Raw genomic sequence first — 57671 nt, forward strand, 5'->3', positions numbered from 1 at the left:
TGGCGTAGCTGCCGGGGGTGGCGGTGACCGACTGGGCGACCCCGTTGACGCTGATGGCGGCACCGCTGGTCCACGACGGGATCCGGACACGGATGCTCCACGAGCCGCTCATCGTGCCGGCGAGGGTGAGCGTGCTGGTGTCGCCGGCCGGGAAGGTGGTGGTCTGGGTGACCGTGATGCCGCGCTGCGACCAGGTGAGCACCGACGGGGCGTAGAGGTTCACGGTCAGCGTGGTGCCGCTGTAGTAGTAGATCGACTCCATGAGCCGGGTGTTGACCTCGACACCGGTGCCCTGGCAGCACCAGAACGTGCCGTAGTCGGTGGACCAGGTGCCGCCGCCCCAGGCCGGGCCGACCCCGCGGCGGCCGCCGGGCCTTAGTGGCGTGAAGTAGGTGACGTGGCCGTAATTGGACGCCGGGTTCTGCGCGCCGAGCACGTGGTTGAGCAGTGCCTGCTCGTAGAAGTCGAAGTAGGCGGCCCGGTTCGGGTCGGTCACCCACAGTTCGCGGGTCAGGCGCAGCATGTTGACCGAGTTGCAGTGCTCGCACGTGTCGTCGGTCAGGTAGGAGGCGATCGCGTTGGCCGGGCGGAAGTGCTCCGCCTGACTGTTGCCACCGATGGCGTACGTGTGCGCGCCGACCGTGATGTTCCACGCGTTGCGGGCGATGTCCAGGTAGCGGGTGGTGCCGGTGGCCTTGTACTCGCGGGCCGCGCCGATCCACTTGGGCACCTGCGTGTTGGCGTGCAGGCCGTTGAGCGCGTCGGTGTTGGCGGCGAGCGGGTTGAAGACGGTGGCATGGTCGAACCGCTGGGCGACGGTCAGCCAGCGGGCGGTGCCGGTCTGCTGGTAGAGGTCGGTGAGCACGGCGTTCATCCCGCCGAACTCGGTGCCGAGCATGGCCTGCATCCGGGAAACGGACAGAGCGGAGGTACGGGTGTCGACCCACCCGGCGAGCTTGACCAGCACGTCGCGCGCCTGGGTGTTGCCGACGTACCGCCACACGTCGAGGAGGCCGGCCATCGTCTTGTGGATGCAGTAGTACGGCACGTTGCCGTTGGTCAGGGTGCGGTTCTCCACCGCGGTGATGTCGGCCTCCGGGAATCCGGACAGGTAGCCGTTGGCCGCCTGGCATTTCGCCAGTTCGGCGACCATGTAGTTGGCCTTGTCGCGGCAGACGGTGTCGCCGAGGATCGCGTACGCCTGCGCCCACGCGGTCAGGAAGTGGCCCTGCACGTGCGAGCGGAACGGGAAGGTCGGCGCGTCCCAGCCGCCGTTGGCCGCGGCGCCGCCGGTGGACTGACCGTGGTTGGCACGGAACACGTAGAGCAGCCGGTCGACGTCGATGAACCGCAGGTAGTTGAGCGTGCGGGTCTGGTTGTCCATGAGCCGGCCGGCGGTGAGCCGCACCTGTCCGAGGGGGAACGGGTAGGCGGAGACGCCGAGGTCGGCGCGGGCGGGTGGCAGTTCGGCGGCCGCGGCGGGGCTGCCGGTTCCGGTGGTGGCGACGACGGCGCCGCCGAGGGCGGCGCCCAGCAGACTGCGGCGGGTGACGGGGAGCGGGGACATCGAGGGACTCCGATCTCGGCGGATTCCGGGTACGACGGCACGCGCCTTTCGGCGTACACGGGGGAGTTTTGCTACCGGCCGATGTTATCGATAACAATGAAGGTGTCAAGGTTTATCGATCTGGAAACATGTCGGCGCCCGCACGGCCGTCACCGGGCTCGGCAGATTACGAAAACCGTGAGCAAAAGTCCGTCCTCCACGAGGGATGTGATCGATATACAAGGTGTGCCGCGCCGCCGCGGTCCCTCAAGTAGCTCTCGGTGCGACCGATGGTCAGCTCATGAGTCCGGATGGTCGATGGCGGTGGTGGACGGCGGGCGGCGTGGCCGCGGCCGCCGGCTACTACCTGTTGCCCGCTGACGGTCTGCTGGCCAACATCGGCTACAGCGCCGTCGGGCTTCTGGCCGGGCTGGCCATCCTGATCGCCGTGCGCTGGAACCGGCCATCGCGCCCGGCCGCGTGGATCCTGTTCTCGGCCGGGATCTCGCTCTCCGCCCTCGGCGATCTCGTCTGGTGGTACCTGGAGTACGTCCGGCACGAGGAGCCGTACCCGTCGGTGGCCGACGTCCTCTACCTCGGCGCCTATCCGCCCCTGATCGCCGGGTTGTTCCTGCTGCTGCGCGCTCGCCGCGGCCGGGACACCGGCGGTCTGCTCGAGGCGTCCATCGCCGCCCTCGGCCTCAGCCTGGTGCTGTGGGTGTTCGTCCTGCACCCGGTCGCCGCCGGTGAATCGGCGTCGCTGCTGGAGAGCGTGGTCAGCACCGCCTACCCGGCGCTGGACATGCTGCTGCTGGTGATGGTCGCCCGGCTGCTCATCGGCGCCCGCGCCCGCTCGGTCAGCTCCGACCTGCTGGGCGTGGCGGCCGGGCTGCTGCTCGTGGCGGACATCGCGTACTCGGTGCTGAGCCTGCACTTCGACTACGACGGGCGCGGGCTCGACTGGGCGTGGCTGATGGCCTACGTGCTGTGGGCCGCCGCCGCGCTGCACCCGTCGATGGCGGCGGCCGACACCGGGGAACCGCCCGAAAAGATCCGGGCGGGTCGCGGCCGTCTGGCCATTTCCGCCTGCTGCGCGGTACTTCCGCCCACTCTGCTGTTCCTCCCCGCGGTCGGCGCCAACCAGCTCGACCGGGTCGTCATCGCGGCCGGCGCGATCCTGCTGTTCGCGCTCGGCGTCACCCGGATGGCCGGGGTCATGCACCAGGTGCACCGGCAGTCGGCCGAACTGCGGCGCCTGGCCAACCAGGACGACCTCACCGGCCTGCACAACCGGCGCCGCTTCCAGCGGACCCTCGGCCACGCGATGACCACCGGCCGCCCGCAGGTGATCCTGGTCGGGCTCAACGACCTGGGCAGCGTCAACGACGAGCTCGGGCCGGTGGCCGGCGACCACGTCATCGTCCGGATCGCCGAGCGGGTACGCATGCTGGCCGGACCGCAGACGATGGTGGCCCGGCTCAGCGGTGACGAGTTCGCGGTGCTCCTACAGGACACGACACGCGCCGAGGCCGACGCGGTGGCCGGCCGGATGATCGGCGCGGTGCACTACCCGGTCCGGTCGGACGACTTCGAGGTGCTGGTCGGCGCCGGGATCGGGGTCGCCGACTCCGACGGCGCCGACGACCCGGTGGAGGTGCTGCGCCGCGCCGGGGTGGCCATGTGCGTGGCCAGGCGGACCGGTGAGACGTACGCGCGGTGGTCCCCCGCGTTCGACGAGCGGTCGTCGGAGCAGGCCCGGCTGGGCGCGCAGATCCGGCACGGGCTCGACACCGGCCAGTTCCAGGTGGTGTACCAGCCGATCGTCCGGCTGCCCGAGTGCCGGGTGGTCGCCGTGGAGGCCCTGGTCCGGTGGCGGCATCCGCAGCGTGGCCTGATCAGCCCGGCCCTGTTCATTCCGGTCGCCGAACGCAACGGCCTGATCGTCGAGCTGGGCGCGTGGATCCTGGAGACGGCGTGCGAGCGGCTGGCCCGGTGGACCGCCGAACTCGGGCCGCTCGCCCCGGACCGCGTCAGCGTCAACGTGTCGGCCCGCCAGCTGGCCCGGTCCGGGTTCGCGACGTCGGTGGCGGCGGTGCTCGCCCGTACCGGTCTGGCTCCGCACCGGCTCACCGTGGAGGTGACCGAGACCGCCGTGTTCGAGGGCGGGCCCGCGGTCGCGGCGCTGCACGAGTTGCGGGCGCTGGGCGTACGCATCGCTCTCGACGACTTCGGCACCGGGCACTCGTCGCTCGGGCTGTTGCAGAGCGTGCCGGTCGACGTGTTGAAGATCGACAAATCGTTCGTGGACCGGGTCACCGAGGCCGGCCGGCACGCGGTCATCGCGGAGGCGATGATGCAGGTCACCTCGGGTCTGGGGCTGGACGCGGTGGCCGAGGGCGTGGAGACGGCGGAGCAGGCGGACGTGCTCCACCGGCTCGGTTACCGGCTGTTGCAGGGCTATTTCTTCGGCCGTCCGGCCGAAGAACCGGACTTCACGGTACGGACGGTGCACGCTTAGTCTCGTCCTATGTCGACGGGACGGGACCGGACGGTGGGGTTCGCCGTGGTGACGGCCGCCTATCTCGCGGCCGGGCTGGTCGCGTGGGCCGTCGTGGCCGTCGCGCGTGGCCCGCACCCGTTGCTGCTCACCTTCTACGCCGACCTGGCCGCCACCGTCGTGGTGTTCGCGGCCAGCATGCTCGTCGCCAACGCGAGCCTCTACGACCCGTACTGGAGCGTCGCCCCGGCCGTGATCGTGGTCGCCTGGGTGTGGTGGCACACCGGTGGCGAGATCTCGGCTATGACCGGCCGGCAGACGGCCGTCCTGCTGCTGGTGCTCGCCTGGTCGATCCGGCTGACGGCCAACTGGGCGTCGTCGTGGCGCGGCCTGAACCACGAGGACTGGCGCTACGTGCGGCTGCGTGAGCGGCGACCGCGCGGCGTCCCGTGGTGGCTGGTCAACCTGGCCGGCATCCAGCTCATGCCCACGGTGGTGGTGTTCGCCGGGCTGCTGACCGTCTGGCCCGCCGTGACGGTGACCGGCCGTTCGTGGGGGCCGCTGGACGTGGTGGCCGTCGCGGTCACGGTGGCCGCCGTGCTCCTGGAGGCGACCGCCGACCGCCAGTTGCACCGGTTCACCCGGGATCCCGCCAACCGGGGCGGCGTCATCGACCGCGGCCTGTGGCGGTACTCGCGGCACCCCAACTATCTGGGCGAGATCCTCTTCTGGTGGGGGATGTGGCTGTTCGCCCTGGCCGCCGCCCCGGGCTGGTGGTGGACCGTGATCGGCCCGGTCACCATGGTGCTGCTGTTCACGTTCGTCAGCATCCCGATGATGGACGAGCGGTCACTGATCCGCCGCCCCGCCTACGCCGAGCACATGCGCCGCGTCCCGGCGCTGCTGCCCCGCCCGGCCCGTCACCGGTAGGTCAGCAGCCGCCGGTCGGACTCCAGGTGCTGATGCTCGTTGAACGTCGACAGGGACAGCCCGCGGCTCCCGGCGATCACCTTGGTCACGCCGGTGTTGACCGAAACCCGGTTGAAGGCGGCCCATCCGGCCACCGATCCGGTGGTGAGCAACGTGGCCGCCATCGCGATCGGCCCGCCCGAGCTGACCACGAGCACCTCCCGGTGCGCACGCAGCAGCGCCTCGGCCGACGCCAGGGCGGCGGCCACCCGGTTCTGGAACGCGGGAAACGATTCGCCGTACTCCGGATCGTGGTCGCCCGACGCCCAGCGCGTGGTGGCCGCCTCGAAGATCTCCTGGAACGCCCGGTCCGGGCGCGCCTCGCGCGCCAGCTCGGCCGCCATGGCGGCGCGGTCCCGGAACAGCGGCCGGTGGATCTCCACGACGTGCTGGAAGTCGAACTCGTCCCACCCCGGGTCGATCGCCACGTCGACCGACCGGGCCAGGCCGTCGAGGATGCCCGCGGCGGTCTCGGCGTGCCGGCGCAGCGCGCCGCGCACCAGCAGGGCCGGGCGGACGCCCCGATCGGAGAGCGATTTCCCGAGGGTACGGGCCTGTTCGTGCCCGATCGGGGAAAGCGCGTCGTAGTCGTCGGCGCCGAACGACGCCTGACCGTGGCGGACGAGCAGCAGACGGGCCACCGGCACCGGTCCTTCGGATAGCGGGCGAGGGGGTTCCGCTGCACCATACGGCAGGGCCACCGCGGGGCGTCCTGGCAGCGTCCGCTGGTTTCCGGGTTCCAGGCCCGAGGTGGCGAAACGGGCATAGCCTACCTGCGTCCGGAAAGGGGGCCGGGTGATGAGGCGACCGAAAGTGACGCCCAGGGTCGTCGGGGCCTTCGTGGCCGTGACCGTACTGACGGTGTTGTCCGCACTCTCGCCACCCCGGATGCTCACCTTCGGGATGCTGGCGGTGGGACCGGCGCTGGCCGCCGCCACCGCCAGCCCTACGTTGGTGCTCACCATCGGCGCCTACGCGGCCGCCGCCGCCTTCGCGATCTCCACCTGGCACGGCTTGCTCGGCTCGACCGATCAGATCCTGCGCCTGCTGATGGTGGCCGCCATCACGGCCATCGGCTGGCTGACCGCCCGTCACCTGCGCACCCTGCTGAACGCCCGGTCCGCCGCGGCAAGCGACCGGGAGATGCTGGGCGCCCTCGTCGAACAGTCCGCCGACGCGATCATCGTGGCCGACCTCAAGGGCGTCGTGCGGATCTGGAACGCCGGGGCCGAGAAGATGTACGGCTACCGCGCGAGCGAGATCATCGGGCACAAGTTCACCCGGATCCTGCCCCCGGATCGGCTGGCCGTGTTCGAACAGGTCCAGATCCCCCTCGCCGCCGGGGAGCACCTGCGATTCGACGAGACCCGGCGGATCCGCAGCGACGGCTCGGAGATCATCGTGTCGGTCTCGGTCGCGCCGATCCGCGACGACTCGGGCAGGGTGGTCGCGGCGGCCGCCACCGAGCGCGACATCACCGCCCGGAAGCGGCTGGAGGCCGAGGAGAAGCTGGCCATGGAACGGTCGGCGCGGGCCAAGCGGATGGAGAGCCTGGGCCAGCTGGCCGGCGGCGTGGCGCACGACTTCAACAACCTGCTGGCGATAATCCTGAACTATGCCGACTTCCTGACCGACGAGGTGACCCCCGAGGGCGGCAAGGACCTGGCCCGGATCCGCGACGCCGCCGACCGGGCCCGCGATCTGACCGGGCAACTCCTGCTCTTCGCCAAACGGGAGCCGACCCAGGTGGAGACGGTCGACCTGAACGAGGTCGTCGCCTGCTCCGGCGAACTGCTCCGGCGCAGCATCGGCGCGAACATCCAGCTGGTCTGCCGACGCCAGCCCGAGCCGCTGCCGGTCCGCGCCAACCGCGGCCACCTCGACCAGATCCTGCTCAACCTGATCGTCAACGCCCGGGACGCCATGCCCGACGGCGGCGTGGTCGTGGTGCAGACCGACCGACCGCCCGGCGGCAACGCGCGGCTGACCGTCAGCGACACCGGCTGCGGCATGACCGCCGAGGTGCGCGACCGGCTCTTCGAGCCGTTCTTCACCACCAAGCCCGCCGACAAGGGCACCGGACTCGGCCTGGCCACCGTCTACGGCATCGTCACCGACGCGGGCGGACAGATCACCGTGGACTCGTCACCCGGCATCGGCACCACCTTCCAGATCCTGCTGCCACTGGCGGCAGAGTCGGCGGACCGGACTCCGGAAACGGGCGACATCCCGGCGTCCGGCCACGGCGAGCACGTGATCGTGGTCGACGACGACGAATCCGTCCGCGATCTGGTGATCCGGATCCTGCGGGAGAACGGTTATCGCGCCACGGCCTGGCTCGACGGCTCACCACGCGGCGACGAACCGGACGACGTCGCCCTGCTCCTCACCGACATCGTGCGGCGCGGCCGCTCCGGGCCGGCGATCGCCGACCGGCTGCGGGTCCATCATCCGGAGTTGCCGGTGCTGTACATGTCCGGCTACAGCGACGACGATCTCCGCCGCTACGACCTGGACTCGGCCCGCATCGTCCAGAAACCGTTCACCGCCGTGGAACTGCTCGCGGCCGTCGAGGACAGCATCTCCGGCCGGGCGCTGGACGAGCGGAGACGGGACAGCTCGTCGCGGGCCGCGTGACGCGGGATGCGCCGGTTCTCGGCGAACCGCGATGGGATGGCCGGCCGAAAGAGCGCCGTGCAGCCGCGCCGCCGGCTGAGATCGGTGGTCCGGCGCCGATCGGGACGACGTGTCGACGGCAGATCACGGTGGCGCTCACCTCCGGTCGAGGGGAAGCCAGACGCGCATGGTGGACGGGCCGCGCCTGGCCCAGCGGTGGTAGGGGTACAGCGGAATCTCCACCGCATCCGCAAGAGGCGGAGCCGGAGCCGGGCCGTAGGGCCAGCTGGCGTCGTGCACGGGCTGGGTGCGCCCGGTGACGATCACGGCGCCGTCGCGGTCCACCGGTTCGGTGGCGGGATCCAGGCGGACGGTGTCGACGGTCCGGCCGGGTGGCAGGTCGAGTGATTCGAGACAGTAGACGACCGGTCCGCGTTCCACGGCGACGCTTCCGCGTACCGCGTCGATTCTGGCGTCGGCGAAGGTGAGCCGCGGCCGGACCGCCAGATCGAGCACCAGCATGTCGCCCGCCGTGAAACGGCGCCGCACCGCGGCGAGGCCCGGCGCCACCGGCACGCCGTCGAGGGTCGCCTCGGTGGCCCAGTGCGGGATCCGCAGGGAGAGCGTCCAGGCCGTCGCGGGCGCGGACACCACCCGGATGGTGACCCGCCCGTCGGCCGGGTACGCGGTCTCGATGTCCAGATCGATGTCGCCCACCCGGATCGACGCCGGCGTGTACTGGTGGATCTGCACGCCGCCGTCGTCGTCGGTGGTGGCCAGATAGGCGGCCAGGCTGCTGAACGTGCGGGCCAGGTTGGTCATGCAGCAGGACACCGCGTACCAGGGCGCGCGCAGGCTGGACGCGGCCCGCGGGACCAGGGTGTCGGCGGCCGGTTCGATGCCGGGGACCCGCTGGTGCAGCGTGTTGGTGTAGAAGAAGCGGGTGCCGTCGTCGGACGGGGACGTGGCGATGATGTTGAACAGGACCCGTTCGATCAGGTCGGCGTAGCGGGGGTTGCCCTCGGCCAGGAGCAGCCGCCAGGCCAGCATGACCGAGCCGACGCCGGCGCAGGTCTCCTGGTAGGCGCGGTCCGGCGGCAGCACGAAGTCGTCGCCGAACGCCTCGTCCTGGTGGCGGGATCCGATGCCACCGGTCAGATAGGTACGCCGCGCGACCGTGGCCCGCCACTGCCGGGCGACCGCCTCCAGCAGTTCGGTGTCGCCGGTCTCGACGGCTACGTCGACCGCACCGGACGCCAGGTAGACGGCCCGTACGGCGTGCCCGCGCAGCACCCGCGCCTCACGGATCGGCATGTCGTCCTGGAAGTAGGCGCGGCCGAACTCGATGTCGTCGAGCACCTGCCGGCCGCGGCGCTCGACGAACAGCCGGGCCTGGTCCAGGTAGCGGCGGTTGCCGGTGACCCGGTACAGCTCGACCAGGGCCGGCTCGATCTCGGCGTGCCCGCAGACCGACTGGATGCCGTCCGGGCCGAACGTGTCGCAGACGTGGTCGGCGGCGCGCACCGCCACGGTCACGAGGTCGTCGTGACCGTGGGTGCGGGCCCGGGCCACCCCCGCTTGGATGAGGTGGCCGTAGCAGTAGAGCTCGTGGCCCCACTCCAGGTCGCTGTACCGGGCGGCCTGGCCGGGCCGCCCGAAGTTGGTGTTGAGGTAGCCGTCCGGCTGCTGGACCGCGGCGACCCGGGCCACGATGGCGTGAAACCGGTCCTCGTACGCCGGATCGCCGGCCCAGGCGAGCGCCTCCAGGTACTTGTAGACCTCGGAGTCGGAGAACTCGCGCCCGCGGCGGCCCTCCACGGGCGCGCCGAAGTTGCCGAGCCAGCCGGCCCGTTCCAGCCAGTGTTCGATGTGGTCGAAGGAGGCGGTCCGGCTGGTGTGCTGCCGCTGTTGCCAGAAGCCGGGCCGCAGGGTGACCTCGTGCAGGCCCAGCGGCCGCAGCCGGCCGGTGCTCGGGGCGGCCGGAGTCCCGCCGCGCCCGGTCCATTCGCCGGACACGACGGCTTTCTCGATCGTCACGTGAGGATCAACCCTTCAGTGCGCCGGACAGGAACCCGCGGACGTAGTGCCGCTGGAGGGCGAGGAACAGCAGGATGCAGGGCAGGGCGAGGGTGACCACCCCGGCCTCGGTGGCGCCGTAGTCGACGATGCCCATCACCTGCTGGCGCATGTTGGCGACGGCCAGCGGCAGGGGCGCCCGGTCGGAGTCGCTGATCAGCACCAGTGGGGTGATGAAGTCGTTCCAGGCGGCCAGGAACGCGAACAGGCCGACGGTGATCAGGCCGGGCCGCACCGCCGGAAGCATGATGTGCAGCAGGGCGCGGAAGCTGCCGCAGCCGTCCACCAGTGCCGACTCGCCGAGCTCCTTGGGCACCGCCTCGAAGGAGATGCGCATCATGAAGACGGCGAACGGCAGCTGGAACATGGTGAGCACCAGCGCCAGCCCGACCAGCGAGTTCTGCAGGCCCAGGTCGTTGAGCAGGACGTAGAGCGGGATCAGCAGGGTCGCGTAGGGCACCATCAGGATGGCCAGGGTGACCAGGAACAGCAGGTTCCGGCCGGGAAAGCGGAACATCGCGAACGCGTAGCCGCCGAGCAGCGACACGCCCAGCGTGAACAGCACCGTCAGGACCGACACCACTGTCGAGTTCAGCAGGTACTGCGCGATTCCGGCCTGGTAGTTGGCCAGGGTCTCATAGTTGCCGAGGCCCCAGCCGGAGGTTTGCGCGGTGCCGGCCTGCGGGCTGACCGAGGCCACCGCGGCCCACACCAGCGGGGACAGGAAGAGGACGGCGAGGCCGCCGCCGACGATGTGCTGCGGAGTCCGCATGGTCAGTCCTCCTTGCCGCGCAGGCCACGGAACTGCAGGACGTTGACCACCAGCAGAACGGCCAGGATGAGGATCGAGAGGGCGGCGGCGCGGCCCAGGTTGTTCTGGCCGTAGAAGGCCATGTTGTAGACCAGTTGGACGATGGTGATCGTGCTGTTGTCCGGGCCGCCCTTGGTGAGGATGTAGAACTGGTCGAAGGCCAGCAGCGACCCGGTCACGCAGAGGATCGCGCACAGTGCCAGCGACGACTTGAGCAGCGGCAGCGTGATGTGCCGGAACGTCTGCATCCGGGTGGCGCCATCCAGGCGGGCCGCCTCGTAGACGTCACCCGGGATGCTCTGCAACCCGACCAGCAACAGCAGCATGTAGAAGCCGGCGAACCGCCAGACGATCAGCGCCACCGTCGACCAGAGCGCCGCGTTCGGGGTGCCGAGGAACGAGTCGATGCCGAGGAAACCGAGCGGGCTGCTCTGCGGCGAGTAGAGGGCGTAGAACAGCAGCGACGCCGAGGCCAGGCCGAGCGCCGAGGGCACCAGGAAGGAGCTGCGCAGGATGCCGGTCCAGCGGCTCGACTCCTGCACCAGCAGCGCCAGGGCGAGCGCCAGCCCGAGCAGGATGACGGTGGTCACGACGGTGTACTTGACGGTGAACCAGACGGCCGGCCACAGCAGCCGGTCGTCCATGACGTCCTGGTAGTTCTCCGGCGCATTCCAGCCACGGTCACCGGTGAACAGCCCCCAGTCGGAGACCGACATCCGCGCGACCAGAACGACCGGCACGACGAAGAAGATCAGAACGAACAACGCGGTGGGTGCCGCGTAGGCCCAGCCGGTGAGCTTCGGCCTCCGGCGCCGCTGCGAGCCTTTCACCGGTACGGCCGGCGAGCTCCGTTGTTGTTCCAGGGTGGTGACGGGAGATGCCACGGTGGCTCGGTCCTTAAGGTTGGTGCGGCGCCCGGGTTCCGCCACCGGGCGCCGCCACTCGTCACTGGGCCAGGACTCCGGTCACGGCCTCGTTGTCCTTCTCGAGGCTGCCGGCGTCGCCGTACACCTGATTGCGCAGAAGGGTGACCCACGGGCTGCCCGGCGCGTTGAACGCCTGCTGGAAGTTGACCGCGACGGGTGTCTTGCTCTGCGGCGAGGCCGCGGCCTTGTTGATCGTCACGACCCGCGGGTCCTTGGCCGAATACTGGTTGTCCACCAGATCCGTGCGGGCCACGCTCGAGTTGTTCTTGGCCAGCACCTCGACCTGTGCCGCCTCGGACGTCAGCCAGGACAGGAAGTTCCACGACTGCTGCGTCTTCTTCGAGTCCTTGGAGATGCCGATGCCGTCGCCGCCGACGAACGTGGAGCCACCACCGGAGACGCCCGGGATCGCGGTGACGCCGACGTCGACGGTCTTCGACGCGGTCGGCAGCAGGGTCGCCGGGTACGGCATCACGCCGATCTTGCCCTCCTGGAAGGCGGCGACCCAGGTGGCCCCGGTCTCGTCCTTCGAGCCCGGCGCGATCGCACCGGCCCCCTGCAGTTCCCGCCAGGTGGCGTAGACCTTCTGGGCAGCCGGACCGTTGAGCAGCGACTTCGTGCCAGCCGGGTCCATCACCTCCTCCCCGCTGGCCCAGACCATCGGGAACCAGGTGAAGACGTTGCAGCCGCCGCAGTTGCCGCCGAAATAGGTGCCGTAGACGTCTTTCTTGCCAAGCTTCTGTACGGCGAGGGCCTGCTGCCTGAACTCGTCCAGGGTGGTCGGGCCCTTCTCCGGGTCGAGTCCCGCCTCCTTGTAGAGGCCCTTGTTCCAGAACACCACCGACAGGTCCAGAACGAAGGGCAGCACATACTTCTTGCCTTCGTAGGTGCCGGCCTGAACGTGCCCCTGGTTGATCTTGTCGGCGTAGGACAGTTGGCCAATGCTCTCGGTCAGGTCGAAGAACAGTCCCGACTTGGTCCAGTTCGGCACGTAGACGATGTCGGCGGCGAACAGGTCGGGCAGGTCGCCGCTGCCGGCCGCCGCGCCGACCTTGGCCACATAGTCGTCGTTCGGGACGATGGTGAGCTTCACCTGGTTCTTGTGCGTGGCGTTGTACGCCTCCACCAGGGCCTTGGCCTGCAGTTCGAGCGGGGCGCGGGTCCACAGGGTCAGTTCGGAACCGTCGTCGACCCCCTCGACGCCGGCGCCGGCCGGCGGGGCGGCCGTTCCCTTGTCGCCGTCCCCGCCACAGGCGGCCAGCCCGGTGATCAGCAGGCCTGCCAGGGCGGCGCTCAATATTCGACGCACGGAGCACCTCCGGTTTTCGGTGAGTTTCGGTGCGGGTATATTCGCGGGTACGCTCGGAACGAGTTGAGCAGTGAAGAGGTACGAGTCAGGCGTACCGAAAAGGTTTTCCGGAACGTAATACGGAGGAAAATCCGTTGTCAAGAGCTTCGATGACTCGCACCGATGTGGAGGTAGGACCGTGACCACCCGTCCCGTCACGCTGCGCGAAGTCGCCAAGCTCGCCGGCGTCTCCATCGCGACCGCCTCGAAGGCCCTCAACGGACAGCCCCAGGTCCGTGCCAGCACCCGTGACCGGGTGCTGCGCGCCGCCGAGCAGCTGAACTTCTCGCCCAACACCCTCGCCCAGGGCCTGATCACACAGCGCAGCGGGACGGTCGGGCTGCTCACCTCCGACCTGGAGGGCCGCTTCTCCATCCCGATCCTGATGGGCGCCGAAGACGCTTTCGGATCCGACCAGACATCGGTCTTCCTCTGCGACGCCCGCGGCGACAACGTGCGCGAGAAACACCACCTGCGGGCCCTGCTGTCGCGCCGCGTCGACGGGCTCATCGTGGTCGGCGCCCGCCCCGACGCCCGCCCGTCACTGGGCGAACTGCCGGTGCCGGTCATCTACGCGTACGCGCCGTCCGAGGACCCGGCCGACCTGTCCCTGGTCACCGACAACATCGGCGGTGGCCGACTCGCCGTCGACCACCTGATCCGGCACGGCCGCCGCCGCATCGCCCACATCACCGGCGACGCCACCTACGGCGCCGCGCAGGATCGCGCCACCGGCGCCTTGGCCAGACTCGCCGAGGAGGGGCTGGAACTCGCCGGCGACCAGGTGTGGTTCGGCAACTGGTCGGAGGCGTGGGGCCGCGGCGCCACCCGCATGCTGCTGCAACGCGACCCGGAGATCGACGCCGTCTTCGCCGGCTCCGACGAGATCGCCCGCGGCGTCCTCGACGTCCTCCACCAGGAGAAACTCGACGTGCCGTCGCAGGTCGCGGTGATCGGCTTCGACAACTGGAACATCCTGGCCGCCAACGCCCGGCCGCCGCTGTCCACCATCGACATGAACCTGGAACAGCTCGGCCGCCTGGCCGCCCAGCGCCTGTTCGCCGCGATCGGCGGCACCCTCGGCTCCGGCACCGAAACCGTCCCGTGCCGCCTGATCACCCGCGAATCGACCGCCCCCGTGGGTTAGATCCCGGTGGTCGAGGTCCGCGATTTCGGTTCCGGCTTCTTTTTCGGTACGCGCGACCTCGCCCTGTCTCCTTAGGGTTGTCCCGCCCGGGCGGCGCGCGCCGGCGAGGTGGTCCCGCCTGTGCCGCGCCCGCCGGGCGTAGATCGGTAGGCCATCCGCTCGCCTGCCGCCGGTGGCGCTGGGTGGGTGGTCGCGGCGGCGCCTGCCAAGCACGGGGTGCCCGCTCCCGGCCGCGGCGGTGGCGCCGCCCGCACCTCCCGACACGTCGATCTTGGACGTTTTGCCACCGTTTTCGGTGGCGAAACGCTCTAGATCGCGCGGTCTGGCGGGAGCGGCGGCAGTGGGGTGCGGTCACGCGGGCGCCGGCGTTCACCACGATCCGGTGCAGCCAGGTCGTGACGGCCTGCCCGGGCACCGATTTGAGCTGGGCGCCAGCTCCGCGCTGATCGACGGCCCGGTCGGTGGACGGCACGCCGACCGGGAAATGCTCACCTTCGGCGGCGGGCGACCGAAAAGACGGCGAAGCGTCGAGGAGCAGCGGAGGTCACGGTGGCGGGTTTCGGGCGGGCACGCACGATCCTGCGCTGGCCGGCCATGCTCGCCGGCCTGGCGGGCCTGCTCGCGACGGCGGCCTCGGCACCCCGTTTGACCGGGCCGTCGGACGGCCCGGCCCTGTACGCGGACTGCCTGAGAATGGCCCAGCAGATCCGCGACGAACACCGCGACCAGCCGAATACCTTGGTTTCCACTGCTTTCGCCTGTACACGGCCGGACGGCACATACGTCGACCCAGCGCTGTGGATTCCGGCCGCGCCGATGCCGCCCGTGCCGAGCCCGGTGCCGACCGCAGGCCACGAGGTCTGTGTGACCGGCCCGGGGCGGCCGGTGATCGGCACGGCGCTGACGAAGGTGCTGGCGGACGGCCACGGCGCGGAGATCATCTACGAGTACGAGCGGCTCGGCGGCGACGAGACGACGAACGCGCGTGCTCTCCTCGGCCTGGAGTTCCGTCCCGGCGACCTCGCGCCGGGCAGCAGTTACCGCTGGCGGGCCCGCGTCGACGACCCTGCGGAACTGGACTCCGGGCAGCTCCTCTACCGAAGCCCCGAGGACGAGGAGCGCCGATGGTCGCCGTGGTGCGAGTTCACCGTTTCGGCGGACGCCGTCGACTACCGGAAACTGGGTGACGTCAGCCTGGAGGCGCTGACCGAACTGCGCCTGCGGCCCGATCGCTCGTACACGATCAGTCTGTCCCGCGACCAGCAGCGATCTCTCCGCAAGGGCACCGACATCGGCGGGACCACCGCCCGGATGACCCGGACCGGCCCGCGATGGACCGATCTCATCATTCAGCTGCAGCAGTCGGCCTTCTTCGCGGACGAGCTGGCCATCGAGATCGGCGAGGAGGCGCCCCGGCGAGATGGCGTCGCCTACCGACGGCTCGCCAGCGAGCTCTCCGTCAAGTTGGGCGGCCCACCGCACCCCCACGTCGGCTGATCCATCCTTGGCGCGATCCTGTCGTCGCTACGGAGATTCGACGGCGCCCTGCCGTTCGTCTCCGGTGTCGAAGAACGCGGCCGGCCAGGATGGGCGACCAGAACCCCGGGCGCTGGGTACGACCATGGTGGATCCGCCGTTCCCGCCCGGCCACCGATCTGCGCCCGGCGGGCGCGGCACGGGCCGGAGTGGCAGCGAGATCGCGCCGACCAGACGGGACGGTCCTGATGAGACGGGACGAGGTCACGCGTACCGGAAAGCAGCCGGAAGCGAGGCGCGGACGTCGACCACAAGGGCTATAGACTCCGCCGGGTGATCGTACGGAAGGGCGTCGCGGCGGATGCTCCGGCGCTGGCGGAATTGCGGGACATCGGGCCGGACGGGATCGCGGCGTTCGCGGGGTGGATGGCCACGCATGCTCAGACGCATCTGCCGTTCGTCGCTGAGATCGACGGGCACGTGGTCGGCTGTGCCTGGTTGTTCGTGGCGCAGCGGGTGCCGGGCGGTGGGGCGATGGACCGCCGTTTCGGTGACGTGCAGTCCGTCATGGTTCGGGAGGAGTTCCGCCGTCAGGGCATCGGGGCGGCGCTGATGGCCGCGATCCTGGCCGAGGCCCGCGACCGGAGGCTGTTGCACGTGACCGTCCATTCCGGCCGGCGCGCGGTCGATTTCTACCTGCGCAACGGGTTCACCCGGCACCGCCAGATCCTGATCTGGGAATCGGCACCGCTGGATGCCATGATGAGCCATGCCTGAGGTACGAGTGGTCAGCACCGCCCTGCACACACTCGCTGTGGTGGTCTTCGGTCTGCTCGCGTGGAGCGGGGCCGACGGGATCCGGTCGGGTGCGCAGGCGCTCGGCGTACCGATGCTCATCGCCGGCGTCGCGGGTTCGGTCGGTGCGCTGGTGATCCTGTCGTCGCTGCTGCGCCGGCGGCACGGGACCGCGGATCAGCGTGTGGCGCGAATCGGCATGGCCGTGGCCGCGGCGGCCACCGTTGCCGTCGGCGTCGCTCTGGCACCAGCCGGCTGGGAGCGGGGCTTCGTCATCGCGGTGAACGCCGGAACCGGCGCCCTGCTGGCGGTTTTCGCCGCGCTCGCCGGAAAGTAGTCACCGCGGGCGGTGACCCGTCGTGGGTTCCCGCGAACAGTGAACGTCGGCACGGCGAGAACGAGCACCGGACCGAACCCAGCACGCCGAAAACGAACGGTGGGCCGAACTCAGCACGCCGAAAACGAGCGGTGGGCCGAACTCAGCACGTCGACGGACGTCCCGGCACCGCGCCGAGGCGGCCCGCGACAGCGTCCCGGATCTCGGCCTCCGACGGCATCCGGACACCCTGCTCGGCGGCCAGCAGCCGCACCGAGGTCATCTCGACGTCACGCAGGCCGCAGGCGGTGAACGTGTCGTACACGGACATGTCCGGGTCGATGTTGAGAGCGAAGCCGTGGCTGGTGATCGTGCCGCGCACCCGCATCCCGATCGAGGCGATCTTGCGGTGATCCGGCGTCCACACCCCGACCAGGCTGGTGGCGCCGCGCGGGGTGTCCCGGCGGACGGCGGTCAGGCCGAGGTCGGCGAGCGCGGCGATGAGGCCGAGTTCCAGCCACCGGACGATGTCGCCGGGCCCGCGGTCGCGCAGGCCCAGCACCAGGTAGCCGACGAGTTGACCGGGCCCGTGGTAGGTGGCCAGCCCACCGCGGTCGGTCGGCACCGCCGGGATGCCGGGGAACAACGCGGCGAAGTGTTCCGGGCTGGTGGCCCGCCCGTAGGTGACCACCGGTGGATGGCCGAGCAGGAACAGCCGGTCCCCCGCCTCCCGTTCGCGCCGCTGCCGGACCCACTCGTCCATGTCGGCCATGGCCCGCTCGTAGGGCACCTCGCCCAGATCGATCCGGCCCAGCGGCGGCGGTGTCCTGTTCTCGCTCGTCACGCTCCCATGGAACCAGCCCCGGAATGCGGACCGTTGCCCGCCCTGTCCGCAGTTCTCCGGCGGAAGGCACACGCGATCACGGGTACGACCGGACCGGAGGCGACGTGGCGGCTACGCCCGGCGCTATAGTCAACAAATTGACTATCCCCCGGAGGGCCGATGACCACTTTCCGTAACGCCGTGGAAGCTCGCGACGCCGCCGCCATGGAGGCGCTGCTCGCCGACGACGTCGTCTTCACCAGCCCGGTCGCGTTCAAGCCCTACGAGGGCAAGCCGATCACCGCGGCCATCCTCCGCGGCGTGCTGCGCGTCTTCGAGGACTTCCACTATGTCCGCGAGATCGCCGACGGCGACGATCACGCCCTCGTCTTCGAGGCCAAGGTCGACGGCAAGGCGATCACCGGCTGCGACTTCCTGCACTATGACGAGAACGGCCTCATCGACTCCTTCATGGTCATGGTCCGCCCCCTCTCCGCGGCCCAGGCGCTGGCCGAGGCGATGGCCACGCAATTCGACCGGATCAGCCACGAGGCCACCAACCCCTAACCCCAACCCCCTCCCGGTACGGGCGGAGCGCCGCGATGTCAGAATGCGCCGCGCGCCCGTGCCGCCTCCTGGCGGACCTCCTCGAGCACGGCCATATCCGCCACGGTGGTCAGGAACGCGAGGCGGACTCGGCGGGGTCGGTGACCCAGATCTTGTAGAGGGAGCGGGCGGCCGCCGCGCACGCCGCGACGTGTTCGTCGTCGGTGAGGAGCGGGCGGATCAGCGGGCGCAGGACGTTGGAGACGAAGTAGCGGGGCTGGCCGTTCTCCGGGTCGGTGCCCTCTTCGAGGAGGCCGAGATCGGCGGCCCGCCGGATGTGCTGGTCGGCGTCCGGATGGTCGTGGACGGCGCGGACCGTCTCGGCCGGCACCGGCAGCTCGACGACGTTGACCTTGGCGAGCATCCGCCGCAGATCCTCGGACTGGGAGCCGAGCAGTTTCTGCGCCAGGATGCTCTCCCGGCGGAATCGGTCCGCCTCGGCCTGGATGGCGGTGATGAAGCCGTCGATGTCGAGGCTGGTGTCGGCGACGATCCTGTCCAGCCAGTCCAGCAGGCGCGGATTGCCGGCCGCGGCTTCGATGGCACGCTCACGGATGTCCGGGTCGAGGGCCGAGGTGGGACGCAGGTTCGGCAGGTTGGAGAGCTTCTTGTCCTGCTCGACCTGGGTGAGGGTCTCCAGCGCCTCGACGGCGATGCTGGTTCCGGCGGGCTCCGGGAACCGGTAGCGGCTGGTGATGATGACCCGGCTGGGGCTGCCGGTCTCGCGGATCGCCTTCAGCAGCGCCGGCAGGATCTCGGCCATGTCGGCGGACAGGATGTAGGAGCCGTTGCGCTCGTCGAGGTTGCCCTCCTCGAAGTCGTCGAACACGAACAGGCAGGGCGTCTGCGCGAGTGGGCCCTTGAACAGGAAACGCAGCCGAACGGCGAGCGGCGCCTGTTCGTTGTCGAGCAGCTTGGTGGCCTCGATCTGCTGCTCCATGGTCGGAAAATCGATCTTGTCGGTGAGTTCCCGGAACTTGGTCGGATCGACCCGGCCGTACCAGACGACACGCTGGTGAGTGGGCATCCGCTCCAGCAGCCGGGAGGAGAGACTGCTCTTGCCGAGGCCGCCCATCCCCTGCAGGACGAGGGCTTCCGGTCCGCCCTGCGGTTGCTTGAGGGCCCGGAGGCAGCGCTGGATGACACGTCGCCGCCCGACGAACGCGGCCCGGGACGCCACCCGGGACAGCCGGGTCTGCGGATCGAGGAAGTCCTGGTCGGCGGAGCGGATCCGCGGCAGCGCGCGCCCGGCCGTCCGCAGCGGCGTCACCAGGGGCGCGAGCGGCGACCGGTCGGCGTAGACACGCAACAGATGCCAGTCACAGCTCTCCTGGGCGAACAGGCGCTGACGGGCCTCGACGATCGCCCGGTCCAGCCGCTGCCCGTCGGCGAGCCCCTGGTAGAGCTGTGCGGCGAACTCGGTCGCGGCCAGGTCACCGACCGGCAGGGCCCATCCCAGTACGGCGGGGGCGCCGGCCCGTACCAGGCTCTCGCTCATCGACGGCAGCGTCCCGCCGTCGGGCGCGTTGCCGGTGAGGCAGCCGGAGACGAAGACGAGGCGGGGCCAGTACCCGGCCATGGCCTGCGCGATCTGGTCGGCGGTCACATCGGAACGCCGGCCGAGCTCGTCCTCGGCCACGAAGACGGGCCGGCCGTCCGCCGCGATGGTGGCGTGGCCGCTGAGATGCAGGACGTCGAAATAGCCCTCGCCGTGGTCGAGGCTGAGGAAGCGGAGACCGTCCAGGGTGCCGCTCTCCTCGACCACCAGCTCGCTGCCGGCGCGGGAGGTCGCGGCCAGGATCTCCCCCTCCTCCCGCTCGTAGTTCAGCACCGGCGTGACCCCCTCCGGGGAGGTGGCCATGAACAGCACCCGCAGCGGCCGGTTACCGGGAGAGACGGGTTCCTTGAGGGCCGCGTTGGTGCCGATGGCCCGCACCGGAAGCAGCGGTGCCGTCCCGGTGACGGTCAGATAGGCGCCGTCCTTGGCGAGCAGTTCCCAGGGCAGGTGCCGGAGCCGCTCGGCCGCCGTGAATCGCAGCGTGCTGCCCGGCGGGCTGCCGAGGATCTCCTCGAGCCACCGTTCGTCGCCGTCCAGCAGGTCGGCCAGCTTCGTGCCCAGCTCCCGCAGCTGCGACGACTCGAAGAGCTTCTGAGCGATCGCATGCGGGGTGTAGACGTGCTCCACCACCTCGATCAGCTCCTCGATGGCGGCCCGGTCCAGCGCCCGGGTCTTCGGTTTTCCTTCTCCGCTGGACAGCCGAAGCTCGGAGTAGTCCGAGGTCTGCTCGAAGATCTCCAGCTCAAACACATTCATCCGGCTCACGACCGATCCTCGATCTCTCTCGCTGCCTGTTCGATCTCTTCGAGGAAGCCGCGCAACGCGCCCGACGCCGGGTGCCCCATCCGTTCGGCCAGATCGACCGCCCCGCGCTGCAACTCGACGGCCTCGTCCACTCTCTCCATCCGCATCAGCAGCGCGGCCAGATTGGACCGGACGACCACTTCCGAGCCACGATCACCGACCTCGCGTACGACCTCGAGAACCTCCTCCATGCCCTCCCTGGCCCCGTCGAGGTCGCCCAGCAGGAACAGGATCGCGCCGATGTTGTTGAGGGTGGTCGCCGCTCCCACCCGGTCGCCCATCTCCCGGCGGATGGACAACGACTTTCGCAGGAACTCCAGCGCCCGCTCGTTCTCGCCGGCATCGCCGAGCAGCACCCCGATGTTGCCGAGGGTCACCGCCTCGCCCTGCCGGTCGCCCACCTCGCGCCGCAGCGCCAGCGCCCGGCGGTAGTGGTCCAGCGCGCGGGGCTGGTCTCCGAGGCCGCCATGGGCGAGACCGATGTTGTTGAGCGTGGTCGCCTCGCCCGCCCGGTCACCGATGGCCCGCTGGATCGACAGGGCCTGCTGGTAGTGGTCCAGCGCCCGCCGCGGATCACCGAGATGACGACAGGCCAGACCGATGTTGCTGAGAGTCACCGCCTCGCCGCCCGCATCACCGATCTCCCGAGTGATCGGCAGCGCCTGCTGGTAGTACTCCAGAGCGCGCTGCCATTCGCCCAGGCCGTCATAGGCGAGCCCGATGTTGTTGAGCGCGGCCGCCTCGCCTTCCCGCCCGCCGACGTCCCGGGTGAGCGGCAGGGCCCGCTCGTAGTACTCCAGCGCCCGCCGCCGGTCGCCGAGGCTCTCGAACACGCCACCGATGTTGTTGAGGGCGGCCGCCTCGCCTCCCCGGTCGCCGGCCTCCTGGTAGAGGCGCAGCGCCTGGTCGTAGCTGGACAGCGCCTGCTGAAGCTGCCCCAGGGACGATTGAGCCCCGCCGAGGTGGTTGAGGGCGGGCGCGTGCGGACCGAGCGTCAGCGTCAGGCGCGCGAGGTCGATGACGTCGGTGAAGCGGGAGCGGCGCAGCCACGTCGTCGCCAGCCACCCGCCGACGCCCCAGGCGATCGCCGTCTCCCGCCCCTCGACAGCGAGGCGGTGAACCTCGACCACCTGCTCGATCGAGGTCACGACGACGCCTCCTCCGTCTGGGCGCCCGCCGCCTGCTCGATCTGAGCGAGGATGGCTCGCAACCGATCAAGGTCGGGACGGCTCACCTGCTCGGCCAGCGCAACCGCCCGCCGCTGGAATTCCACAGCCTCGCCCGGCATCCCCATGCTCGCGAGGACCACGGCCAGATTGCAGCTCGCCGTCATCTCGGTATGTCGATGACGGATGGCGCGGGCGATCACCAGGACCTGCCGGAACATCTCCCCGGCTCCGATGAGGTCGCCCTTCCGGAACCGGTTGGTACCGAGATTGTTCAGAATCGCCGCCTCGCCCGCCGGGTCACCGATCTCACGTTGGATGGGCAGGGCCCGCTCGTAGTACTCCAGCGCCCGCCGCGGATCACCCAGGGCTTCGTAGACGCCGCCGATGTTGTTCAGTGCCGCCGCCTCACCCCGCCGGTCGGCGATCTCCTGTTGAATCAGCAGGGCACGCTCCCAGTGCTCCAGCGCCCGGCGCAGATCGCCCAGATCGTTGTAGACACCACCGATGTTGTTGAGCGTCGCCGCCTCGCTCTTTCGATTTCCACGGTCCCGCTGAATGGCCAGGGCCTGCTCGTGGTACTCCAGCGCCTGCCGTCGTTCACCCAGGCGGTTGTGCACGAACGCGATGCTGCTGAGGGCCGTCGCCTCGTTGCCCCGGTCACCGGCTCGCTGGTAGAGACGCCAGGCCTCCTCATAACTGGTCAGAGCCTCCCGGAGATCTCCGGTCGCGGACTCGGCCCATCCCAGATCGTAGAAGGCGCTGGCGTCCGGCCCCAGCGTCAGCGTCAGCCGCGCGATGTTGGCAGCGTCGGTGAACCGGGACGTGAGAAGCCACTTCTGCGCCAGCACCTGCTCGAGCCGGCGGGCGATCTCCGCCTCTCGGCCCGACACCGCCAGGCGGTGGACCTCGACCCAGCGTTCGATGGTGGTCATGACTGGGACTGACGGACAGGAGCGGTGACAGTCGATTGGTTCTGTTGTCACAGTCGAGGGGTACGGTGATCTTCATGAGTGGCATCGGTGCCGGGCTTGAGGTCTTCCCGCTCGCCCTGGGTGGCAACACGTTCGGCTGGACCAGTGACGAGACCGCGTCGCATCAGGTGCTCGACGCCTTCGTGGACGCCGGCGGCGACTTCCTGGACACCGCCGACGGCTATTCGGCCTGGGTGCCGGGCAATGCCGGCGGCGAGTCGGAGACGATCATCGGGGACTGGATCGCCTCGCGGGGCAACCGGGACCGGGTGGTCATCGGCACGAAGGTCAGTCAGCACCCACAGTTCCGGGGGCTGGCCGCCGCCAACGTCCGGGCCGCCGCCGACGCCTCGCTGAAGCGGCTGCGGACCGACCACATCGACCTGTACTGGGCGCATTTCGACGACCGGAGGACGCCGCTCGAGGAGACCGCCGCCGCGTTCGACGGGCTGGTCGAAGCCGGCAAGATCCGGGCGGTCGGCCTGTCGAACTACACCGGCGAGCGGATCCGCGAGTGGTTCCGGATCGCCCGCCGCGACGGGCTCACCCTGCCGGTCGCCGTGCAGCCGCACTACAACCTGGTCCGCCGGGGTGGGTACGAGAACGACATCGCCCCGGTCGTCGCCGAGGAGAATCTGGCCGTCGTGCCCTACTACGGGCTGGCCAGCGGATTCCTCACCGGAAAGTACAAGACGGCCGAGGACCTCGACGGCGCGATCCGGGGCGGCGCGGCCGGCAACTACCTCAACGACGCGGGGCTGGCCGTCGTCAAGGTGCTGGAGGAGATCGCCCGGGAGCACGGCGTCGCCCCGGCGACCGTGGCGCTGGCCTGGCTGCGCGGGCGGCCCGGCATCGCCGCCCCGATCGCCAGTGCCCGCACCGTCGACCAGCTTCCGGCCCTGATCGCCTCCGCGACCCTGGACCTGACCTCCGCCGACGTGGAGGCGCTCGACGAGGTCTCGGCCCGGGTCCCGCAGTAGCGGTCCGCCGATGAAACCAGCGTGACAGGCGGCGGATCGATCGGACCCGGGGATTCCGGGCGATCTCCGTCAGGCGCTGGAATCCACCCGCCGCTCGATGTTGATCATGGCGGGAACGGACGGACACCATCGCCTGATCTCGGCCGGAAAGTGAGGGCTGCGGAGCGGATGGCCACCATGATCGTCCGCATGGAGCGGGTGGTGATCATGGGGGCAAGCATCGGTGGGATGCTCGCCGCGCGGGGACTCAGCGGTCGATGCGAGCGGTTGACCGTCTTTGATCGGGACAGCCTGCCGGCGACCGCACAGCCCCGGCGTGGGGTGCCGCAGAGCCGGCAGGCCCATGCCCTGCTGGCTCGCGGCAGCACCGTCCTCGACCAGCTCTTCCCCGGGTTCGTGGACGAGATGCTGGCGGCCGGCGTACCTCGGGGCGACCTGCACGACGACTGCCACTGGTATCTCGACGGCTATCCGATGCGGCGCGCCCGGTCGCCGATGCCGGTCTACGGGGTGACCCGGGCGCTGCTCGAACACCTCATCCGGGGGCGGGTCCGCGCCCTGCCCAACGTGGAGATCATCGACGATGCCGAGGTCACCGGACTGGTGCATGCGGACGGCGTGCGCGGCGTACGCGTACGAAGGAAGGGGGTCGAAGAGGAGATCGAAGCGGATCTCGTCGTCGATGCGGGCGGCAGGTCCTCGCGGTCGCCGGTGTGGCTGCGGGAGCTCGGCTACGGGGAGGTGCCGGCGAGCACCGTGCGCACCGACGTGGTCTACACGACCCGCCACTATCGGTATGAACCGGGTCGGATCGACTTCGCGGTGATCATGGCGCCGTACCCGGGGATGCCACGCACCGGCGTCACTATCCGTCAGGAGGGCAACCGGGTCGTGCTGCTGCTCGCGGGCATGCACGGCGACGAACCTCCGGTCGACGACGCCGGGATTCTCGCTTTCGCTCGATCGTTTCCCGGGCCGGAGATCAAAGACTTCCTGGGTACGGCCGTCGCGCTCGATGATCCGGTCCGCATGCGCTTTCCGGCGAGCGTCCGGCACCACTACGAACGTCTGCCGCGCCGCCCGGACGGTTTCGTGGTCGTCGGTGACGCGCTGTGCAGCTTCAATCCGATCTACGGCCAGGGCATCACGGTGGCCGCTCTCCAGGCGCTGCTGCTGACCCAGATGACCGGAATTGATCGCTACTTCACCGAGGCAGCGCGCCTGGTCGACACGCCGTGGTCGCTGGCCACCGGCACCGATCTACGGTTCCCGCAGGCGAAAGGGCCACGGCGCGCCGTCGACCGGCCACTGAACGCCTACCTGGCGCACTATCGCGCGGCCGCCTCCCGGGACCCGGCTCTGGGCGCGGCCTTCCTGCGGGTCTCGAACATGCTGGCCCCGCCCACCCATCTGCTGACCCCGGGCCGTCTGCTGCGGGTACTGCGTTCCGCGCCCGGCGCCCGGCGAGTCACAGGCGGCTGAGCAGCAGGCGGGTGTCGGTCTTGCCGTTCGGCGTGACCGGAATCGAGGGGACCTGGCGGATCGTGTCAGGGACGGCGTAGGGCGGGAGGACCGCGGCCAGGCGACTGCGCAGCCAGGCCGGGCCGCTGCCGGGCGGGGCCGTGTAGAAGAGGGCCAGCTTCTCGTAGGTGCCGGGACGGGCGCCCGGCACCGGGACGACCGCGCACTGTTGGACCTGGCCGATGCCGCCGGTGACCGCCTCGATCTCGGACGGTTCGATGCGATGGCCGCGGATCTTGACCTGGCGGTCGGCGCGCCCACCGAAGTGCAGCACCCCGTCGTCATCAAGAAAACCCAGGTCACCGGTACGGTAGAGCCCGTCCCGAAAACGCTCCGCGGTAGCCCCCGGATCGCCGAGGTAGCCCAGCGCGACCCCGGCGCCGCCAATGTGGATCTCACCGTCGATCAGCTCGATCGTGGTGTCCGGAACCGGGCGGCCGAGCGGGATTCCGTCAGGCCGGTCCACGTCGGCCGCGACGATCGGGTGGCAGGTCGCGAAGACGCAGGTCTCCACCGGCCCGTACCCGTTCGTGAGAGCCGTCTCCGGGAATCGTCGCAGGAACCGGCCGACGTGCGGCGGGGACAGGCGTTCACCACCGGTCAGCACGTGGCCGAGACCGGTGAAGCAGTCCGGTTCCAGGTCGACGAAGAGGTTGAACAGCGACGCGGTCAACCAGGCGGTGTTCACGCCGTGGGCGGTGACGAGCTGGTGCAGCACATGCGGCAGCAGGTGGTCGTCGGGGGCGACGACGACCGTGCCGCCGGTGGTGAGCGGGCCCCACAGTTCGAGGCTGAACGCGTCCCAGGCGGCCGGCGACGACTGGCACATCACGGTGCCGGGGCCGAAGGAGAGCGGTCCCCCGGCGGCGAACAGCCGGGTGGTGGCGCGGTGCGGGGACACCACACCCTTGGGGACTCCGGTGGTGCCGGAGGTGAAGAACACGCAGGCCGGGTCGTCGGCGGTGGCGTCGACCATGGGCGGCCGCTCCCCCAGGGCCGCCCACTCGGGCAGATCATGGGAGAGCGGATTCCAGCCGGACGGGCCGGCGATCACCGGCGGGTCGAGAGCCTCGAGGAGCAGGCCGACGCGGTCCGAGGGCCAGCGCGGGTCGAGGGCAGCGTACGCCGCGCCGGTCTTCAGCACGGCCAGCAGCGTCATCACGAGGTGGGCGCCGCGGGGCAGGCGAACCGCCACGATGGTGCCCGGGCCGGCGCCGTTCCGGGCCAGTTCGGCGGCGGCGGAGTCGGCGGCCGCGTCGAGGGTGCGGTAGTCGACCGCGACACCCCGATCGATCACGGCGACGGCGTCCGGGCGTTCGATGGCACGCGCGGCGACCTGCTTGTTGATCATGTGATGCGGCATTTCGAACTCCCGTGATTAATGTGAACACCGCGGTACGACGGGGAGGGCGCGAACTTGGGCGATTTCCGCTGGGAGCAGCTCGGCGAGACGGCGGTGCGGGCATACGCCTACGCGGCCGCCCGCACCGACGTCGACCGCGCCGAACTCAGTGAGGCCCTCAGCCCGCGAAACATCGCCGCAGCCGACCGCACCGACCTCGACAACGCCGAACCCGGCGCACCCGACCAGACCGGCAACGAAGACGCCACGCCCAGCGCAGCCCACCAGACCGGCAACGAGGACGCCACGCCCAGCGCAACTCACCAGACCGGCAACGAACGCCCCGACCCCCACACAGCCGACCAGACCGACAACAAAATCGCCACGCCCAGCGCAACTCACCAGACCGGCAACGAACGCCCCGACCCCCACGCAACCGACCAGACCGGCAACGAAGGCTCCGAAGCCGGTGCAGCCGGTCAGGGGGGAACGGAACGCGCCGCGTCCGGTGAGGGTCTCGAGGATGTCGGCGCCGCCGTGGAACGGCTGATCGCTGCGGGGCTGCTGCGTCCGAGCGGGGACGGCCATCGGCTGGCCGCGGTGTCGCCCGAGATCGCCCAGACACTGCTGCTCGGCCCGGTCGAGCAGGCGATCACCGAGCTGCGGGCCCAGGCCGACCAGGCGCGGCTGGCGCTCGACGATCTGCTGCCGGCGTACCGGGCCGGGTTGCCGGGTCGTGCCCCGGAACACGCGATCGAACTGGTGCAGGGGGCTGACGAGGTGAGCCGGACGGTCGCCGAAATGGCCGCCCGCTGCTCGGAGGAGGCACTGGTCTGCGAGCCGGGCGATCCGTGGCCGGGTCTGCTCGCTGACGAGCTGCCGCGGCGCGGAGTGCGGTTGCGGATGTTGTACCGGCACGCTGACCGGTACCGCCCGGCGACCGCGGCGCGGGCCGGGGAACTGACCGAGCTGGGCGCCGAGATCCGCAGTTCGGCGCCGGGCACGGCACGGTTGCTGATCTTCGACCGGACGGTGGCGGTGGCGCCGGTCCGCTCCGGCCCGGACGGTGTCGTGCTGCTGCGGGAGCCGAACCTGATCGCCTGTCTCGCCGAACAGTTCGAGCGGTTCTGGATCGCGGCACTGCCGTTCCCGGACCGGGGCGCGCCGGTGCTGTCGGTCAGCGACGACATCCGGGCGCAGATCATCCGTCTGCTGGTCGAAGGCGAGGAGGACAAGGTGATCGCCCGGCGGATCGGGCTGTCGCTGCGCACCTGTCAGCGGCACGTCGCCGAGATCATGACCCAGTTGGGCGCCCGGAATCGTCTGCACGCCGGCTACCTGTTGGCCGCCGGACACCGTCAACATGAGACGCACTATCAACACGAGACGCACCGTCAAGACGAGACACACCGTCAAGACGAGACGTGCCATCAACACGAGAGGTGTCGCCAAGACGAGAGGTGTCGCCAAGACGAGAGGTGTCGCCAAGACGAGAGGTGTCGCCAAGACGAGAGGTGTCGTCAAGACGAGAGGTGTCGTCAAGACGAGAGGCGCGGTTGACACGGGGTGCGCTGTATGAGCGATCACCGTCGAGTTCGTAGGTGAGCTGGGCCAGTGCGGTGTCGAGGATTCGGATCATCTCGGCGTGGTCGGCGGCGTCGCCGGTCAGCATGTCGAGTTCATGGGTGTGTACGCCGCCGGGAAGCTGCTCGCCGGGGCGGACGAACGGCCGGATCCGGTGGACTCCCGGTGTCGCGCTCGCGGCGGCTATGCCGTGGATGGCGGTGACCGTGCACGGTTGTTCGGGTGCGACGGTGTTGTGCTGGAAGTACACGCGATCGGGACGGACCCGCCGTACCGGTGGGGTCTCGCCCAGGGCGATGCGGGCGGCCAGATCCAGCAGGTCCAAGCCGGTGGCGCGGTGGGCGAGTTCGGCGATGCCGCCGCCGAGCCGCCCGTTGACCTCGATGATCCGGGGCCCGGCCGGGGTCAGTTTGATCTCGACGTGGCTCAGGCCGGTGGTGACGCCGAGCGCCTCGACGGCGGTGACGGCGAGGGCCGCCACCTCGTCCTGTTCGGTGTCGCTCAGGTGCGACGGCCAGAATCCGCCGGTCTCCCGGAACGGTGCCAGGAGGCGGAACTTGCCGGTCACCGCGAGGGCGGTGACCGTGCCGGCGGCGGCCACGCACTCGACCGACACGTAGTCGCCGAAGTTCGGTTCCGGGCGTCCTTCCAGGTACTCCTCGACGACGAACGCGCCGGGCGGCAGTTCGGGCAGGACCGCGGCGGCCTGCGCCTCGTCCCGCAGCAAGCGGGTGTCGCGGCTGGCCTCGCCGCGGCGTGGTTTCACGACAGCGGGAAGGCCGGTGTGGGCGACGACCTCCGGCCATCGGGCAGGGTCGGTGAGCAGCCGGTGGCGTACGGCCGTCACCCCGGCCGCGTCGAGGGCCTCGCGCTGCCGGTGCTTGTCGGTGAGCCGCACCGCCACGGTCGGCGTGTGAAACGGCAGGCCGAGACGTTCGGCAAGCGCCGCCGTCGGCACCAGCATGCGCTCGCTGAACGTGACGATGCCGTCCACGTCGGCGCCGGCGAGGCCACCGACGACGCCGTCGGCTTCCGCACCGGCGCCATCGATGCCCGCGACAATGCCGTCGGCATCCACACCGGCACCAGCGAAGCCGACGATGACGCCGTCGACATCCACATCAGCACCATCAACGCCGGTGACCAGGGCGTCGGCGTCCATAACGGCACCAGCGAAGCCGGTACCGACACCCTCCGCGCCCACACCGGCACCATCAAACCCGCCGACGAAGCCGCCCGCATCCGCGTCGGCACCGGCACCGGCACCGGCACCGGCAGCGGCAGCGGCAGCGGCAGCGGCAGCGGCAGCGGCAGCGGCAGCGGTAAGGGTGGTGACGTGGTCGAACTCGGCGAACATCGGCATCATGGCGGCCGCGTGTGGCGAGTCGCCCACGATCACCGCCATCGGCGCGTATCTGGCCGCCAGGAGGCTGAGCTCCAGCGGCGAGGCGGCGCCGGTGTCGTAGACGACGGCGAGCCGAATCCGGCCCACGGCACTCCCCTCTCAGCCCTTGCGGCGGGCCTTGATGTTCAGCCGGACGTAGTCGATCACCGGCTCCGGCAGGCGGCTCGCCACGTCGTGGACGAAGGCGCGGTGTTCGGATTCGGGGAGCCGGTCGACGTACGGGCCGATGACGACGGTGCCGAGGTAGCTTTCCAGTTGCTCGCCCGGTTCCAGGGTGGCCGGATCGTCGAGCAGGTCGACCTCGATGTCGGTGAACCCGTTTTCGCGCAGCCGTTCCACGGTCTCGTCGACGCCGGCGAAGTAGGCCGCGTCCGCCGGCTGGCCGAGCACGTCCTCGACGGCGCCGAGCACCCGCCGTACGCAGCCTTGGCCACCGCATTCGGCGACGAACCAGCCGCCCGGGCGCAGCACCTGGGCGATGTTGGCGAAAAGGGCGCTGTGGTCGTGGATCCAGTGGAAGGTGGCGACGCTGAACACCGTGTCGACCGGCTGCTCGACGGGCAGCGGCTTGGTCAGGTCGGCGTTGATCACGTCGACCCGGTCCAGTTTGCCGTCGAGTTTCGCCTTGAGCTGGGTGAGCATCTTGACCGAGCCGTCCACCGCCACGACCCGGCCCTCGGGGAGCATCTCGAGCAGGGCGAGGGTGTCCCGGCCGGTTCCGGCGCCCGCGTCCAGGACGGTCTCGGTGCCGGCGAGTTCCAGGCGGGCGAGGGTTCGTTTGCCCCAGAACTTGTGCGGCAGCGGCAGGGAGTCGTAGGTGGTGGCGTCCCATTCACGGGGCATCTGGTGTTCTCCGGTTCTCGATCTCGATGGATATGTCGGTGGGCTGGCGCAGCAGTTCCAGCACCGGGCCGGGGGCCGGGATCGGGGCTTGCGGGTCGAGGCACTGCACGAGGATGTCGCGCAACCCGACCGGGGCGCCGTCGAAACCGAGGCCGCCGCGCAGGTCCTGGCGGGCCGAGACGTGGACCTCGCCGCCGGTGCGGGCGAGGGTCTCGGCGGCGAGGGCGGCGAGCAGGCATTCCTCGGGCGACGGGCCGCGGTCGGTGCCGAACAACTGTTTCGGCCGGTCGACGACGATTGCACGGCCGGCGGCGGTGACCGTCGACCGGGCCCCCTGCTGCCACACGGCATACACCTCACCGACGACATCGACGTTCGGCGCCTCGGCAAGACCCGCCGATGGCGAACCAGGTGGCACCCCGGCAGATCCCGCCAACGGCGAACCAGACGATGCACCGCCAGAACCCGCCAACGGCGAGGCAGACGGCACCCCGGCAAAACCCGCCAACGGCGAGCCAGGCGATGCACCGCCAAAACCCGCCAACGGCGAACCAGACGATGCACCGCCAAAACCCGCCAACGGCGAGGCAGACGGCACCCCGGCAAAACCCGCCAACGGCGAGCCAGGCGATGCACCGCCAGAACCCGCAGACGACGAGCCAGGCGATGGACCGGCCAGGTGCACCGGTTGCGAGCCGTCGGGTGTCACGAGCAGCATGCGTACGGGATTCGCCTCGCCCAGGGTGCGCAGGATGACGCTGTACCGGCGGACATGGTCGACGGCCGCCGCCAGCTGGGCCGGTGTGACCAGACCGGCGACGTCGAGGTGCACTGCCATTGTCGGCGCTCGCCCGGCGTACCCCCGGATGTTGATCTTCGTGGGGAGCGCGCCCTGCCGGGTGAGTGAGATGGCGACGGTGGCCGCGGTGTCGGCGGCGAGTGCGGTGAGCAGCAGCGCGACCGGATCGCCGGCGACGGTGAAGGGCCGGGTGACGCGGGTCGGCCCGAGCAGCATGGGCCGCACGGTGATCTCCGGCCCGGCGGCGGACACGCTGATCGCGGCCTGCGCCTCCCAGGAGGCCCGGCGGACGGTTCCGGCGAGTTCGCGCCATCCGGCCAGGTCGACTCCGGCGATCATGCGGCGTCCTCCGGGGACAGCAAGGCCCGCAGCCGCCCGATCAGCTCGGCCGCGTCGTCGTGTCCGGCGGCGACCCGGACGAGGTGCGGGTCGAGGCCGGGTTGTTCCCAGGCGGGCACCGTGATCGCGCCACCGGTCCGGGCGACGTCGACCGGCACGTGGGTGGTGAACGACAGCAGCCCGCCGAAGCCGGTGTGTGTCTCCACCGCCCACGGCGCCTCGTCGAAGCCGGCCCGGTGGACCGTCGCGACCGCCGGCTGTTTGCGCAGGAATTCGGCGATCTCGTCGGCGTGCCGGTGGTGGGCGGCCATCCGCAGGTCGAGGGTGCGCAGCGCCTGGGCCAGCATCCGGTCCGACCAGGGATCGGGGCGCCCACCGGTTCTGGCCACCTGCGCGCTGATCCGGCGCAGCAGCCGCGCCGGACCGCAGACCGCCGACAACCCGAGCCCGGCCTGGTCGTCGAGGTAGGGGGTGCAGGCCTCGACGACGACGGTGGCGCCGAGGTCGAGGGGCCGCAGCTGGGCCGGGGTCAGGGCGGTGTTGTCGACGACCAGAAGCAGGTCGGTACTGTGGGAGAGCGCCGCGAGGTCGTTGACCGGGATCGGCCGCATCTCCGGGTCGGTCATCGATGCGGTGAGGATGAGCTGGGTTCGCGGGTCGACCAGGGCGGCGACCGCGTCGAGGTCGCCGCAGTCCACGAAGTCGACGGTCCGCCCGGATTCCCGGAACTCCTGCTCGACGTGTTCGCGGGCGGCGCCGCGGAGGCCGGCGGAGACGATCACGTGGCCGCCCGGGTTGGTGAGCGCGGCCAGGGCGTACGCCGTCGCCGCGCCCGCCCCGGACAGGACCACCGCGGTCTCGGCGCCGTGCAGGTCGCACAGCCGCTGTTCGGCGCCGCTGAGGACGGCCGGGGCCGGCCGGTCGTCGCCGGCCAGCCATCCGGTGTCGGGGGATCCGCTCATCAACGCCTGCATACCGGGGCGTCGGACAGGCTGATCCGCTGGTGGAAGTAGTGGTAGATGATCTCCTCGTGGAGGGCCTCACCGTCCAGGGTGGGTTTCAGCGCGGCTCCGCCGTCGACCACCTCGACCAGTTTCCGGTCGATCAGGTCGGAGAACGCCGACGCGAACGGCTCGGTTTCGAGGAGGTCGGCGCCGAACTGCCGCTTGTAGCGGTCGAGGACGATCGGCTGGTTGGCCTTGAAGTTGAAGCCGAGCGCGGTGCCGATCGCCTTGTGCCCGTCGAGGCGGCGGCCGTACGCCAGCGGCAGGTCCGGCTGCGTCTGCATGTATCGCACGTACCCGGAGATGTCGGTGTCGTTGTGGGTTTGCACGAACTCGGCGCCGTCGCCGGTGAGCCACCCGTAGGCGCCGGGCCCGTGCGCGATCATCGTGTCGTAGTGTTCCCATTTGTTCTTCGAGGTCTGCGGGATGTTGCCGCCCTCGTAGGTGCCGGGCCGGCTCCACCAGCCGCACGGGCTGGGGTAGTAGTCGTGGTCGAGCAGCACCTCGACGGCCGCCTGCCGCATGGCGTAGGTGGAGGTCAGGTCCGGGAAGTAGCCCTGCTGGACGAGCCGGTCGCGGACCGCCGGATTGTTCCAGACGGCCCGGTTGCCGATGCCCATCTCGGCCCGGTCGGCGTTGCGCAGCCGGTAGATGGTGATCGTCGGGACGCCGAGTTCGGTGAGGGCGGTGAGGTCGGCGCGCACCGACTCGGGTGTCTGGTAGGGCAGCCCGAACATCATGTCGACGTTGAACGGGCAGCCGGTGTCGAGCAGGTTCCGGACGGCGGACAGCGACTCCTCGGCCGTGTGCCGCCGTTTGGTGAACTCGTTGACCTCGTCCTGGAGCGACTGCACGCCGAGGCTGAACCGGTTGAAGCCGAGGTCCCGGGCGAGCAGCAGGTTGTCGCGGGTGAAGTTCTCCGGGTTGCCCTCGATGTTGAACTCGGCGCCGTCGGTCACCTGGTAGTGGCGGCGCACGTGCTCGACCAGCGGGGTGATCGTGTCGGCGCTGGTGAGCAGCAGCGCCGCGGTGCCGCCGCCGATGTAGAACGAGTCGATCCGGGCGCCGGACACCCAGCCGAACCGGTCCAGCCAGCGCCGGGACTCCTCGATCAGCAGGTCCTGCCACAGCCGCAGCGACGAGTCCTCCTTACCGCGGGGGACCAGGCGCTTGACGTAGTTGCAGAAGTGGCAGATGTAGTTGCACAGCGGCAGGTGGAAGTAGAGGTGGGCCGGCTGGCCGGCGCCGGGGAAGGCCGCGATCTCGTCGGTGAGTTCCGCGGGGGTGAGCCGGCCGCCCTCGTTCGAGGTGACGTTGATGTTGTACTCGTCGCGGGGAATCTGGAGCGCCGGGTTGCGCTCCAGGAGGGCTCCAAGGTCGAGTTCCAGGTCATGAACGGCCATGCTGATGTCCTTCCTAGAGGTAATAGGACTTCATGACGTCGTGCACCCAGCCGGGTTCGCGGACGGCCTCGGCGGGCGGGACCATGGCGCTGAGGAACGCCTTGACGTCCAGCACCGGGGTGCCGTCGATGGCGTCGAGGCCGCGGACGTGCAGGCGCAGCCCGTCGACGCGGATCAGCTCGCAGCGGGAGACGCCGAGGTGGTTGGGGCGGTCCTTGACCCGCTGAGCGAGCACGCCGACCTTCGGCAGGGCGGTGTTGCCGCGCGGGTGCCGGGCGCCGCGGGTGGTCTTGGCCGGGTCGCACAGGTGGAAGGAGAAGACCACCTCGATGTGGGAGAACTCCTCCAGGCCGAGGGTGGCGTCGGCGTCGACTTGGGTGGCGTCGAGTTCGATCACCGAGTCGACCTTGCCCCAGTGGTCGTCCTCGGGGGTGGTGCGCTCGTTGCGGACGATGCCGATCGGTGTCACTGTTATTCCTCCGTGGTTGTGGCGGCGTCGATGAGGGCGGCGATGGTCTCCACCTGGCCGGGTTCGATCATGCTGAAGTGGTGGCCGGGCACGTCGTGGATGACCAGTTCGCCGGCCCGCCGGGTCCAGTCCAGGTCGCGGGGCAGCAGGACGGGTTCCATGGCGTGGTCGGTCACCCGGTAGAGGGTGACGGTGCCCGGGTAGCCGGCCGGGTCGTAGCCGACCAGGGCGTCCAGGTTGTACCGGTACATGTCGACCATCCGCAGCAGCCGGTCGCGGTCGAAGTCGGCCGGTACGGTGCCGGCCGCGACCGCCTCGGTCAGCAGGAGCTCGGCGCGCGCGTCCGGCTCCATGGCGCGTACCTCGTCCAGGTCGAGGTCGAGCTTGAGGCCGCGGCGCAGCAGGGCGTTGAGCGCGTAGTCCTCGTCGCCGCCGGTGTCCGCGGTGGGCCGGGTGTCCAGCAGCCCGACCAGGCCGACCGGTTCCCCGGCGGCGTGCAGCTGCTTGGCGATCTCGTAGGCGTACACGCCGCCCATCGAGTAGCCGACCAGGTGCCACGGTTTCCCGGCCGGGTGGATCTTGCGGGCCCGGGTGACGAAGTCGGCGGCCACGTCCTCGACCGTGGTGAGCGGCTGCTCCCCCGGCTGGAGGCCGACCGACTGCAACGCCCAGAACGGCCGGTTGCGGGGCAGCGCCTGCATGAGCCGTACGTAGACCAGGGTGGTGCCGGAGACCGGCGGCAGCCCGTAGACCGGGGCCAGGTCCGGGTCGCCGTGCCGCAGCCGGGCCAGCGGGCTGGGCGCCTCCCCCGGGTTGCCGCTCCGCACGATCTCGGCGAGTTTCGCGATGGTGTTGGCTTCGAGGAGCTGCCCGGCGGTGACGTCCACGCCGAACAGCCGGCGGATGCCGACCACCACGCTGATCGCCAGCAGCGAGTGCCCGCCGACCTCGAAGAAGTCGTCGTGCACCCCGACCTCGGGGATGCCGATGATCTCCCGCCACAGGTCGGCGATCTGGAGTTCGGCCGGGTCACGCGGCGCGACGGTGGTCATGGGCTGCTCCGTTCGTACTGGTGGGCGCGGGCGGTGGCCGGGCCGGTCGCCCAGCCGGCGGCCAGGAAGGCGGCGGCCAGCACGAACCAGCCCGGCCGGCCGCCCTCGATCAGCAGCAGGGTGAGGGCGGCCGGTGCGATCATCTGGGACACGGCCGCCCCGGAGTTGAAGAAGCCCTGGTACTGGCCCTGCCGGTCGGGCGGCGCCAGTTCGAAGGCGAACACCCAGCCGGCCGACGACTGGACCATCTCGCCGTAGACGTGCAGGCCCGCGGCGGCCACCAGCAGCACCGTCGCCACCACGGCCGAGCGGCCGTCCGACGCCGCGAAGAACAGGCACATGCCGGCCAAGACCAAGGCAGACGTACGGGTGGCGCGCACCGCCGTCGCCACGGTGTCGATGCCGGTCGTGACCCGCACCTGCAACAGCACGACGGTGACCGTGTTCAGCACGACCAGGGCGGCGGTCAGCGGTTTCGGCGCGCCGGTGTGCAGCACGATCCACAGCGGCAGGATCACCTCGAGCACCGGCATGTGTAGCGACATCACCATGTTGAGCAGGGTGAGCACGGCGTAGGGCCGGTCCCGCAGGACGGCCAGGCGCGGCTCGCCGGGCTGCCGGCCGGCGGCGGTGGGCGGGGTGGCCGGCAGCCGGCGCAGCAGGACGGCGCAGCCGAGGAACGACAGCGCGTCCAGGCCGAGCACGATCCGGTACGCCTGCGGGGTGTCCGCCGCCAGGGCCAGCGCCCCGACGCCGGCGCCGATCGCCATGCCGATGTTGGTGACCACCCGCAGCCGGGCGCGGGCCTGCACCAGGTCCTGCCCGGAGAGGACGGCGGCCATCAGGGCCTGACGGGCCGCGTACCCGCCGCGGTCGAACGCCGCCCACGCGCAGGCGATCGCGACGAACGCCGGATAGGAGCCGAGGACGATGTAGCCGGCCGCGGCGACCCCGGTAAGGGCCACCAGCAGCACGGCGACGCGACGGGCGCCGTACCGGTCGGCGAGGTGGCCGGCCGGGACACCGGCCAGCACCCCGGCGACTCCGGCGGCGGCCAGGCCGACACCGAGCGCCGCCGGGGAGAACCCGAGGACCTGGGTGAAGTAGAGCGCCGAGCAGGTGGCGAACGCGCCGTTGCCGATGTTGGTGACCAGCTGCGCGGTCACCAGTTTCCGGGCGGGGCCGGTCAGCATGGGCGCCCGGTGATGACGGCGGCGAGGCGGGCCGGGTCGTCGAGGCAGGTGCCGTGGTCGCCGGGGATCGTGGTGACCCGGATTCCGGCGGCGGTCATCCGGCCCCGCTCCTCGGGCCCGATCATGTCGCTGTGCTGGGCGGCGAGCACGTGCACCGGGATGCCGAGGCGCTCGACCATGCGGCCGTACCGGTACATCCACCGCAGGTAGCTGCCCTCGGCCCACTCGTCGGCCTCGTGCTGGGCCGGGTCCGCGGTGAACGACTGGTCGATCACCACGAGGCTGCGGATCAGGCCGTCACCCCAGGTGGCGGCACAGGCGGCGCCGACCAGGGCGCCGTACGAGTAGGCGATCACGTCGACCGGTGGACGCAGCAGATCGGCGACCCGGTGCACGTCGGCGGCGAAGTCGAGCACCGAGTAGCCCCAGGCCGGGCGGGGGCTGTCGCCGTGGGCGCGTAGTGACACGTACATCGACCGTGTCGCCGGCGGCAGCGCGGCGCCCAGCGCGCGCAGCTGGTGTTTGTCGCCGCCGAACCCGTGCAGGAACAGCCGGGACGGCCCGGCCGGACCTGTGACCAGGTCGAAGTCGATCAGCTGAATTCCCGGTACGCCGGCCAGCGCCGGCGTCGTTGACCTGCTCAAACTGTCATCCCCGTGTGAGTTCGTTCAGGTGCGCCCCGGCCATCCTCTTTCTTCACCGGACCGGTGAGGAAGCCCTCGCCACTGTCGGATCTCCGCATGGCAGAGATCCGCCTGACTCGATGGGTTGATCAATGTGGACGTTTCGCCAGTCACGTGCTTTAAAGTTTGCGATGCATGCCACGGGGGCCTGTCGGAAGGGGACGTATGTCCACGACCCGCGACATCGAAGCGCTGCGCGCGAAGTACCGTGCCGAGCGCGACCGCCGGATCCGCCCGGACGCCGGCGGGCAGTACCGCTCCACGGCCGCCGGCGAGTTCGGCTACTACGCGAAGGATCCGTACACCGAGCGCATCGAACGGGATCCGGTGTCCGACCGGGTCGAGGCCACCGTGATCGGCGGCGGGTTCGGCGGTCTGCTCACCGGGGCCCGGCTGCGCCAGGCGGGTGTGCGGGACATCCGGATGATCGACGAGGCGGGCGACTTCGGCGGCACCTGGTACTGGAACCGGTACCCCGGCATCCACTGCGACATCGAGGCGACCGTCTACCTGCCGCTGCTGGAGGAGGTCGGCTACGTCCCGAAGTGGCGGTACGCGCCGGGCGAGGAGATCCGGCAGCACGCGGTGGCGATCGCCAAGCGGTTCGACCTCTACCAGGACACCCTGTTCCACACCAAGGTCACGTCGCTGACCTGGGACGACGACGCGTGCGAGTGGCAGGTGACCACGGACCGGGGTGACGCGTTCCGATCCCGGTACGTGGTGATCTCCTCGGGCCTGCTGACCCAGGCGAAGCTGCCCGGCATCCCCGGCATCGACGAGTTCCGCGGGCACACGTTCCACACCAGCCGGTGGGACTACGGCTACACCGGCGGCGACCAGACCGGCGGCCTGGACGGGCTGGCCGGCAAGCGGGTCGCGGTGATCGGCACCGGCGCCACCGGCATCCAGGTGATCCCGCACCTGGCCGAGTCGGCCCGGCACCTGTTCGTCTTCCAGCGCACCCCGTCGACCGTCGACGTCCGCGACAACCGGCCCACCGACCCCGCGTGGGCCGCCGACCTGAAGCCGGGCTGGCAGCAGGAGCGGATGGACAACTTCCTGACCATCGTCAGCGGCGGGCACGCCGACGTGGACCTGATCGACGACCGGTGGACCGCGAACGCCAGACTCCAGCGCACGTTTCTGAGCGGCACCCGCTCCGAGCTGACCGGCGAGGAGCTGGAGCTGGCCGACGCGGCCACCATGGACGGCATCCGCGCCCGGGTGGACGAGGTGGTCGCCGACCCGGCCGTGGCCGCGTTGCTGAAGCCCTGGTACCGCTACATGTGCAAGCGGCCCACCTTCAGCGACCACTATCTCCAGGCGTTCAACCGGCCGAACGTCACGCTGGTGGACACCGCGGACCACGGCGGCGTCACCGGCATGACGGCCGGCTCGGTCGTGGTCGGCGACCAGGAGTACGCGGTGGACTGCGTCGTCTTCGCCACCGGGTTCGAGGTCGGCATCTCCGGCGTGCTGTCCGGGACGTTGCGGGTGACCGGCCGCGGCGGGCGCGACATCTTCGAGCACTGGGCGACCGGCTTCCGGACTCTGCACGGGTTCACCAGCCACGGGTTCCCGAACCTGTTCCAGCTCGGGCCGATCCACAACGCGAACGCGGTGAACTTCGTCCACATCCTCCAGGAGCAGGCCACCCACATCGGCGCGATGGTCGCGGAGGCCCGTGAGCGGGGCGCCCCGCGGATCGAGCCGACCCTGGCCGCCGAGGACGAGTGGGCCGCCACCATCGGCCGCAACGCGCACGACAGCTACGCGTTCCAGGCCGAGTGCACGCCCGGCTACTACAACAACGAGGGCCGGCCGATGGCGGAGAGCTTCTCCTTCGGTCCGGGCCCGATCGTCTTCCACGACACCCTGCGCCGCTGGCGCACCGACGGCGGAATGGAGCAGGTGCTGTGGAACGGTTGACCGGACCCTCGCCGCTGCGCGGGTCGAACGGCATCGCGTTCGGCCCGGACGGGCTGCTGTACGTGGCCGAGTACCTGGCCGGGCGGATCCGCACGGTCGACGTCGACACCGGTGAGGTTTCGGTGCTGGTCGGCGCGGACGGGCCGGTGCAGTCCCCCGACGACCTGGCGTTCGACGCCGACGGCAACCTCTACGTCGTCGATCTGGCGCCCGGCCTGGTGTGGCGGCGCACCCCGGCCGGCGACCTGAGCGTGGTGGCCGAGGGCATCCGCAATCCGAACGGCATCTGCTGCCTGGGCAACCGGCTGTTCGTCAACGAGATGGCCTTCGCCGGGCGGGTGCTGGAGATCGGCCCGGGTGAGCCGGCCGTGCTGGCCGAGGGCCTGATGCTCGGCAACGCCATGCAGGCCGGACCGGACGGGCTCCTGTACTTCCCGCACATGTTCCCGGGCTCGGTGCACCGGGTCGGCCCGGACGGCGGCGAACCGGAGCTGTTCGCCGACGAACTGCCGCAGACCGTGGCCGTCCGCTTCGACCGCGACGGCGTCCTGCACGTGCTGCTGGTCGACGAGAACGGCACCGTCGTGCGCATCGACGGCGACCGGCGGACCACGATCACGACCGGGGTGCCGGGCCTGGACAACGCGGCGTTCTCCGGCGACAACCGGATGTTCGTGTCCAGTTTCGCCACCGCCGGGATCACCGAGGTGCTGCCGGACGGGACCACCCGGGAGATCGTGCCGCACGGCTTCGCGGGTCCCTACGACGTGGCGGTCGACGACGACGGGAAGGTGCACACCGCCGACCACTACCGGATCGACCGGGCGCTGCTGCCGTTCGCGCACGGCCTGGCCGCCTCCGGCGACCAGCTGCATTTCACCTCGCAGTACGGCCAGACCGGAACCTACGACCGGATCTCCGGGTCGGTGCGCATGCGCGAGGTCGCCTTGGCTCACCCTCTCGGCATCGCGGTACGCCCGGACGGTTCCGTGGTGATCGCCGAGTCCGGCGCCGGCCGGGTCCTGGCGATCGCCGCCGACGACACGGTCGAGGTGCTGGCCGAGGGTCTGGGCCGCCCGGCCGGGGTGGCGGTCGGCGCGGACGGCGGCTGCTACGTCAGCGACGAGGAGCGCGGCGCCGTCTACCGTCTCGAGGACGGCAAGCCGGTCGCGGTGGCCGAGGGCCTGGCCGCCCCGCAGGGCCTGGCCGTCGTCGACGGCCGCCCGGTGGTCGTCGAGTCGGGCCGCCGCCGCCTGATCGCGCTCGGGCCGCAGCCGCGGGTGCTGGCCGAGGACCTGCCGGTCGTGCCGCCCCGCGACCCGCAGCCGGCTCTCATGGTGCACGACCTGCCCGGGGTGCCGCGCCCCTTCGCGGGCCTGGCCACCGGCCCGGACGGCGCCCTGCACCTGGCCGGCAACGCCGACGGCAGCATCCTGCGCCTCTGACGCCGGCCACCGATCCGGTCAGCCGCCGGTGATGGACCAGTGCCAGGCCTCGGAGGGCAGGTTGACGTAGCCGTACTTGGCGGCGTTGGCGGTCAGCCACTTGAAGGCCTTGGTCTTCTTGGTGAGCGATTTTCCGCCGGAGGTGATGTCGACGGCCAGGCCGAGCTCGTGCAGGGAGCGGCCCGGGATGGCGGTCGGGACGCGGCAGGAGGAGGCCGGCGCGGTCCACACGTCGGGGCAGCCGTTGATCTTGCGGAGTTCGATCTGGCGCTGCTTGGTGCGGAACCCGCCGCCGGAGATCTCGATGCCGTCGGCGCGGGCGTCGTCGACCATCCGCTTGAAGGCGTAGGCGACGTTGCGGTGCACCGTGGTGCCGTAGACCGTGGTGGTGTCGGCGATGGCGAATTTCGGGCGGACCGCGGTGACCACGTCACGGCTGAGCGCGGTGGCCTGCGTGGCGTAACCGGCCGCGGTGCCGGCGGTGGCGATGCTCCGCTCGGTCCTCGGGATCGCCGCGGCGGTGGCCTGCCGGGCGGCGGCCGCCTTGCGCAGGCCGGTGGCGGCGCTCGTGGCCTGGGCCTTGGCGGCGCGCAGGACGGCGGCGGACTCGTGCAGCCTCTTGCGGCGGGCGTCGCGGGTGGCGGTGGCGCGGGTGACGGCCGTGGTCGCCCTGGTGACGGCCTTCTTCTTGCGGGGGCGCTGCTTCGACACCCGGGTCAGGGCGGTCTTGGTGTCGGTGAGCGCGCGTTCGGCGGCCTGGAGCCGCCCGTTCACGGCCGCGTGCGCGGTGGTGACGTCGGCGAGTCTCTTGCGGGCGGCGGCGTCGGCCCTGGTGGCGGTGGTGACCTCGGCGGTACGGGTCTTGAGAGCCGCCTTCTGGGTGGCCAGAATGCCGCGCAACTTCGCTTTCGTCGCGTCGACAGTGAGGCTGCGGTACATGAGCTTGCTGTAGTTCTGCGCGACTCCGGGGACGGCGGCGTGGGCGGTGCCGGGGGTGCCGACGATCGGGGCAGCGACCGCGAGTGCCGTGGCCATCGCGGTGATGATCCGTGTCTTCCTCACCTGACGTGCGCTCCTTGCCTTCCGGGTGCGTGGTCGTACCACGATCCGATCCGGCGGGTGCGGCTCGGAACCGGTCGGAGAGCGAACCGGTTGCGGTGCTCGAACATTGATCCCGATCCCGATAACATCCACGGACATCGAATCGACAGATGTCAGTGGGGGGACTGCATGCTTCGAAGAACCGTTGCTGCTCTCGCTATCGGCGCCACCGTGGTCGGGATCACCGGCACCGCGGCCCGCGCCGGAGCGCCCGACGACAAGGCCTACGCACAGATCGCCGCCCTGCAGGAACTCAAGAAGTCGATGACCCCGGACGAACGCAAGCTCGACAGCCGGCTCGCCGTCGAGCTACGCAAACGGGACAGCAAGGTGGCCGCGAGCGCACTGCCGGCGCTCACCACCGGTGTCGAGGTCACCAAGTCCGGCACGGTCGAGGTGCAGGTGCACGCCGAGAAGGTCGGCGACGACCTGCTCGACCGGCTCCGCAAGATCGGCGCGGGGATCCGTTTCCCGTCCGAACAGACCGGGACGGTCCTGGTCGAGGCGCCCCTCGGCACGCTGCCGGAGATCGCCTCCTGGAAGGACGTGACCGCGGTCAACCTGGAGCACGGCGCGATCACCGGCCACCAGAAGGACCCGGACGCCAAGCCGAGGACCGAGTCCAAGGAGAGCAAGACCACCCGGATCGAGACGGCCCTCAAGGCGGCCCCGAAACTGACCACGGCGGCCGCCGGCTCGGTGGTCTCCGAGGGCGACCGCACGCACGCCGCCGACACGGCCCGCACCCGGCACAAGGTGACCGGCGTAGGGGTGAAGGTCTGCGCACTGTCCGACGGCGTGGACTCGCTCGCCGACTCGCAGGCCTCCGGCGACCTGCCCGCCGACGTCGACGTCCTGCCCGGCCAGGAGGGCGAGGGCGACGAGGGCACCGCGATGCTGGAGATCATCCACGACCTGGTGCCGAAGGCCGAGCTGGGCTTCGCCACGGCGTTCACCAGCGAGGCCAGCTTCGCCGAGAACATCCGGGCGCTGCGCTTCACCGGCGGCTGCGACATCATCGTCGACGACGTCGTCTACTACCACGAGAGCCCGTTCCAGGACGGTCTTCCGGCGCAGGCGGTCAACGCGGTGACCGCGGACGGCGCGTACTACTTCAGCTCGGCCGGCAACGAGGGCAACACCCTCGACGGAAGCTCCGGCAACTGGGAGGGCGACTTCGCCGACTCGGGGCTGGGACTGGGCAAGTTCGCCGGCGACGCGCACGACTTCGACCCGGGCGAGGGCGTGTCGATCCTCAACCCGCTGTCGCCCAACAGCGACGGCCGGATCACCACCCTGTGGTGGGCGGACCCGCTGGCCGGGTCGGCCAACGACTACGACCTGTACCTGATCAACTCGGCCGGCAACGTGACGTCGTTCTCGCAGGACGTGCAGGACGGCGACGACGACCCGTGGGAGATCCTCCAGACCGGCGCCACCACCGGCCAGCGGCTGGCGGTCGTCAAGTTCGCCGGCGCCGACCGGTACCTCCAGCTCACCGTGTTCCGCGGCCGGATGGGCTTCGCCACCCCGGGCGTGCTGCGCGGGCACAGCGCCGCCGAGAACGCGTTCGCCGTGGCGGCCACCCCGGCGGCGGCCGCGCTGCCGTTCGACCTGGAGACCGGCGACCCGGCGAACCCGGTCGGGCCGTACCCGAACGTGCACACCCGCCAGTCACAGCCGGAACGGTTCACCTCGGACGGGCCGCGCCGGGTGTTCTACGCCGCCGACGGCACGCCGTACACGCCGGGGAACCTGTCGTCCACCGGTGGTGTGGTGCGGGCCAAACCGCAGATCACCGCGGCCGACGGGGTCACCACGTCGCTGTCCGACTTCAACCCGTTCTTCGGCACCTCGGCGTCGGCGCCGCACGCCGCCGCGATCGCCGCGCTGGCGCTCTCCGGGAACCCGGGGCTGACCGGCGAGGAGATCCGGGCCGCGCTCACGTCGACCGCCCTGGATCTGGCGCCGGCCGGGTTCGACCAGCGCACCGGCAGCGGCGTGATCCGGGCCGACCTGCTGCTGCGCAACACCGGCGCCACCCCGCAGCCACTGGTCCGGGCCGGCACGCCGACGGTCACCCCGACCAGCGGCGACGGCGACGCCTATCTGGAGCCGGGCGAGAAGGCCACGGTCACGGTGCCCGCCGCCAATGAGGGCGACGGCACGGCGACCGGGGTCAGCGTGGTGGTGTCCACCTCGGATCCGGGGGTGACGGTCACACCGCGGTCCCGGTCGTACGGCACCATCGCGGCGGGCGCCACCAAGACCCGCGACTACACGGTGACGCTGGCCGCCGACTACCCGCTGGGCCGGCCGGTGACGTTGCAGACCCGGGTCACCTTCGCCGGGGTGCTGTCGCCGACCGACCGGGCGGTGAACGTGCCGGTGGGGCAGCCGTCGGCGACGGTGCGCGACTTCGCCTACGGCGGCCCGGCGGTGCCGATCCCGGACAACGACCCGACCGGGGCCTCCGCCACGGTGGAGGTCAGCGGCGTCGGGTTCGCGTCGGCGCTGACCGTGTCGATCGACGGCACCGCCTGCTCCACGGCCACCGGCGCCACCACGGTCGGCGTCGACCACACCTTCGTGGGCGACCTGATCGGCACGCTGAGGGCGCCGGACGGCCGGTCGGTGACGCTGTTCTCGCGGACCGGGGGCAGCGGCAACAACCTGTGCCAGGCGGTGTTCGACGACGCGGCCGCGACACCGTTCGCGTCGGCGCTGTCCACCAACGCGCCGTTCACCGGCAGCTGGCGGCCGGCCACCCCGCTGTCGGCGCTGCGGGCCGCGCCGGTCGACGGCACATGGACGCTGCACGTCGCCGACCGGGTCGGCACCGACACCGGGTCGATCCGGGCGTTCTCGCTGCACATCGCCGGGTACGAGGCGGCCTGATGACGACCGTCCGGGCGTGTGCGCACGCGCCCGGACGGTCCCATCAAAGGGCGCACACGCCCGGACGGTCCCATCAAGAGGCGCACACGCCCGGACGGTCCCATCAAGAGGCGCACACGCCCGGACGGTCCCATCAAGAGGCGCACACGCCCGGACGGTCCCATCAAGAGGCGCACGCGCCCGGACGGTCCCGGCGTCACGCGTGGGCGACGCGGCCCCGCGGCGGGCGGCGGCCCACCGACAGCACGTCGAGCAGCAGGGCGGCGCCGGCCACCAGGGCCAGCAGGACCAGACCCAGCGCGTACGAGTCGAGCCGCTGGTAGATGCCGCCCATGACCAGTGGCGGCACGAACCCGCCGAGCCCGCCCGCGGCGCCGACGATCCCGGTCACCGAACCGACCTGGGCGGGTGGCGCGATCTGGGCGACCAACGCGAACGTCGCGCCACTGCCCGCGCCGAGGGCGGCGGCCATGGACAGGAACGCGATCGTGCCGAGCGGCATGAGCGGTGGCGTGAACGCCTGCATCAGCGCGCCGGCCATCACCACGACCAGGCACACGGCCAGCACCCGGGCCGGTGGCGTCCGGTCGGAGAGCCAGCCGCCGATCGGTCGCATGATCACCGCGAGTACCACGAATCCGGCCATCCGGTTGGAGGCGTCGGCCGGGGTCAGCCCGTAGGCGGTCTTCAGGTAGGCGGGCAGGTAGACCGAGAACGCCACGTAGCCGCCGAACGTGACCGCGTACAGCGCGGCCGCCTGCCAGGTGATCCGCAGTCGCATGGCGGCGCCGAGGCGTTGCGCCAGCGGCTCGGTGGGCACGGTCCGGCCGGGCGCGTCACGCAGCAGCGTCCAGGCCACGACGGCGTACGCGAACAGCGCCCCCGCCGTGATCAGGAACGGGGTGGCCATGCTCCCGGCGTCGACCAGCTTGACCGTGGTGAGCGCGCTGATCGCCGTCCCGCCCATGCCGACGCCGAACACGCCGACCGCGAAGCCGCGCCGCTCCGGCGGGAACCAGGCGTTGACGAACGGGACGCCGACCGCGAAGGCGGTACCGGCGATGCCCAGGAAAAAGCCGCCGACCAGCAGCGACGCCAGCGCGTCGTGGCCCCACAGTCCCAGGTAGAGCACCGGGACGATGGTGATCAGTGTGATCAGCGGGAGCATGATCCGGCCGCCGTAACGGTCGGTGAGCGCCCCGACCGGGATCCGGCCGACCGAGCCGACCACCACCGGGACAGCCACCAGCAGCGCCTGCTGGAACGAGGTGAGGCCCAGTTCGGCCTGGAATCTGCTGGCCAACGGGCTGAGCAGCGCCCAGGCCCAGAAGTTGAGGGCGAACCCGAGGGTGGCCAGGAACAGCATCAGGTTGGGGCGGCCGGTCGTCGGTGAAGTGCTCATCGAAAACCTTCCGTGGAAACCCCCGGCTTCAGCCGTGGGGAGGAGTCGGATTGCCTGCGGAGCAGGTCGGGAATAGCCGATCCGCCGGCAGGGCGGATGGGCGTCTGGTCAGACGTTGAGTCGGATGTCGATGTCGCCGTTGACGACGTCGCGGCGGTGCCGTCCATCAGCAGAGGTCCGGTCGCAAGCCGACGTTCGGCAAGCTGTCGAAGCTGCTGACCGAGGCCCGCGCCCGGTTCGCCTGGCTGCGCAACGGTTCGCAGAACGTCCAGCAGCAGACGCTGCGCACCTATGGTTCGGCGTTGAACGCCTCGTTCACCGTGAAGGGCCGGGGCCGGCCGAAGGTCAAGCTCAAGAAGAACGCGCTGCCGACCTTGGAGTACACCACCAACGGCTTCGCACTGGTCGGCGGCCGGCTGCGGCTTGCCAAGGGCGTGACCATCCCGGTCGTCTGGTCCCGCGAGTTGCCCTCGGACCCCACCTCCGTGCGGGTCTACCAGGACAACCTCGGCCACTGGTACGCGTCCTTCGTCGTCCAGCGCGAGGCTGTCGCGACACCGGACCCGGATCTGCCGGGCATCGGCGTGGACTGGGGTGTGACCACCACCGCCACCACCACGAACCCGTCTTTCGACCTGCCGCACCTCGGCCACCGCCGCCGGTGTGCGGCCGAGCTGGCCAAGGCCCAGCGCACGATGGCCCGCCGCCGGCGGCCGAAAGGCCACAGCCCGTCGAAGGGCTATCTGGCGGCGAAGCGGCAGGCCGCCCGGATCGTGAAGAAGGCCGCCCGGCAGAACACCCACGACGCCCGGGTCTGGGCCAAGACCGTTGTCGACCATCACCACCTGATCGCGGTCGAGGACTTCAAACCAAAGTTTCTGACCAAGACCAGCATGGCGCGTAAGGCCGCCGACGCCGCGATCGGCGCCTGTAAACGAGAACTGGTCGACCGTGGCAAGCGGGCGGGCCGGAAGGTGGTGCTGGTGCCGCCCGCCTACACCACGATGACCTGCTCCGGGTGCGGCGAGAGAGCCAACCACCGCCTCGGACTGGGCGTACGCATCTTCGAGTGCCCGGCCTGCGGCTACACCGCAGGTCGTGATCTCAACGCCGCGAGGACGATCCTCGCCACGGCCGAACGCGACCGTGCCAGTGCCGACGACGTCAGACATCGGATCGCCTCCTTCCGGGACGGTGGATCAGATGCGGTCTGAGCTGGGAAATCCCCCGGATTCATCCGTGGGGATGTCGTTAACGGTCTCTCCGTTTGGGCAGTCTTCTCCGGTCAGCGTGGCACAGATGCGGGCCCGGGTTCGCCATTCCGCTTGCACCGGCGCACGGCTCGGACGAATGTGGGACCGAGGCAAATCACCCGGGAGGATCGCTCCATGGCGGATGGTTCCGGACAGGCGTTGTTGCGGTTCGGCGGTCTGATCAGGCGGGCGCGGGTCTCGCCGGACGGCCGGGCGCTCTACCAGATCGGTGGGCGCGAGGCGGACGCCTTCTACCGCGATCGCTGGTCGTACGACAAGGTGGTACGCTCCACCCACGGGGTCAACTGCACCGGCTCGTGCTCGTGGAAGGTGTACGTCCGCGACGGCATCATCACCTGGGAGCAGCAGCAGACCGACTACCCGACCGCCGGGCCGGACCGCCCGGAGTACGAGCCACGGGGCTGCCCGCGCGGGGCGGCGTTCTCCTGGTACACCTACTCCCCCACGCGCGTGCGGTACCCGTACGCCCGCGGGGTTCTGATCGAGATGTTCCGGGAGGCGCGGCAGCGGCTCGGTGACCCGGTGGCCGCGTGGGCCGAGATCCAGAACGATCCGGCGAAGCGGCGCTCCTACCAGCGGGCCCGTGGCCAGGGTGGCCTGGTCCGGGTGAACTGGGACGAGGCCCTGGAGATGGCCGCGGCCGCCCACGTGCACGCGATCAAGGAGTACGGACCGGACCGGATCGCCGGGTTCTCCCCGATTCCGGCCATGTCGATGGTGTCGCACGCGGTCGGCGCCCGGTTCATCAGCCTGATCGGCGGCACCATGCTGTCGTTCTACGACTGGTACGCGGACCTGCCGGTGGCCTCGCCGCAGGTGTTCGGTGACCAGACCGACGTGCCCGAGTCCGGTGACTGGTGGGACGCCTCCTACCTGCTGATGTGGGGCTCCAACATCCCGGTCACCCGCACTCCGGACGCGCACTGGATGGCCGAGGCCCGCTACCGGGGGCAGAAGGTCGTCGTGGTGAGCCCGGATTTCGCCGACAACGTGAAGTTCGCCGACGAGTGGATGCCGGCCCAGCCGGGCACCGACGGGGCGCTGGCGATGGCGATGGGCCACGTGATCCTCAAGGAGTTCTTTGTCGACCGGCGCACCCCGCGGTTCGTCGACTACGTGCGCCGGTACACCGACCTGCCCTACCTGATCACGCTGACGCGGCGGCCGGACGGCGCCTACCAGCCGGACCGCTTCCTCGGTGACGATTTCAAGCCGATGGTGTGGGATACAGCCACCGGCGCGCCAGCGGCGCCGCGCGGCGGTCTCGGGCACCGGTTCGGCGCCGAGCCGGGGCAGTGGAACCTCGATCTCGGCGGCATCGAACCGGCGCTGACCTGTCTGGGCGCCGGCGACACGGTGGAGATCGTGCTGCCGCGCTTCGATCTCGGCGACCCGGGCACGGTACGCCGCGGCGTACCCACCCGCATGGTCGACGGCCAGCTGGTGACCAGCGTGTTCGACCTGATGCTGGCCCAGTACGGGGTGTCCCGGCCGGAACTGCCCGGGCAGTGGCCGGCCGGCTACGACGACCCGGAGCAGCCCTACACCCCGGCGTGGCAGGAGCCGATCACCGGTGTCCCGGCGGCGCAGGTGGCCCGGGTGGCGCGGGAGTTCGCCGACAACGCGGAACGGTCCGGCGGCCGGTCGATGATCCTGCTCGGCGCGGGCGTGAACCAGTGGTTCCACGGCGACACCACCTACCGGGCGATCCTGGCGCTGGTCACCCTGACCGGCTGCCAGGGCGTCAACGGCGGCGGCTGGGCGCACTACGTGGGCCAGGAGAAGTGCCGCCCGGTCACCGGCTGGCAGCAGCTCGCCTTCGCGCTGGACTGGGTGCGGCCGCCGCGGCAGATGATCGGCACCGCGTACTGGTACACCCACACCGACCAGTGGCGTTACGACACGTACACCGCCGACACGGTCGCGTCGCCGACCGGCACCGGGCTGTTCGCCGGCCGGCACACCATGGACCTGCTGGCCCAGTCGGCGCGCCTGGGCTGGATGCCGTCGATGCCGACGTTCGACCGTAACCCGCTGGATCTGGCCGACGAGGCCGGCGACGACCCGGGCCCGCACGTGGCGAACGAGCTGCACGCCGGGCGGCTCGGGTTCGCCTGCGCCGACCCGGACGATCCGAAGAACTGGCCCCGGGTGTTCACCGCCTGGCGGGCCAACATCCTCGGTTCGTCGGCGAAGGGCAACGAGTACTTCCTCAAGCACCTGCTCGGCACCCGCTCGAACCTGCGGGCCACCGACGTGTCCGGCCGGGGTGAGGCGCCGGAGGGCAAGCTCGACCTGATGCTCAGCCTCGACTTCCGGATGACGTCGACCACGCTGCTGTCCGACATCGTGCTCCCGGCCGCCACCTGGTACGAGAAGCACGACCTGAACACCACGGACATGCACCCGTTCATCCACGCGTTCACCCCGGCGATCAGCCCGCCGTGGCAGACCCGGACCGACTTCGACATCTTCCACGGCCTGGCCCGGCATTTCTCCGCCCTGGCCAAAACCCATCTGGGGGTACGAAAAGACCTGGTGGCCGCGCCGCTGCTGCACGACACGCCGGACGCGATGGCCACCCCGTACGGGCGGGTCACCGACTGGCAGGAGACCGGCGAGGTGCCGGTGCCCGGCCGGACCATGCCGAAGATCGTGGTGGTGGAACGCGACTACGGGGCGGTCGCCGACCGGCTGGGCGCGCTCGGGCCGCTGCTGGACACGCTCGGCACCACCGGCAAGGGCGTGCACGTCGACGTCCGCCCGGAGATCGACTACCTGCGCCGCAAGAACGGCGTGGTCCTCGGCGACCGGCCGTCGCTGGTCCGGGACGTCCACGCCTGCGAGGCGATCCTGGCGCTCTCCGGCACCACCAACGGGCGGGTCGCCACCGAGGGCTTCCACGACGTGGAGAAGCGGACCGGGGTGCGGCTCGCCGACCTGGCCGCCGAGCACGAGGGCAAGCAGATCACCTTCGCCGACTGCCAGTCCCGGCCGGTCCCGGTGATCACCAGCCCGGAGTGGTCGGGCAGCGAGACCGGTGGGCGCCGCTACTCGCCGTTCACCATCAATGTGGAGCGGCTCAAACCGTGGCACACGCTGACCGGGCGCCAGCACTTCTTCCTCGACCACGACTGGATGCACGAGGCCGGTGAGGCGCTGCCGATCTTCCGGCCGCCGCTGGACATGCACCGGCTCTTCGGCGAGCCACGGCTCGGGCGCAACGGCGAGCTCGAGATCACCCTGCGCTACCTGACGCCGCACTCGAAATGGTCGATCCACTCCGAGTACCAGGACAACCTGATCATGCTGACGCTGTCCCGCGGCGGGCCGACCATGTGGATGAGCGAGGCGGACGCCGGGAAGATCGGGGTCCGCGACAACGAGTGGATCGAGGCGGTCAACCGCAACGGCGTGGTGGTCTGCCGGGCCGTCGTGTCGCACAAGATGCCCGAGGGCACGGTGTACTTCTACCACGCCCAGGAACGGGTGATCGACGTGCCGAAAGCCGAGATCAACGGCCGGCGCGGCGGCATCCACAACTCGCTGACCCGGCTGCTGGTCAAACCCACCCACCTGATCGGCGGGTACGCCCAGCTGTCGTTCGCGTTCAACTATCTCGGCCCGACCGGCAACCAGCGCGACGAGGTGACCGTGATCCGCCGCCGGTCGCAGGACGTGGAGTACTGAGATGCGGGTGATGGCCCAGACCGCGATGGTCATGAATCTCGACAAGTGCATCGGCTGTCACACCTGCTCGGTCACCTGCAAGCAGGCGTGGACCAACCGCTCCGGCGTCGAGTACGTGTGGTTCAACAACGTCGAGTCCCGCCCCGGGCAGGGCTATCCACGCACCTATCAGGACCAGGACCGCTGGCAGGGCGGCTGGGTGCGCACCCGGACCGGTCGGCTCAAGCCCCGCTCCGGTGGCCGGATCAAGAGGCTGCTCAGCATATTCGCCAACCCGATCCTGCCGCGGATGCGCGACTACTACGAACCGTGGACCTACGACTACGAGCACCTGCTGACCGCCCCGGCCGGCGAGGACCTGCCGGTGGCCCGCCCGAAGTCGCTGCTCACCGGCGAGGACACCAAGGTGACCTGGTCGGCGAACTGGGACGATTCGCTCGGCGGCGGCAACGAGGTGCTGGCCGGCGACCCGATCCTGCAACGGGTCTCCGACCAGGTGCGCCAGGAGTACGAGAAGGCGTTCCTGTTCTTCCTGCCGCGCATCTGCGAGCACTGCCTCAACCCGTCGTGTGCCGCGTCCTGCCCGTCCGGCGCCATCTACAAGCGGGCCGAGGACGGGATCGTGCTGGTCGACCAGGACCGGTGCCGGGGCTGGCGGATGTGCGTGACCGGGTGCCCGTACAAGAAGGTGTATTTCAACCACCGCACCGGCAAGGCCGAGAAGTGCACGTTCTGCTTCCCGCGCATCGAGATCGGCCAGCCCACCATCTGCTCGGAGACCTGCGTCGGCCGCCTGCGCTACATCGGCCTGATGCTGTACGACGCGGACGCCGTCGCGAAGGCCGCGGCCGTCCGGGACGAGCACGACCTGTACGACGCCCAGCGCTCGGTCTTCCTGGACCCGCACGACCCGAAGGTGGCCGCCGCGGCGGACCGGGCGGGCATCCCCGAGGACTGGATCGACGCCGCGAGACGGTCCCCGGTCTGGGATCTGATCATGAAGTACGAGGTGGCGCTGCCGCTGCATCCGGAGTACCGCACCATGCCGATGGTCTGGTACATCCCGCCACTGTCGCCGGTCGTCGACGTGCTGCGCGACACCGGCCACGACGGCGAGGACCCGCACAACCTGTTCGGCGCCGTGGACGCCCTGCGCATCCCGATGGACTACCTGGCCGAACTGTTCACCGCGGGCGACCCGGCTCCGGTCCGGGACGCCCTGAACCGGCTCGCCGCGATGCGCGCCTACCAGCGCCGGATCAACCTGGGCGAGAAGCCGGACGGCTCGATCCCGGCGGCCGTCGGGATGACCACCGGCGAGATGGACAACATGTACCGGCTTCTCGCCATCGCCAAGTACGAGCAGCGGTACGTCATCCCGTCCGCGCACGCCGAGGACGCCCACCGGCTGGAGGGTCTCGGCGCCGAGTGCTCACTGGACTACGAGGGCGGCCCCGGCATGTACCAGACCGGCCCGTTCGGTGAGGCGTCCGGAACACCGGTGCCGGTGCAGGTGGAGACCTTCCACATGCTGCGGGACCGGCAGACCGCCGACGAGCCGCGCCGCCTCAACCTGCTGAACTGGGACGGCAAGGGCACCCCGGAGGGCATGTTCCCGCCGCGTGAGGAGGACCGGTCGTGACCGCTCTCGCCGCCCGCGCCGCCTCCCTGCTGCTGCGCTACCCCGACGATCACGTGCTCGCCGCCGTACCCCTGATCCTCGACGCCCTGCCGATGCTGCCCACCCGGATCGCGGCATCGCTCCGGCCGGTCGCCACCCACCGGGCCGCCGGCGAGCCGGGCGGCCTGCGCGCCGCATACGTCGACCAGTTCGACTTCCGCCGCCGGTCCAGCCTGCACCTGACCTACTACACCTGCGGTGACACCCGGAGGCGCGGCGAGGCGCTGGCCGGTTTCGCCGCCGCGTTCAAGACCTCGGGGTACGAGGTGGTCGACGGCGAACTGCCCGACTACCTGCCCGCGGTCCTCGACCTGGCGGCCGCCGACGACACCGGCTGGCGGCTGCTGCGAGAGCACCGGATCGGCCTCGACCTGCTGGCCCGGTCGCTGGAGAAGTCCGTCTACCGGCACGCCGTCGAGGCCGTCCGCGCCCTGCTCCCGGCCCCCACGCCCGGGGATCTCGACGCCGCCACCGCCCTGGCCCGGACCGGCCCGCCGGCCGAACGGGTGGGCCTGCAACCGTTCGGGAGCAGCCGATGAACACGTTCCTGTGGGTGATCTTCCCGTACCTGTCGATCGTGGTGCTGATCGGCGGGACCGTCTGGCGCTACCGCTACGACAAGTTCGGCTGGACCACCCGCTCCTCCCAGCTGTACGAGACCAACTACCTGCGCTGGGGCAGCCCGATGTTCCACTTCGGAGTGCTGTTCGTGCTGATCGGGCACGTCATCGGCCTGCTGATCCCGAAGTCGTGGACCGAGGCCGTGGGCATCACCGAACACCTCTATCACCTGATGGCCGTCCTCATCGGCACGGTGGCCGGCCTGTGCACGCTGATCGGCATGGCGATCCTCATCCTCCGCCGCCGCCTGACCGGCCCGGTCTTCGCCGCCACCACCCGCAACGACAAGGCGATGTACGTGGTGCTGGGCTCGGTGATCCTGCTGGGCCTCCTGGCGACCGTGAAGGCGAACATCGCCGGCGGCGGCTACGACTACCGGGAGACCGTGTCGCCGTGGCTGCGCTCGCTGTTCACGCTGCGACCCGACGCCGCCCTGATGACCGCCGTACCGGCCTCCTTCAAGGTCCACGTGATCGCGGCGTTCGTGCTGTTCGCGTGCTGGCCGTTCACCCGGCTGGTGCACGCGTTCAGCGCACCGGTCGGCTACCTCACCCGCCCGTACGTGGTCTACCGCTACCGTGACCCGCGCGGCGGCCTGCGGCCCGCCCGTCCCGGCTGGGAGCCGCCCCGCTGAGAGCGGCCCCGCCGGGCCGAGCTCCGGTAAAACTGGAACGATTCCAGAAAAGCGGGTTAAGGTCGTGGCATGACGTCCGACCTCGAGGCGCAGCTGCGGGCCGTCTCGCTGCGGGTGACCCGGCCACGCCTGGCCGTGCTCGCCACGCTGCGCGACCACCCGCACGTCGACACCGACACGGTGATCGAGCTGGTGCGAGCGGATCTCCCGTCGGTCTCCCACCAGGCGGTCTACGATGTGCTGCGTGCGCTCACCGACACCGGCCTGATCCGGCGCATCCAGCCCGCCGGAGCGACCGCCCGTTACGAGACCCGCGTGCGCGACAACCATCATCACGTCGTGTGCCGCGGCTGCGGCACGATCGCCGACGTCGACTGCGCGGTCGGACACGCCCCCTGCCTCACCGCCTCCGACGATCACGGGTTCGTGGTCGAGGAGGCGGAGGTCGTCTACTGGGGCACCTGCCCCGACTGCGTGACCAAACGTTCGGAAGAAGGTAGCTGATGAGCGACATCCAAGACCCGAAGCAGAGCGGCTGTCCGGTCGCGCACGACTCGGTGACCGCGCACGGCAGCGAGAGCGAGAACCCGGGAATCCCTTCGCCCGAGCCCAAGACCGGTGGCCGTCCGCGCAGCAACCGGGACTGGTGGCCGAACCAGCTCGACCTGTCGGTGCTGCACGCCCACTCGTCGAAGGGCAACCCGCTCGGCCCGGAGTTCGACTACGCCAAGGAGTTCGAGAAGCTCGACGTCGAGGCTCTCAAGGCCGACATCGTCACCGTTCTCACCACCTCGCAGGACTGGTGGCCGGCCGACTTCGGCCACTACGGCGGCCTGATGATCCGGCTCAGCTGGCACGCCGCCGGCACCTACCGGATCCACGACGGCCGCGGCGGCGCCGGTGACGGCGGACAGCGCTTCGCCCCGCTCAACAGCTGGCCGGACAACGCCAACCTGGACAAGGCCCGCCGCCTGCTCTGGCCGGTCAAGGCCAAGTACGGGCAGAAGATCTCCTGGGCCGACCTGCTGGTGCTGGCCGGCAACGTGGCCCTGGAGTCGATGGGCTTCAAGACCTTCGGTTTCGGCTTCGGCCGCGAGGACGTGTGGGAGCCGGAGGAGATCTTCTGGGGCCCGGAGGACACCTGGCTCGGTGACGAGCGGTACGTGTCCGAGAAGACCATGTCCGAGGGTGTCGGCGCCACCGAGATGGGTCTCATCTACGTCAACCCGGAGGGCCCGCGCGGCAGCGCCGACCCGCTCGCCGCGGCGCACTTCATCCGGGAGACGTTCGCCCGGATGGCGATGAACGACGAGGAGACCGTGGCGCTGATCGCCGGCGGTCACACCTTCGGCAAGACCCACGGCGCGGGCGTCGCCGACGACCACGTGGGCGCCGAGCCGGAGGGCGCGCCGCTGGAGGCGCAGGGCCTGGGCTGGCTGAGCACGCACGGCACCGGCAAGGGCGCCGACACGATCACCAGTGGGCTCGAGGTCACCTGGACCGACCGGCCGACCCAGTGGAGCAACCGTTTCTTCGAGATCCTTTTCGGGTACGAGTGGGAGCTCACCACCAGCCCCGGCGGCGCCAAGCAGTGGGTCGCCAAGGACGCCGAGGCGATCATCCCGGACGCACACGACCCGTCGAAGAAGCACAAGCCGACCATGCTGACGACCGACCTGTCGCTGCGCATGGACCCGGCGTACGAGAAGATCTCCCGCCGCTTCCTGGCGAACCCCGACGAGTTCGCCCTCGCCTTCGCCAAGGCGTGGTACAAGCTGCTGCACCGTGACATGGGCCCGGTCGCCCGCTTCCTCGGCCCGTGGGTCCCGGAGGCGCAGCTGTGGCAGGACCCGGTTCCGGCCGTCGACCACCCGCTGGTCGGGGAGGCCGACATCGCCGCACTGAAGTCGAAGGTCCTCGAATCCGGTCTGACCACCGACCAGCTCGTGTCGGCCGCGTGGGCGTCAGCCGCGACCTTCCGGTCCACCGACAAGCGCGGCGGCGCCAACGGCGCCCGGATCCGCCTGGAACCCCAGCGCAGCTGGGAGGTCAACCAGCCGGTCATCCCGGTGATCGACGCGCTGGAGAAGATCCAGCAGGAGTTCAACGCGTCCGGTGACGCGAAGATCTCGCTGGCCGACCTGATCGTGCTGGCCGGCGGCGCCGCCGTGGAGAAGGCCGCCGCGGAGGCCGGGCACCCGGTGGCCGTGCCGTTCCACCCGGGCCGCACCGACGCCACGCAGGAGCAGACCGACGTCGAGTCGTTCAAGGTCCTGGAGCCGCGGGCCGACGGTTTCCGCAACTACCTGCGGCCGGGCGAGAAGACCCAGCCCGAGGTGCTGCTCGTCGACCGGGCGTACATGCTGAACCTCACCGCGCCGGAGATGACCGTCCTGGTCGGCGGCCTGCGCGCGCTGTCCGGCGGTGGCCGCGGCGCGCTCACCAACGACTTCTTCGTCAGGCTGCTCTCCCCGGGCACCCGGTGGAAGGCGTCGGAGACCCAGGAGCACCTGTACGAGATCCAGGATGTGACCACCGGCAAGGTCGAGTGGACCGCCACCGTGGTCGACCTGATCTTCGGCTCGAACTCGCAGCTGCGCGCCCTCGCCGAGGTCTACGCCAGCGCCGACGCCCGCGAGAAGTTCGTCAAGGACTTCGTCGCCGCGTGGGTCAAGGTCATGGAGCTGGACCGCTTCGACCTGCGCTGATCCACCTCAGTGCACCCCGGTCGGCCCTTCCGGCCGGCCGGGGTCCGCCGCCGGGTCGCCGATGGCGATCACGATCGCACCGATCCGTTGCTCGGTCTCCACCCGGCGGTGCGCCTCGGCCGTCTCCGCCATCGGGTAGACCCGGTCGACGATCGGCCGCACGGACCCGGCCTCGATCATCGCGGTGAGGTCGGCCAGGTCCTCCCGGCTCTCCGGCGCGAACGTGACGATCACGCTCCGGTCGGTCAGCCCTCGGCTCAGCACCGACAGCCGCGGGTTGCCGTTGAGATAGCGCCCGCCCGGTTCGAGCATGCCGATCAGCCGGCCGTGCGGGCTTCCGGCGACCATGTCGAGGACGACGTCGAACCGGCGGCCGGTGGTCGTGACGTCGACCGTGGTGTAGTCGATGAAGTCACCGGCTCCGAGACCCCGGACGAACTCCTCCTTGATCGCGTGGTCGACCGCGGTGACATGCGCCCCCATCGAGCGGGCGATCTGGACCGCGTGCGCGCCGATGCTGCCGCCCGCACCGTTGATCAGCACCCGCTCCCCCGGTTCGACACCGGCACGCCGCATGAAGTGCAGCGCGTTGAGCCCGCCGAGCGGGACGGCGGCCGCCTCCGCGAACGTCATGGTCCGCGGCTTGGGGGCGATCGCGGCGTCCTCGGGGACGACGACGTACTCGCCGTACCCGCCCAGCCGCAGTCCGGAGCCGCCGTAGACCGGGTCACCGGCGGCGAACCGGGTGACCCGCTCGCCCACCGACACCACCTCACCGGCGAAGTAGCCACCCAGGATGTGCCGTCGCGGCCTCCGGATGCCGACCGCGATCCGCAGGGGAAGCCAGAACCACTTCACCGCGAACCGGAATCCCCTGAGCTCGCAGTCGGATTTGGTGGCCTCGGCCGCCCGCACCCGGATCAGGATCTCCCGCGCACCCGGCACCGGCGCGGGCACGTCCGTCAGACGCAGAACGTCCGGTTCCCCGTAGCGGGTGTAGACCACAGCCTTCACTCCGCTATCCGATCCACCGCCGGGTCACCCTGTCAACCGGCGCGGCTCCGGTTTTCGGCACACTCAACTGATTGACATCAGTTGATATCCCGACACATTGACGTAATACTTGCCGGGAGCGCTCCCAATCCCCTGAAAGCCGAAGATTGGAGACGTATCGTGCCCCGACACGAGTCCCACCGCACCACCCGCCGGTCCCT

General features: G+C 70.7%; 43 protein-coding genes and 2 pseudogenes (2 of these 45 cut by a window edge). 22 read left to right on the plus strand and 23 right to left on the minus strand.

Annotated features, from left to right (window positions below; all coding sequences use genetic code 11):
• Positions 1-1567: the 5' portion of a beta-L-arabinofuranosidase domain-containing protein gene (locus J5X75_RS21925; RefSeq protein ID WP_208469356.1), read on the minus strand. Its footprint begins 689 nt before the window's first position; only the first 1567 of its 2256 coding nucleotides appear in the window; its start codon is at positions 1565-1567; its stop codon lies off the left edge, out of view.
• 280 nt (positions 1568-1847) lie between these two features.
• On the opposite strand from J5X75_RS21925, the gene J5X75_RS21930 reads away from it, so the two are divergent.
• Together J5X75_RS21930 and J5X75_RS21935 are read left to right on the plus strand one after the other, a co-directional pair.
• Positions 1848-4064 (plus strand): putative bifunctional diguanylate cyclase/phosphodiesterase, encoded by a 2217-nt coding sequence (locus J5X75_RS21930; RefSeq protein ID WP_208469357.1) that lies wholly within the window; start codon positions 1848-1850, stop codon positions 4062-4064.
• Between the two features lie 9 nt (positions 4065-4073).
• Positions 4074-4973 carry a DUF1295 domain-containing protein gene (locus tag J5X75_RS21935; RefSeq protein WP_208469358.1) on the plus strand — a complete coding sequence of 300 codons (900 nt, stop codon included), beginning with the start codon at positions 4074-4076 and terminating at the stop codon, positions 4971-4973.
• Here J5X75_RS21935 and J5X75_RS21940 read toward each other — a convergent pair.
• The gene (locus J5X75_RS21940) at positions 4964-5653 is read right to left on the minus strand and encodes a histidine phosphatase family protein (protein WP_208469359.1); all 690 of its coding nucleotides are present in this window, start codon (positions 5651-5653) and stop codon (positions 4964-4966) included. The two genes, J5X75_RS21935 and J5X75_RS21940, sit on opposite strands and share 10 nt — an antisense overlap.
• 157 nt (positions 5654-5810) lie before the next feature.
• On the opposite strand from J5X75_RS21940, the gene J5X75_RS21945 reads away from it, so the two are divergent.
• On the plus strand, positions 5811-7649 hold the full coding sequence (locus J5X75_RS21945; protein ID WP_208469360.1) for a PAS domain S-box protein: 1839 nt from the start codon (positions 5811-5813) through the stop codon (positions 7647-7649).
• Between the two features lie 135 nt (positions 7650-7784).
• Here J5X75_RS21945 and J5X75_RS21950 read toward each other — a convergent pair whose 3' ends face one another.
• The 4 genes from J5X75_RS21950 to J5X75_RS21965 form a co-directional block, all read right to left on the minus strand.
• Positions 7785-9665 (minus strand): glycoside hydrolase family 127 protein, encoded by a 1881-nt coding sequence (locus J5X75_RS21950; protein ID WP_307798190.1) that lies wholly within the window; start codon positions 9663-9665, stop codon positions 7785-7787.
• Between the two features lie 7 nt (positions 9666-9672).
• Positions 9673-10476 carry a carbohydrate ABC transporter permease gene (locus tag J5X75_RS21955; protein ID WP_208469361.1) on the minus strand — a complete coding sequence of 268 codons (804 nt, stop codon included), beginning with the start codon at positions 10474-10476 and terminating at the stop codon, positions 9673-9675.
• A 2-nt stretch (positions 10477-10478) separates the two neighbouring features.
• Positions 10479-11399: a carbohydrate ABC transporter permease gene (locus J5X75_RS21960; protein ID WP_307798191.1), complete on the minus strand. Its 921-nt coding sequence runs from the start codon at positions 11397-11399 to the stop codon at positions 10479-10481.
• Between the two features lie 61 nt (positions 11400-11460).
• A complete protein-coding gene (locus J5X75_RS21965; RefSeq protein ID WP_307798192.1) occupies positions 11461-12750 on the minus strand; it encodes an ABC transporter substrate-binding protein in 1290 nt (429 codons plus the stop codon).
• A gap of 178 nt (positions 12751-12928) precedes the next feature.
• Between J5X75_RS21965 and J5X75_RS21970 the strand changes: the two genes are divergently transcribed.
• From J5X75_RS21970 to J5X75_RS21985, 4 genes are all read left to right on the plus strand, one after another.
• A complete protein-coding gene (locus J5X75_RS21970) occupies positions 12929-13936 on the plus strand; it encodes a LacI family DNA-binding transcriptional regulator (protein WP_208469362.1) in 1008 nt (335 codons plus the stop codon).
• Positions 13937-14485: 549 nt separating this feature from the next.
• Positions 14486-15433 (plus strand): hypothetical protein, encoded by a 948-nt coding sequence (locus tag J5X75_RS21975; protein WP_208469363.1) that lies wholly within the window; start codon positions 14486-14488, stop codon positions 15431-15433.
• A 312-nt stretch (positions 15434-15745) separates the two neighbouring features.
• Complete coding sequence (locus J5X75_RS21980) at positions 15746-16189, plus strand: GNAT family N-acetyltransferase (protein ID WP_307798193.1); 444 nt, start codon at positions 15746-15748, stop codon at positions 16187-16189.
• Positions 16182-16544 carry a hypothetical protein gene (locus J5X75_RS21985; protein WP_208469364.1) on the plus strand — a complete coding sequence of 121 codons (363 nt, stop codon included), beginning with the start codon at positions 16182-16184 and terminating at the stop codon, positions 16542-16544. Before J5X75_RS21980 ends, J5X75_RS21985 begins: the two co-directional genes overlap by 8 nt.
• A gap of 142 nt (positions 16545-16686) precedes the next feature.
• Here the strand turns inward: J5X75_RS21985 and lipB are convergent, their stop codons facing one another.
• Positions 16687-17367: a lipoyl(octanoyl) transferase LipB gene (gene lipB, locus J5X75_RS21990; RefSeq protein WP_307798194.1), complete on the minus strand. Its 681-nt coding sequence runs from the start codon at positions 17365-17367 to the stop codon at positions 16687-16689.
• A gap of 159 nt (positions 17368-17526) precedes the next feature.
• Here lipB and J5X75_RS21995 point away from each other — a divergent pair, with 159 nt between their 5' ends.
• Positions 17527-17913: a nuclear transport factor 2 family protein gene (locus tag J5X75_RS21995; protein WP_208469365.1), complete on the plus strand. Its 387-nt coding sequence runs from the start codon at positions 17527-17529 to the stop codon at positions 17911-17913.
• Positions 17914-18022: 109 nt separating this feature from the next.
• Here the strand turns inward: J5X75_RS21995 and J5X75_RS22000 are convergent, their stop codons facing one another.
• The 3 genes from J5X75_RS22000 to J5X75_RS22010 are packed head-to-tail and all read right to left on the minus strand — an operon-like array spanning position 18023 to position 22415.
• A complete protein-coding gene (locus J5X75_RS22000; RefSeq protein WP_208469366.1) occupies positions 18023-20266 on the minus strand; it encodes a CHAT domain-containing protein in 2244 nt (747 codons plus the stop codon).
• A 5-nt stretch (positions 20267-20271) separates the two neighbouring features.
• Positions 20272-21462 (minus strand): tetratricopeptide repeat protein, encoded by a 1191-nt coding sequence (locus tag J5X75_RS22005; RefSeq protein WP_208469367.1) that lies wholly within the window; start codon positions 21460-21462, stop codon positions 20272-20274.
• Positions 21459-22415 (minus strand): tetratricopeptide repeat protein, encoded by a 957-nt coding sequence (locus J5X75_RS22010; RefSeq protein ID WP_208469368.1) that lies wholly within the window; start codon positions 22413-22415, stop codon positions 21459-21461. The genes J5X75_RS22005 and J5X75_RS22010 overlap by 4 nt, the downstream gene beginning before the upstream one ends.
• A gap of 74 nt (positions 22416-22489) precedes the next feature.
• Between J5X75_RS22010 and J5X75_RS22015 the strand changes: the two genes are divergently transcribed.
• Positions 22490-23434 (plus strand): aldo/keto reductase, encoded by a 945-nt coding sequence (locus J5X75_RS22015; protein ID WP_208469369.1) that lies wholly within the window; start codon positions 22490-22492, stop codon positions 23432-23434.
• A gap of 168 nt (positions 23435-23602) precedes the next feature.
• The gene (locus J5X75_RS22020; protein WP_238488812.1) at positions 23603-24916 is read left to right on the plus strand and encodes an FAD-dependent oxidoreductase; all 1314 of its coding nucleotides are present in this window, start codon (positions 23603-23605) and stop codon (positions 24914-24916) included.
• Here the strand turns inward: J5X75_RS22020 and J5X75_RS22025 are convergent.
• Entirely contained in the window at positions 24903-26318 is a 1416-nt protein-coding gene (locus J5X75_RS22025) for an AMP-binding protein (protein ID WP_208469370.1), read from the minus strand. The two genes, J5X75_RS22020 and J5X75_RS22025, sit on opposite strands and share 14 nt — an antisense overlap.
• 882 nt (positions 26319-27200) lie before the next feature.
• Here J5X75_RS22025 and J5X75_RS44500 point away from each other — a divergent pair.
• Positions 27201-27569: pseudogene (locus tag J5X75_RS44500) on the plus strand (hypothetical protein); the annotation flags it as partial.
• A 22-nt stretch (positions 27570-27591) separates the two neighbouring features.
• Here J5X75_RS44500 and J5X75_RS22030 read toward each other — a convergent pair.
• The 9 genes from J5X75_RS22030 to J5X75_RS22070 form a co-directional block, all read right to left on the minus strand.
• The gene (locus J5X75_RS22030) at positions 27592-29286 is read right to left on the minus strand and encodes an ATP-grasp domain-containing protein (RefSeq protein ID WP_208469371.1); all 1695 of its coding nucleotides are present in this window, start codon (positions 29284-29286) and stop codon (positions 27592-27594) included.
• Positions 29287-29385: 99 nt separating this feature from the next.
• Positions 29386-30129 carry a class I SAM-dependent methyltransferase gene (locus J5X75_RS22035; protein ID WP_208469372.1) on the minus strand — a complete coding sequence of 248 codons (744 nt, stop codon included), beginning with the start codon at positions 30127-30129 and terminating at the stop codon, positions 29386-29388.
• Entirely contained in the window at positions 30119-31144 is a 1026-nt protein-coding gene (locus J5X75_RS22040; RefSeq protein WP_208469373.1) for a hypothetical protein, read from the minus strand. Before J5X75_RS22040 ends, J5X75_RS22035 begins: the two co-directional genes overlap by 11 nt.
• 119 nt (positions 31145-31263) lie before the next feature.
• The gene (locus J5X75_RS22045) at positions 31264-32229 is read right to left on the minus strand and encodes a PLP-dependent transferase (protein WP_208469374.1); all 966 of its coding nucleotides are present in this window, start codon (positions 32227-32229) and stop codon (positions 31264-31266) included.
• Positions 32229-33674, minus strand: a complete 1446-nt coding sequence (locus tag J5X75_RS22050; RefSeq protein WP_208469375.1) for a radical SAM protein — start codon at positions 33672-33674, stop codon at positions 32229-32231. The genes J5X75_RS22045 and J5X75_RS22050 overlap by 1 nt, the downstream gene beginning before the upstream one ends.
• A gap of 13 nt (positions 33675-33687) precedes the next feature.
• Positions 33688-34143 carry an SAM-dependent methyltransferase gene (locus tag J5X75_RS22055; RefSeq protein WP_208469376.1) on the minus strand — a complete coding sequence of 152 codons (456 nt, stop codon included), beginning with the start codon at positions 34141-34143 and terminating at the stop codon, positions 33688-33690.
• Positions 34144-34145: 2 nt separating this feature from the next.
• Entirely contained in the window at positions 34146-35195 is a 1050-nt protein-coding gene (locus J5X75_RS22060; RefSeq protein WP_208469377.1) for a thioesterase domain-containing protein, read from the minus strand.
• Positions 35192-36388, minus strand: a complete 1197-nt coding sequence (locus J5X75_RS22065; RefSeq protein ID WP_208469378.1) for an MFS transporter — start codon at positions 36386-36388, stop codon at positions 35192-35194. The genes J5X75_RS22060 and J5X75_RS22065 overlap by 4 nt, the downstream gene beginning before the upstream one ends.
• Positions 36382-37032, minus strand: coding sequence for an alpha/beta fold hydrolase (locus J5X75_RS22070; RefSeq protein ID WP_208469379.1), 651 nt, complete (start codon positions 37030-37032; stop codon positions 36382-36384). Before J5X75_RS22070 ends, J5X75_RS22065 begins: the two co-directional genes overlap by 7 nt.
• A 204-nt stretch (positions 37033-37236) precedes the next feature.
• On the opposite strand from J5X75_RS22070, the gene J5X75_RS22075 reads away from it, so the two are divergent.
• On the plus strand, positions 37237-39003 hold the full coding sequence (locus J5X75_RS22075) for a flavin-containing monooxygenase (protein WP_238488815.1): 1767 nt from the start codon (positions 37237-37239) through the stop codon (positions 39001-39003).
• Positions 38991-40448, plus strand: coding sequence for an SMP-30/gluconolactonase/LRE family protein (locus J5X75_RS22080; protein ID WP_208469381.1), 1458 nt, complete (start codon positions 38991-38993; stop codon positions 40446-40448). The genes J5X75_RS22075 and J5X75_RS22080 overlap by 13 nt, the downstream gene beginning before the upstream one ends.
• Before the next feature lie 18 nt (positions 40449-40466).
• Here J5X75_RS22080 and J5X75_RS45550 read toward each other — a convergent pair whose 3' ends face one another.
• Positions 40467-41510 carry a M15 family metallopeptidase gene (locus J5X75_RS45550; RefSeq protein ID WP_307798195.1) on the minus strand — a complete coding sequence of 348 codons (1044 nt, stop codon included), beginning with the start codon at positions 41508-41510 and terminating at the stop codon, positions 40467-40469.
• A gap of 168 nt (positions 41511-41678) precedes the next feature.
• On the opposite strand from J5X75_RS45550, the gene J5X75_RS22090 reads away from it, so the two are divergent.
• Positions 41679-44447 (plus strand): S8 family serine peptidase, encoded by a 2769-nt coding sequence (locus J5X75_RS22090; protein ID WP_208469382.1) that lies wholly within the window; start codon positions 41679-41681, stop codon positions 44445-44447.
• Positions 44448-44643: 196 nt separating this feature from the next.
• On the opposite strand, the gene J5X75_RS22095 is transcribed toward J5X75_RS22090, so the two are convergent.
• Entirely contained in the window at positions 44644-45849 is a 1206-nt protein-coding gene (locus J5X75_RS22095) for an MFS transporter (RefSeq protein ID WP_274383610.1), read from the minus strand.
• Positions 45850-46046: 197 nt separating this feature from the next.
• On the opposite strand from J5X75_RS22095, the pseudogene J5X75_RS22100 reads away from it, so the two are divergent.
• The 7 genes and pseudogenes from J5X75_RS22100 to katG all read left to right on the plus strand — a co-directional run.
• A pseudogene (locus J5X75_RS22100) lies at positions 46047-47063 on the plus strand (RNA-guided endonuclease InsQ/TnpB family protein); the annotation flags it as partial.
• A 174-nt stretch (positions 47064-47237) separates the two neighbouring features.
• Complete coding sequence (locus J5X75_RS22105; protein WP_208469384.1) at positions 47238-50813, plus strand: nitrate reductase subunit alpha; 3576 nt, start codon at positions 47238-47240, stop codon at positions 50811-50813.
• A gap of 1 nt (position 50814) precedes the next feature.
• Positions 50815-52455, plus strand: coding sequence for a nitrate reductase subunit beta (gene narH, locus J5X75_RS22110; RefSeq protein ID WP_208469385.1), 1641 nt, complete (start codon positions 50815-50817; stop codon positions 52453-52455).
• Complete coding sequence (narJ, locus tag J5X75_RS22115) at positions 52452-53033, plus strand: nitrate reductase molybdenum cofactor assembly chaperone (RefSeq protein WP_208469386.1); 582 nt, start codon at positions 52452-52454, stop codon at positions 53031-53033. Before narH ends, narJ begins: the two co-directional genes overlap by 4 nt.
• A complete protein-coding gene (gene narI, locus J5X75_RS22120) occupies positions 53030-53749 on the plus strand; it encodes a respiratory nitrate reductase subunit gamma (protein WP_208469387.1) in 720 nt (239 codons plus the stop codon). Before narJ ends, narI begins: the two co-directional genes overlap by 4 nt.
• A 69-nt stretch (positions 53750-53818) precedes the next feature.
• A complete protein-coding gene (locus tag J5X75_RS22125) occupies positions 53819-54253 on the plus strand; it encodes a Fur family transcriptional regulator (protein ID WP_208469388.1) in 435 nt (144 codons plus the stop codon).
• Entirely contained in the window at positions 54253-56457 is a 2205-nt protein-coding gene (katG, locus tag J5X75_RS22130) for a catalase/peroxidase HPI (RefSeq protein ID WP_208469389.1), read from the plus strand. Before J5X75_RS22125 ends, katG begins: the two co-directional genes overlap by 1 nt.
• A gap of 6 nt (positions 56458-56463) precedes the next feature.
• Here the strand turns inward: katG and J5X75_RS22135 are convergent, their stop codons facing one another.
• Entirely contained in the window at positions 56464-57471 is a 1008-nt protein-coding gene (locus tag J5X75_RS22135; RefSeq protein WP_208469390.1) for an NAD(P)-dependent alcohol dehydrogenase, read from the minus strand.
• A 159-nt stretch (positions 57472-57630) separates the two neighbouring features.
• Between J5X75_RS22135 and J5X75_RS22140 the strand changes: the two genes are divergently transcribed.
• A protein-coding gene (locus J5X75_RS22140; RefSeq protein ID WP_307798196.1) for a lytic polysaccharide monooxygenase auxiliary activity family 9 protein crosses the window boundary here: on the plus strand, positions 57631-57671 show its 5' end (the start). The gene runs 619 nt beyond the window's last position; only the first 41 of its 660 coding nucleotides appear in the window; the start codon lies at positions 57631-57633; its stop codon lies off the right edge, out of view.

This window comes from Actinoplanes flavus (assembly GCF_017592555.1).
In the GTDB taxonomy this organism is placed as follows: domain Bacteria; phylum Actinomycetota; class Actinomycetes; order Mycobacteriales; family Micromonosporaceae; genus Actinoplanes; species Actinoplanes flavus.

Coding starts and splice junctions, on each gene's coding strand:
- J5X75_RS21930 (WP_208469357.1), top strand. CDS start 1,848: ATGAGTCCGGATGGTCGATGGCGGTGGTGGACGGCGGGCGGCGTGGCC.
- J5X75_RS21935 (WP_208469358.1), top strand. CDS start 4,074: ATGTCGACGGGACGGGACCGGACGGTGGGGTTCGCCGTGGTGACGGCC.
- J5X75_RS21945 (WP_208469360.1), top strand. CDS start 5,811: ATGAGGCGACCGAAAGTGACGCCCAGGGTCGTCGGGGCCTTCGTGGCC.
- J5X75_RS21955 (WP_208469361.1), bottom strand. CDS start 10,476: ATGCGGACTCCGCAGCACATCGTCGGCGGCGGCCTCGCCGTCCTCTTC.
- J5X75_RS21985 (WP_208469364.1), top strand. CDS start 16,182: ATGCCTGAGGTACGAGTGGTCAGCACCGCCCTGCACACACTCGCTGTG.
- J5X75_RS21995 (WP_208469365.1), top strand. CDS start 17,527: ATGACCACTTTCCGTAACGCCGTGGAAGCTCGCGACGCCGCCGCCATG.
- J5X75_RS22000 (WP_208469366.1), bottom strand. CDS start 20,266: ATGAATGTGTTTGAGCTGGAGATCTTCGAGCAGACCTCGGACTACTCC.
- J5X75_RS22010 (WP_208469368.1), bottom strand. CDS start 22,415: ATGACCACCATCGAACGCTGGGTCGAGGTCCACCGCCTGGCGGTGTCG.
- J5X75_RS22015 (WP_208469369.1), top strand. CDS start 22,490: ATGAGTGGCATCGGTGCCGGGCTTGAGGTCTTCCCGCTCGCCCTGGGT.
- J5X75_RS22020 (WP_238488812.1), top strand. CDS start 23,603: ATGGCCACCATGATCGTCCGCATGGAGCGGGTGGTGATCATGGGGGCA.
- J5X75_RS22025 (WP_208469370.1), bottom strand. CDS start 26,318: ATGCCGCATCACATGATCAACAAGCAGGTCGCCGCGCGTGCCATCGAA.
- J5X75_RS22030 (WP_208469371.1), bottom strand. CDS start 29,286: ATGGCGGTGATCGTGGGCGACTCGCCACACGCGGCCGCCATGATGCCG.
- J5X75_RS22035 (WP_208469372.1), bottom strand. CDS start 30,129: ATGCCCCGTGAATGGGACGCCACCACCTACGACTCCCTGCCGCTGCCG.
- J5X75_RS22040 (WP_208469373.1), bottom strand. CDS start 31,144: ATGCTGCTCGGGCCGACCCGCGTCACCCGGCCCTTCACCGTCGCCGGC.
- J5X75_RS22045 (WP_208469374.1), bottom strand. CDS start 32,229: ATGAGCGGATCCCCCGACACCGGATGGCTGGCCGGCGACGACCGGCCG.
- J5X75_RS22050 (WP_208469375.1), bottom strand. CDS start 33,674: ATGGCCGTTCATGACCTGGAACTCGACCTTGGAGCCCTCCTGGAGCGC.
- J5X75_RS22060 (WP_208469377.1), bottom strand. CDS start 35,195: ATGACCACCGTCGCGCCGCGTGACCCGGCCGAACTCCAGATCGCCGAC.
- J5X75_RS22065 (WP_208469378.1), bottom strand. CDS start 36,388: ATGCTGACCGGCCCCGCCCGGAAACTGGTGACCGCGCAGCTGGTCACC.
- J5X75_RS22075 (WP_238488815.1), top strand. CDS start 37,237: ATGTCCACGACCCGCGACATCGAAGCGCTGCGCGCGAAGTACCGTGCC.
- J5X75_RS22090 (WP_208469382.1), top strand. CDS start 41,679: ATGCTTCGAAGAACCGTTGCTGCTCTCGCTATCGGCGCCACCGTGGTC.
- J5X75_RS22095 (WP_274383610.1), bottom strand. CDS start 45,849: ATGAGCACTTCACCGACGACCGGCCGCCCCAACCTGATGCTGTTCCTG.
- J5X75_RS22105 (WP_208469384.1), top strand. CDS start 47,238: ATGGCGGATGGTTCCGGACAGGCGTTGTTGCGGTTCGGCGGTCTGATC.
- narH (WP_208469385.1), top strand. CDS start 50,815: ATGCGGGTGATGGCCCAGACCGCGATGGTCATGAATCTCGACAAGTGC.
- narI (WP_208469387.1), top strand. CDS start 53,030: ATGAACACGTTCCTGTGGGTGATCTTCCCGTACCTGTCGATCGTGGTG.
- J5X75_RS22125 (WP_208469388.1), top strand. CDS start 53,819: ATGACGTCCGACCTCGAGGCGCAGCTGCGGGCCGTCTCGCTGCGGGTG.
- katG (WP_208469389.1), top strand. CDS start 54,253: ATGAGCGACATCCAAGACCCGAAGCAGAGCGGCTGTCCGGTCGCGCAC.